The 57,671-nt window shown below is 51.1% G+C and carries 47 protein-coding genes (1 of these 47 running past the window's edge); 16 read left to right on the forward strand and 31 right to left on the reverse strand.

The genetic code is table 11. The features are described from left to right. Positions 1-82: 82 nt before the first annotated feature. From LZ463_RS25415 to LZ463_RS25460, 10 genes are all read right to left on the reverse strand, one after another. Entirely contained in the window at positions 83-457 is a 375-nt protein-coding gene (locus LZ463_RS25415) for a hypothetical protein (protein WP_241459114.1), read from the reverse strand. 247 nt (positions 458-704) lie between these two features. Further along, entirely contained in the window at positions 705-1,454 is a 750-nt protein-coding gene (locus LZ463_RS25420; RefSeq protein WP_241459115.1) for a hypothetical protein, read from the reverse strand. A gap of 106 nt (positions 1,455-1,560) precedes the next feature. Next, positions 1,561-1,974, reverse strand: a complete 414-nt coding sequence (locus tag LZ463_RS25425; protein ID WP_241459116.1) for a hypothetical protein — start codon at positions 1,972-1,974, stop codon at positions 1,561-1,563. A 17-nt stretch (positions 1,975-1,991) separates the two neighbouring features. Then, entirely contained in the window at positions 1,992-2,969 is a 978-nt protein-coding gene (locus tag LZ463_RS25430; protein WP_241459117.1) for a TraB/GumN family protein, read from the reverse strand. 76 nt (positions 2,970-3,045) lie between these two features. Then, positions 3,046-3,456: a hypothetical protein gene (locus tag LZ463_RS25435; protein WP_241459118.1), complete on the reverse strand. Its 411-nt coding sequence runs from the start codon at positions 3,454-3,456 to the stop codon at positions 3,046-3,048. A 208-nt stretch (positions 3,457-3,664) separates the two neighbouring features. Continuing rightward, on the reverse strand, positions 3,665-4,336 hold the full coding sequence (locus tag LZ463_RS25440; protein WP_241459119.1) for a hypothetical protein: 672 nt from the start codon (positions 4,334-4,336) through the stop codon (positions 3,665-3,667). A 91-nt stretch (positions 4,337-4,427) separates the two neighbouring features. After that, entirely contained in the window at positions 4,428-4,613 is a 186-nt protein-coding gene (locus LZ463_RS25445) for a hypothetical protein (RefSeq protein WP_241459120.1), read from the reverse strand. A gap of 176 nt (positions 4,614-4,789) precedes the next feature. Continuing rightward, positions 4,790-6,103, reverse strand: a complete 1,314-nt coding sequence (locus LZ463_RS25450; RefSeq protein ID WP_241459121.1) for an HlyD family secretion protein — start codon at positions 6,101-6,103, stop codon at positions 4,790-4,792. Positions 6,104-7,032: 929 nt separating this feature from the next. Continuing rightward, positions 7,033-9,090 carry an EAL domain-containing protein gene (locus tag LZ463_RS25455; RefSeq protein ID WP_241459122.1) on the reverse strand — a complete coding sequence of 686 codons (2,058 nt, stop codon included), beginning with the start codon at positions 9,088-9,090 and terminating at the stop codon, positions 7,033-7,035. Between the two features lie 3 nt (positions 9,091-9,093). Continuing rightward, the gene (locus LZ463_RS25460) at positions 9,094-10,269 is read right to left on the reverse strand and encodes an FIST signal transduction protein (protein ID WP_241459123.1); all 1,176 of its coding nucleotides are present in this window, start codon (positions 10,267-10,269) and stop codon (positions 9,094-9,096) included. Between the two features lie 454 nt (positions 10,270-10,723). Here LZ463_RS25460 and LZ463_RS25465 point away from each other — a divergent pair, with 454 nt between their 5' ends. Then, the gene (locus LZ463_RS25465; RefSeq protein WP_241459124.1) at positions 10,724-11,080 is read left to right on the forward strand and encodes a hypothetical protein; all 357 of its coding nucleotides are present in this window, start codon (positions 10,724-10,726) and stop codon (positions 11,078-11,080) included. Positions 11,081-11,474: 394 nt separating this feature from the next. Here LZ463_RS25465 and LZ463_RS25470 read toward each other — a convergent pair whose 3' ends face one another. Both LZ463_RS25470 and LZ463_RS25475 read right to left on the reverse strand, forming a co-directional pair. After that, a complete protein-coding gene (locus tag LZ463_RS25470) occupies positions 11,475-11,639 on the reverse strand; it encodes a hypothetical protein (RefSeq protein WP_241459125.1) in 165 nt (54 codons plus the stop codon). 124 nt (positions 11,640-11,763) lie between these two features. Then, entirely contained in the window at positions 11,764-12,129 is a 366-nt protein-coding gene (locus tag LZ463_RS25475; protein ID WP_241459126.1) for a hypothetical protein, read from the reverse strand. A 106-nt stretch (positions 12,130-12,235) separates the two neighbouring features. Here LZ463_RS25475 and LZ463_RS25480 point away from each other — a divergent pair, with 106 nt between their 5' ends. Further along, complete coding sequence (locus LZ463_RS25480) at positions 12,236-13,171, forward strand: AraC family transcriptional regulator (protein WP_241459127.1); 936 nt, start codon at positions 12,236-12,238, stop codon at positions 13,169-13,171. A 55-nt stretch (positions 13,172-13,226) separates the two neighbouring features. Here the strand turns inward: LZ463_RS25480 and LZ463_RS25485 are convergent, their stop codons facing one another. The 4 genes from LZ463_RS25485 to LZ463_RS25500 all read right to left on the reverse strand — a co-directional run bounded on the left by LZ463_RS25485 (position 13,227) and on the right by LZ463_RS25500 (position 19,903). Beyond that, positions 13,227-13,583: a tRNA-binding protein gene (locus LZ463_RS25485; RefSeq protein ID WP_241459128.1), complete on the reverse strand. Its 357-nt coding sequence runs from the start codon at positions 13,581-13,583 to the stop codon at positions 13,227-13,229. 65 nt (positions 13,584-13,648) lie between these two features. After that, positions 13,649-14,641 (reverse strand): hypothetical protein, encoded by a 993-nt coding sequence (locus tag LZ463_RS25490; RefSeq protein ID WP_241459129.1) that lies wholly within the window; start codon positions 14,639-14,641, stop codon positions 13,649-13,651. A gap of 247 nt (positions 14,642-14,888) precedes the next feature. Beyond that, positions 14,889-15,029, reverse strand: a complete 141-nt coding sequence (locus LZ463_RS25495; RefSeq protein ID WP_241459130.1) for a hypothetical protein — start codon at positions 15,027-15,029, stop codon at positions 14,889-14,891. Between the two features lie 14 nt (positions 15,030-15,043). Next, entirely contained in the window at positions 15,044-19,903 is a 4,860-nt protein-coding gene (locus LZ463_RS25500; RefSeq protein WP_241459131.1) for a hypothetical protein, read from the reverse strand. Between the two features lie 804 nt (positions 19,904-20,707). On the opposite strand from LZ463_RS25500, the gene LZ463_RS25505 reads away from it, so the two are divergent. Both LZ463_RS25505 and LZ463_RS25510 read left to right on the forward strand, forming a co-directional pair. After that, on the forward strand, positions 20,708-21,475 hold the full coding sequence (locus tag LZ463_RS25505; protein WP_241459132.1) for a substrate-binding periplasmic protein: 768 nt from the start codon (positions 20,708-20,710) through the stop codon (positions 21,473-21,475). Between the two features lie 226 nt (positions 21,476-21,701). Further along, positions 21,702-22,268, forward strand: coding sequence for an SCO family protein (locus LZ463_RS25510; RefSeq protein ID WP_241459133.1), 567 nt, complete (start codon positions 21,702-21,704; stop codon positions 22,266-22,268). Positions 22,269-22,526: 258 nt separating this feature from the next. Here LZ463_RS25510 and LZ463_RS25515 read toward each other — a convergent pair whose 3' ends face one another. The 3 genes from LZ463_RS25515 to LZ463_RS25525 form a co-directional block, all read right to left on the reverse strand. Further along, a complete protein-coding gene (locus LZ463_RS25515; RefSeq protein WP_241459134.1) occupies positions 22,527-24,470 on the reverse strand; it encodes a methyl-accepting chemotaxis protein in 1,944 nt (647 codons plus the stop codon). 88 nt (positions 24,471-24,558) lie between these two features. Then, on the reverse strand, positions 24,559-25,005 hold the full coding sequence (locus LZ463_RS25520; protein ID WP_241459135.1) for a type 2 periplasmic-binding domain-containing protein: 447 nt from the start codon (positions 25,003-25,005) through the stop codon (positions 24,559-24,561). Continuing rightward, a complete protein-coding gene (locus tag LZ463_RS25525) occupies positions 24,971-26,344 on the reverse strand; it encodes a hypothetical protein (RefSeq protein WP_241459136.1) in 1,374 nt (457 codons plus the stop codon). Before LZ463_RS25525 ends, LZ463_RS25520 begins: the two co-directional genes overlap by 35 nt. A 905-nt stretch (positions 26,345-27,249) precedes the next feature. On the opposite strand from LZ463_RS25525, the gene LZ463_RS25530 reads away from it, so the two are divergent. After that, positions 27,250-29,301 (forward strand): sensor domain-containing protein, encoded by a 2,052-nt coding sequence (locus LZ463_RS25530; protein ID WP_241459137.1) that lies wholly within the window; start codon positions 27,250-27,252, stop codon positions 29,299-29,301. 41 nt (positions 29,302-29,342) lie between these two features. Here the strand turns inward: LZ463_RS25530 and LZ463_RS25535 are convergent, their stop codons facing one another. Together LZ463_RS25535 and LZ463_RS25540 are read right to left on the reverse strand one after the other, a co-directional pair. Continuing rightward, complete coding sequence (locus tag LZ463_RS25535; protein WP_241459138.1) at positions 29,343-30,620, reverse strand: putative glycoside hydrolase; 1,278 nt, start codon at positions 30,618-30,620, stop codon at positions 29,343-29,345. After that, positions 30,617-31,276: a polysaccharide deacetylase family protein gene (locus tag LZ463_RS25540; protein WP_241459139.1), complete on the reverse strand. Its 660-nt coding sequence runs from the start codon at positions 31,274-31,276 to the stop codon at positions 30,617-30,619. The genes LZ463_RS25535 and LZ463_RS25540 overlap by 4 nt, the downstream gene beginning before the upstream one ends. A 498-nt stretch (positions 31,277-31,774) precedes the next feature. Between LZ463_RS25540 and LZ463_RS25545 the strand changes: the two genes are divergently transcribed. The 6 genes from LZ463_RS25545 to dfrB all read left to right on the forward strand — a co-directional run bounded on the left by LZ463_RS25545 (position 31,775) and on the right by dfrB (position 39,171). Further along, entirely contained in the window at positions 31,775-32,434 is a 660-nt protein-coding gene (locus LZ463_RS25545; protein ID WP_241459140.1) for a BON domain-containing protein, read from the forward strand. Positions 32,435-32,477: 43 nt separating this feature from the next. Further along, a complete protein-coding gene (locus LZ463_RS25550) occupies positions 32,478-32,699 on the forward strand; it encodes a hypothetical protein (RefSeq protein WP_241459141.1) in 222 nt (73 codons plus the stop codon). Beyond that, entirely contained in the window at positions 32,692-34,521 is a 1,830-nt protein-coding gene (gene ftsH / locus LZ463_RS25555; protein WP_241459142.1) for an ATP-dependent zinc metalloprotease FtsH, read from the forward strand. Before LZ463_RS25550 ends, ftsH begins: the two co-directional genes overlap by 8 nt. After that, positions 34,496-34,723: a hypothetical protein gene (locus LZ463_RS25560; protein WP_241459143.1), complete on the forward strand. Its 228-nt coding sequence runs from the start codon at positions 34,496-34,498 to the stop codon at positions 34,721-34,723. Before ftsH ends, LZ463_RS25560 begins: the two co-directional genes overlap by 26 nt. A 231-nt stretch (positions 34,724-34,954) precedes the next feature. Beyond that, positions 34,955-38,587, forward strand: coding sequence for a leucine-rich repeat domain-containing protein (locus tag LZ463_RS25565; protein ID WP_489686154.1), 3,633 nt, complete (start codon positions 34,955-34,957; stop codon positions 38,585-38,587). A 347-nt stretch (positions 38,588-38,934) separates the two neighbouring features. After that, positions 38,935-39,171: a trimethoprim-resistant dihydrofolate reductase DfrB gene (gene dfrB / locus LZ463_RS25570; protein WP_241459145.1), complete on the forward strand. Its 237-nt coding sequence runs from the start codon at positions 38,935-38,937 to the stop codon at positions 39,169-39,171. A 63-nt stretch (positions 39,172-39,234) separates the two neighbouring features. On the opposite strand, the gene LZ463_RS25575 is transcribed toward dfrB, so the two are convergent. Continuing rightward, positions 39,235-40,194 (reverse strand): SEL1-like repeat protein, encoded by a 960-nt coding sequence (locus LZ463_RS25575; protein ID WP_241459146.1) that lies wholly within the window; start codon positions 40,192-40,194, stop codon positions 39,235-39,237. A gap of 776 nt (positions 40,195-40,970) precedes the next feature. On the opposite strand from LZ463_RS25575, the gene LZ463_RS25580 reads away from it, so the two are divergent. Continuing rightward, the gene (locus tag LZ463_RS25580) at positions 40,971-44,087 is read left to right on the forward strand and encodes a fibronectin type III domain-containing protein (RefSeq protein ID WP_241459147.1); all 3,117 of its coding nucleotides are present in this window, start codon (positions 40,971-40,973) and stop codon (positions 44,085-44,087) included. Between the two features lie 291 nt (positions 44,088-44,378). Here LZ463_RS25580 and LZ463_RS25585 read toward each other — a convergent pair whose 3' ends face one another. From LZ463_RS25585 to LZ463_RS25595, 3 genes are all read right to left on the reverse strand, one after another. Beyond that, entirely contained in the window at positions 44,379-47,456 is a 3,078-nt protein-coding gene (locus tag LZ463_RS25585) for an HD domain-containing protein (protein ID WP_241459148.1), read from the reverse strand. Between the two features lie 379 nt (positions 47,457-47,835). Then, on the reverse strand, positions 47,836-48,171 hold the full coding sequence (locus LZ463_RS25590; RefSeq protein ID WP_241459149.1) for a hypothetical protein: 336 nt from the start codon (positions 48,169-48,171) through the stop codon (positions 47,836-47,838). Positions 48,172-48,293: 122 nt separating this feature from the next. Beyond that, a complete protein-coding gene (locus tag LZ463_RS25595) occupies positions 48,294-48,743 on the reverse strand; it encodes a hypothetical protein (protein ID WP_241459150.1) in 450 nt (149 codons plus the stop codon). A 434-nt stretch (positions 48,744-49,177) separates the two neighbouring features. Between LZ463_RS25595 and LZ463_RS25600 the strand changes: the two genes are divergently transcribed. Both LZ463_RS25600 and LZ463_RS25605 read left to right on the forward strand, forming a co-directional pair. After that, the gene (locus LZ463_RS25600; RefSeq protein ID WP_241459151.1) at positions 49,178-49,507 is read left to right on the forward strand and encodes a DHCW motif cupin fold protein; all 330 of its coding nucleotides are present in this window, start codon (positions 49,178-49,180) and stop codon (positions 49,505-49,507) included. A gap of 382 nt (positions 49,508-49,889) precedes the next feature. Beyond that, positions 49,890-51,689, forward strand: coding sequence for an MCP four helix bundle domain-containing protein (locus tag LZ463_RS25605; RefSeq protein WP_241459152.1), 1,800 nt, complete (start codon positions 49,890-49,892; stop codon positions 51,687-51,689). A 109-nt stretch (positions 51,690-51,798) separates the two neighbouring features. On the opposite strand, the gene LZ463_RS25610 is transcribed toward LZ463_RS25605, so the two are convergent. Next, a complete protein-coding gene (locus LZ463_RS25610; RefSeq protein WP_241459153.1) occupies positions 51,799-52,434 on the reverse strand; it encodes an ANTAR domain-containing response regulator in 636 nt (211 codons plus the stop codon). A gap of 104 nt (positions 52,435-52,538) precedes the next feature. On the opposite strand from LZ463_RS25610, the gene LZ463_RS25615 reads away from it, so the two are divergent. Next, positions 52,539-52,796: a hypothetical protein gene (locus LZ463_RS25615; RefSeq protein WP_241459154.1), complete on the forward strand. Its 258-nt coding sequence runs from the start codon at positions 52,539-52,541 to the stop codon at positions 52,794-52,796. 62 nt (positions 52,797-52,858) lie between these two features. Then, positions 52,859-53,233, forward strand: coding sequence for a hypothetical protein (locus LZ463_RS25620; protein ID WP_241459155.1), 375 nt, complete (start codon positions 52,859-52,861; stop codon positions 53,231-53,233). 922 nt (positions 53,234-54,155) lie between these two features. Here the strand turns inward: LZ463_RS25620 and LZ463_RS25625 are convergent. The 5 genes from LZ463_RS25625 to LZ463_RS25645 form a co-directional block, all read right to left on the reverse strand. Next, on the reverse strand, positions 54,156-54,734 hold the full coding sequence (locus LZ463_RS25625) for a hypothetical protein (RefSeq protein WP_241459156.1): 579 nt from the start codon (positions 54,732-54,734) through the stop codon (positions 54,156-54,158). A gap of 277 nt (positions 54,735-55,011) precedes the next feature. Further along, a complete protein-coding gene (locus tag LZ463_RS25630; protein ID WP_241459157.1) occupies positions 55,012-55,746 on the reverse strand; it encodes a lysozyme inhibitor LprI family protein in 735 nt (244 codons plus the stop codon). 163 nt (positions 55,747-55,909) lie between these two features. Beyond that, the gene (locus LZ463_RS25635) at positions 55,910-56,839 is read right to left on the reverse strand and encodes an SPFH domain-containing protein (RefSeq protein WP_241459158.1); all 930 of its coding nucleotides are present in this window, start codon (positions 56,837-56,839) and stop codon (positions 55,910-55,912) included. A gap of 123 nt (positions 56,840-56,962) precedes the next feature. Beyond that, positions 56,963-57,202: a hypothetical protein gene (locus LZ463_RS25640; protein ID WP_241459159.1), complete on the reverse strand. Its 240-nt coding sequence runs from the start codon at positions 57,200-57,202 to the stop codon at positions 56,963-56,965. A gap of 335 nt (positions 57,203-57,537) precedes the next feature. Beyond that, on the reverse strand, positions 57,538-57,671 hold the 3' portion of the coding sequence (locus LZ463_RS25645; protein ID WP_241459160.1) for a hypothetical protein. It continues 238 nt past the right edge of the window; only the last 134 of its 372 coding nucleotides appear in the window; the start codon falls outside the window, past its right edge; its stop codon occupies positions 57,538-57,540.

The raw sequence follows: 57,671 nt of genomic DNA on the forward strand, positions 1-57,671 counted from the left end.
GACTTTGGGGATGACGTTCAACAAGATGAAACAACAACTATGAGCGGAACCGAAATACAGCCCGGAAACCTGACTTGCGGATTCATCGCTGTTCTGCCACGCTTGCAAATTTACGTATTGCCAGCACATGCACAATATGGTCCTTTGTATTACTCAGCAAAATAGACCAGATAAATGCATCCGAAAAATCCAGTGCAGATGTCTTCCAGTTTTTGGTCGCCAGTATGCCTGTCACGAGCACGAGAAAAAATATGCCCGACTTCAAAGAGTTCTGCCCAGTAGTCAAGGCATGTGCATCCATTTTTTTATACTCATCAGCACTGATATAGCCGTACAAGGCGGAAAACGCGAGCGCCGGTAGCCAGAAACCCCAAAGTGGCGCCTCATAACGAATGCCGTTTACAACGTAAATGCAAAGACCCACCATATTACAAATGATGAGTGCATAAAGCGCCATGCTTTTACTGTCCAGATTGCTTTTGTTTGTTGTGTTCATTTGAATATTTCTATATGTGGTTACAAGAACTTAGGTAGTGCGATAGCCCTATGTTTGTGAGATTCGGTTTGCAGACCGGGCTTCATATTCTGCGCAAGTGGCTATATTTATCTGGGTTTCCAAATGGGTTGCTATCAGAATTTTTTTGTACATTCAATCCCGTGCTCCTGACAAGCTTTTAAATTGGCTATTTAAAAGCTGATATTGATTACTTTGATTTTTCGACAATCACACAATGATCTAGCGGATTTTCTAACGATGAAGTCACATCGGTGCCAAAATTCATTACGCGAAATGGTACTTCCTTTGAAAATTCTGAATATTTTTTTGTATTGCTTTCTACAATTTTCAACGCGATCAGCACTGATGTTGCGGGCACCCAAAAGGGTAACCCAATGCCATGGCATTCGTACTTTGCGGTTTGAATCCGACCAGCAACCAATGTGCCTTTTTCTGCCAATGCAACTCTTTGCGCTAATTGAACCCTCTCAGCTTTTGGGATAAGAACATTCAATTCATCCTCGGTTTCTGAAAGGCTAGCGAGTTTGAGCAATAACATCGGGTCTACCCAGTCCAGCTTTGCCAGTCTGTTCAGCGTAATTTTTGCATCGCCATGGAACAGAGTGACTGAATCAGGTTCGACAAACACGGTCTTCGCGGCTGGCAAAACATAATTCGCGCACGAGGAATTGCAATACCCGCGTACGATAACAGTCAGATTTCTGGAGTGGACTTCTTTGGCAAGAGCAATGCCCGCACTGACATCCCCACCTTCTGATTGAATGATGAGCGTGTCAACGGAAGGACTCATTTTCTCTTTGAAATTTTTGACTGCTTCCTGAGAAATGCAACCAAGCCATGCAGATGTACGGGCAGATATGAACAGTTTTGATTCACAAGTTTGTCCATAAGAAGCAGAGGTAAAGAACGCTAAAATGACGGCAAGTATGATGTACATTCAGTTTTTTCAGTTTGATAAAAAGGGCGATTTTTGCTTCACCCTTACTCTGCTCTTCCAAACGGAAGTTTATGGTACCGTAAAGCAGGAGGTGACGACTGTATCTTCACTGCTGGCCACGTGCACTGAAAAATTGACGCATTGACGTTATATCGATGATGCAGTCTTTGATGCAGCTACCTATCAGACCAAGCGTACATGCATCTACCATATCCACCCAAGCCCATTTCCAGTTTTTCATCGCCAGTACAATGATGAACATCACAAGACAAAACAGACCTCTGGTTAGCGATGTTCGTTTTCTCACAATTGCCCTGTCATTCAGTTTTTTGTATTCATCAACACCTGTAAAACTGAGAAAGACGAAGAGCGCGAAGGCCGGTAGCCAAAAATAAATAAGCGATGCCTTTGCGTGAAAGGCATAAGTAACATAGCAGAACAAAACTGAGATGTAGGAGATAAGGAGTGCAAAGAGCGCCCATGTTTCACCACTGAGATTATTTACTTTTGTTGAGTTCATTAGATTTATATATGATTTTATTCACGCACAACACTAATAATTTCAACAGCGTAGCCGCGCTTTTTAAATTCTTCCTGCAAAGAATGCTCACCCCAAAAATGGGCTGCACCTATCGCAAAAACATTACACTCATTTGAATTTGCGCGAGCCAGGATTTTTTCTAATAAATAGACAGTTCTTTTATCTCCAATCGCCACGCCCGCAGGCTTATCAGCTCCGGTAAGTTTTTCGAGTTCGTCATAGTCAATTTTCGCCTGCTTGAAGTCTCCATGAAGAAAAATTGCTTCCTCCATATCCAAGCCACGTTGAATGTGTTTCTTCTTGCACTCTTCACATTCAAGAAAATCTGCCAGCGTTAGCAATGAAGTTTGCCATCCTTTTATGTCAGAGAATGTACTGATAATTTGTTCTGCCCCCTCGCTTGAGCTTTCCAAGTAATGAATTGGAACTTTGACTATTTTTGCAAATTCTTCAAATTGAATATCCAATGAGGGAAATTTATTATTTTTGTTACTCGAATCCGTTAAGGCACCTATCAATGCTGCTTGTTGCAAATTAAATGGGGTCGCATGTGCAATATATTGAGGGAGTAATTGCGATGGAATCTTTGCGTTACTGGCTAATATTTGCAACTTTTCCCCATTATCTAGATAACGTTGGATGTTATAGTCATCATTAACAAGCATTTTCTGTGCATATTTGCCAGATAACATATCTTCTTTTCCAGCAACAGCATCAACTTCAAGGCACAAACCTTTTGCCTTGCTTATCTGCTCCTTGATCGCGAACGCATAATAGTGCGGAAAAAGAATGTGTAATGAACTGTGCATTGACGGCGCGACGCTAAAATTGCTGCCGTGACCCGAGACCTTGATATAAGACGTTTGTACTTGAGTAGGTTTTCTCTCTTCTGAAGCATACGACGGCAACGTTACGGAAAACAGTTGAAGAAAAAAGAAAAAAAGTAACTTCATATCAAAATTCATACGTTTCATTCCAGGCTCATTGAGTGGTTAATGATGTTTCTTGGACGTGATTTTAAGTCACGTCCAGTTTCTTTATTTCAATAAATCAAGGGCGAAAGTCGGTACTATCGCAACCTGCTTGGTTACTTTGTACAGATGCAATATTCATTCCGTTGTATACGGCTGTTATTACCACACCCGCAGCAACTGGTCCACCAAACGGAAGAGCCGCTAATCCGGCGCCAGTCGCTGTAATACCAGATGCTACTTGGTTACTCGTCGTTGGTTTTGAATTTTCTGCCATGCACCTGTTGTATGCTGCAGCATCTGAGGCGGCACTTGCCAAAGCAATCGCATAAAATGTGGCTCCCCCTGATGTAGATTCGCCCCAAGAATTTTGACCAGCTTCACGGGTTGCACTTGCATCAAATTGTATTGCCCCCACTCCTGTGACTGGGTCTGAATTGGATTCGCCACCAGCTACCGCCATCAATTCTTCATTTGTCATCAAACGCATTTTGTGTTACTCCTATATTTGGTTGGGTTGAACCATACTCCATGGTATGGTTTTACTGCTACCGTTCTAGGTCTAGTCCACCTTGAACGGTTTTTCGGGCTGAGCTGTTGGATTTTCCCGACAGCTCAGCATCGAATCTTGAAATTTTATGCTTTTGTTGTCGCGCCACGCATGTTTGCTGTTGACCTCAGCTCAGTCAAACTTATTCCTATTCGTCAATACGGATACCTAAATCTGGAGGTGTGAGATCACTAATAGGTACAGCCCTCATTCTCTTTTTTATACTGGAAGAGAAAAGAATATGTTTGTTCTCAGAATTTGCTTCTCTTAAAATAAAAATCCCACCACTGGCATCATCTGTCGAATACATTTTGTCGAGCAATTCAGTAGTGATTTTTCCGTTGCTACGCTCAGAGACTGCTTTGTTTAGTTTGTCTGTATATTGAACCTGGATTTGACCTGTACCCTCTTTATCGTCTTTGCCAATCCAGCGCACAGGGTGTAATAGCAGCATGGTCTTTTTTCCAGCCGGATTCGCCAGTAGCGTGCGTTCATACCCCAATAAAAAAATATACGCACATGTGGAAGCGCATAGTCCGCGTGCAAAAGTTTTCAGCTTCAAATCATCAATGCGTTTTTTGAATTCGAAGACGGTACTTGATCTGTCATCGTATCCACCAGGCGAGTCTGAAAGTAAGATTTCGCGGATATCTGGATTTTCTTTGATAAATTTATCGAAGCGTTCAACATCCATGTTTGAAATGACGCCGCTTATTTCAAATCTTTTGACAGGTGCAAATTCTGCTCCTGAAGCTGAGCTTGAAAGAAAAAGCATCATCAAAAAAATACTATGGCGAGCTATTTGTGTGACTACGTTCATCGGAGGTCTACATCAAAGAAAGAAAAACACTCAGTTTGTCGAAAATACCTACAGGCCTGTCAATCGAACGGCCCGTAGGTTGAAGTTTTGATTAATGCGTCAGATCGTACATTGCTTCCATGCAATCAGTTGATCCGCCACAACCACCAATCAAAATTTCAAAACGACCTTCTTGGCTTGGATATTCTTCACCCCAGCTATTCACGTTTCCAGAACGAGTTTCAGCCGCGTCGCCACCAGCTACCGCCATCAATTCTTCATTTGTCATCAAACGCATTTTGTGATATTCCTAAACATGGTTAAGTTGAACCATACCTCATGGCATGGTTTTACTGCTCCGCCCCAGGTCTCGAACACCTTGAGCGGTTTTTCGGGCTGAGTCTGTCGGGTTTTCCCAACGGCTCAGCATCGAATCCTGAAATTCTTTTCCCACACTTTTTTCTTGCTGCCAGTCTACGCACGTTGGGCCATCGCCAGCACCGGTTCCAGCACCCATTCCCAAATCCTGCGCCTGTCTTGCATCACATCGGCTTCCAGCGTCATGCCTGGCTTGAGTGCTTGTGCCTGTCCATAGGCATTGATGCTTTGTGAATTCAGCCGGACCTTGATGCGGTACAGCGCTTCATTGCTGTTGAAACCGTTAATGGCTTGCTGGGCATTGCTCAGGATTGTAGTTGCCAGGTTCTGTGGCAATTCTGTCGGGGCAAACGGGGTGCGGCTGACATCTATCACTGTTGCCTTGTGCAGACCGAACTTCTGGTAAGGGAAGGCAGCATAACGGATCAATACTTCCTGCCCTGGTGTAATGAAGCCTGCCGTGCGGCTGGGGGCGTATAGATGCGCCTCCAGCGCACCTGACTCTGCATTGCCTGCTTCTGTACCCGCAGGTAGCAGGCTGGCAAGTACTTGTCCTGCATTAACGGCTTGCCCTGGCTGGTTGGTCAGGGCGGCGACCGTACCGGCCTGGGCGGCGGTGATTTGTACTGCCTGGCGGTTGGCGTTTTCTGCTGCTTCCTGCTTGAGGCTGGCTTTGGCTCGTTCTATCTGGGTAAGGTCTGTCGCCAAACTGTTGGACAAGGTATCAAGTTCTGATTGCAGGGCGATCTGGCTGGCCTGCAACTGGGTTTTGCTACGCTGCAAAGTGCTCAGGCGGGTGCTGATGTCGAGCAGGTCTTCCTGCTTTTGCTGGGTCTGGGCGGCAGAAACATAGCCATTGGTTTGCAGGGTTTCGTACTTGCTGAGGCTTTGCTGGGCCAGTTGCTGGCGGCGCTGGGCCAGCAGCAGTTCCTGTTCTAGCTGGGTCTGCTCTTGTGTCAGGTTAGCCAGCCTTTGCTGCAATGCCTGCTTTTTCTCTTGATACTGATTCTGCCGCAATCGTTGTTCTGCGGCCATGCTGTCGGCGCGGGTGGCGAGTTGCTGGGCGACCAGGGCGGTGATTTCACCCTGGCTGTTCTGACGTTCTGTGCTGATGGTAAACAGGACTTGCCCGGCTTTGACCTGTTCGCCTTCTTTGATGTGGGTTGTCAGCAAGATACCAGCATTCGGTGCCGCCACGCTCAGTTGGCCGCCTGCAGGAACGGTGATGCCGGTGACGCGGGCTTTTTTGGTGATGCTGCCGAATGTGATGTACACAACCAGCGCTACGGCAATCAATACTGCAATGATCGCGATCAAGCTTGCGGATATTGGTTGGGCCAGACGTATTGCTCCCATCCACTGACTGCTTAAAGCTGAGGTGACTTCGGGGCGGAATAAGGGATTGGACACGCTCATCGAAAACCTTTAACTGCAAGCAACTTTACTTCTTTACCTGGCATCTTCATTTATTTACAGCAATATTTTTAAAAAAATGATTCTCTTTATTTGAAAAATCATAACCGAAAGATACATTGAATTGCAAAATAGAGTTAAATATATATATATTTTGCAACCAATAACATTCCTCAATAATTCATTGATACAATCGCGTGCAAATAAATGTTTTCTTATGGCAATTCTTTTTTCTACAATAGGACTTACGCAAAATTGCCCCAAGCTTTTTTGCGTCGGCCAAACCTGCACCTCAATAAGCACGATCATCCCAACGCTGTCATTCCCGCGTGCTTTTAGCTGGAATCCTGTGTTGATCGACCGCGCAGACTGTAAAACTGGTGCGGCTGATCAGGCATGGATACCCGCCTGCGCGGGTATGACAAGTCGGAATTACGGCAAGCTGCAAGCTTTTAGGCGATTTTGCGTAAGCCCTATCAACTTGCGGGCAATCGATTTGCCAGTAAATGCTTGCGCGGGCATTTCCAATGAGCGCCCGATCAGCCGGAATACCCCCTAACAATTATCATTCAGAATAATTGATCTCTGCCCCATCCCTGGCGAAACAATCAGTCAAACCTAACTGATGTGCTCGTGCAATGCATGCCACGCGGCCCCAAAAAAAGACTCACCGCAATCTTATTGTCGTCTGTCTCTGCTTGCAAATTTTTATTGGCGTGCGGCCCAATGAGGTAAAGACGTTGATATTCGCTCAGCCTGCCGTCCAGGTGACATCTGCTCTGTTGAGTGAGTTTCGTTCAATCGTACAACGAACGCCTTACCTTCTTGATCATCGTGGGAATTTCCCATAGACGCGCATGTCGAGATTATCTCTGCATGACGGATGCTCATCCAGAAATTCAATCATCAGATATGGGTCAAAGTGGCTAATGCTTCACCACCTGACGATGATGACTGAAAAGCTGGAGATTTTTTTCATGTAATTCAGACTTGAGGCGTCGGTTTTCATCGACCAGTTCTTTTTGTTTGAAAGCGTCTTCGATGTAGCAACGAAGACTTGTGTCATTCCAGGGTTTCATCATGAACTGATAGATGATCCCTTCGTTGATGCCGTCGATGATCGATTGCTGGTCGGCATAGCCGGAGAGAACGATACGGATCGTCTCGGGATATCGTTGCCTGACGATGTTAAAGAATTCGACACCGGTCATTTCCGGCATTTGCTGATCCGAGATGATAACGTCGACCTGGTACGAGGCCAGCAGTTCCAGCGCGGCCCTGGCGCTGCTGGCGGTCAGGACAATGCAGTTTTCATGACGTAAGACGCGCTTCAATGCGGCCAGGATATTCTCGTCATCATCAAGCAGCAGCAAGGTACGGTCGTGTTCTGCAAAGTGCAGAAACCTGTCGGGAAGGCGACGATTTTCACGTAGCAATAACTCTACTTCATTGCCTGGTAAGCCCTTTGAGAACAGAAAACCCTGTATCTCGTCACACAGATTGGCGCGCAAAAAATCACATTGTGCTTCCGTCTCCACGCCTTCTGCAATCACATGCATGCCCAGGCTGTGTGCCATGGAAATGATGGCATTGACGATGGCTGCGCCGTCAGATTTATGTATGTCGCGCACAAAGGTTTGATCTATCTTGAGCACGTCAATGGGGAAGCGTTTCAGGTAAGACAGGCTGGAGTAGCCGGTACCGAAGTCATCAATCGACAGTTGCACGCCCAGCGCCTTCAGGCCGCGCAGGATGTCGATGGAACGCTCGACATCGGTCATGACCAGGCTTTCGGTCAGTTCAATTTCAAGGTACTGGGGTTCCAGCCCCGTTTCCTGCAAGACATCCCTGACAAAGCTCACCAGGTTGGATTGCCCGAACTGGCGCACCGACAGATTGATGGCAATACGGAACTTGCCCAGTCCCTGATCCTGCCAGTTTTTGCATTGGGCGCAAGCGCTACGTATGACCCATGCGCCTATGGGCAGGATCAATCCGGTTTCTTCTGCCAGGCCGATAAATTGCCCCGGAGCGACCATGCCAAGGTCGGGCTGGTTCCAGCGTATCAGTGCCTCCATGCCGATGATATGGCCGGTGCGCAGATCAACCTGGGGCTGGTAATGCAGGATGAATTCGTCACGCTCCAGCGCCAGTCTCAATCTCCCTTGCATGGTCAGTTTTTCATTGAGCCTGGTGCTCAGGTCTGCCGTGTAAAATTGATAGTTGTTTCGCCCCAGTTGTTTGGCGCTACTCAATGCGGCATTGGCATTCATCAGCAATACATCGGGCTGATCGCCATCTTGCGGATACTGGCTGACGCCGATACTGCAGGTGATTTGCAACTCCTGTCCGGCCAGCAGCACTATCCTGGACACCGCAACCATGATGCGTTGCAGGATTTCAGTCAGACGCGGCTGGACAGGATCGGCATCGTTGTCCCTGTGCTGGTTATCAGTGCGGGCACTCTCTTCACCCTGCTCTACCAGGACCAGGGCAAACTCATCCCCTCCCAGGCGAGCCACCGTGTCGCTGCCGCGTACGCAGACAGTCAGGCGCTCGGTAATGATTTTGAGTAATTCATTGCCTATGCCGGGGCCAAGACTGTCGTTGATCACCTTAAAATGATCAAGCCCCAGGATCACCACCACCACTTTGTGCTGGTGCCTGTTGGCCGTGACCAGTGCATGCTTGAGGCGATCATTCAGCAGGTTGCGATTGACCAGACCAGTCAGTTCATCATAATTGGTCAGGTACAAGAGCTGCGACTCTGCACTTTTGCGTATCTTCAATTCTTCAGCAAGGGCACGGTTTTGCTGCAACATTTCTTGCGAAGCGATGTCGAGAGAACGCTCCGTCATGGCCCTGTCGATGTCGGCCTGCTGATACGTGGCGTCAATGGCCTGGAAGAGTTTATCCAGCTCTTTTGGCAATGCTTTCGCATCGCCAAACAGGCGGCTGATTTGACGTCTGAGCAGGCTATGCATGGGTCAGGCCTCTCGGAAGGTCGTGATGGTCATGGTCTGGTTATGCAGCTCGCAGGGGCCACCAGGCATATGCGGCGAAATTTCTCCATACGAGTAAAAACCGGCGAGCATGGTGCCTTGCCCCAGCACTTCACGGACGGCTTCGACTTCTTCTTCCACTCTTTGTTTGAGAACCAGCTTTCGGCCCACACAGCTGATCAGCAAAGCCAGTTCTGCTGCTTCATTTTGCATGGGGTGCACACAGATTTTTGCGGCCCCGCATGCACCGTCGATCAGGCGTTCAAAATTGGCTTTCATCAGGCGCGCATAGGCTCCCTCTGGCATGTCGCCGGCAAAAGTCATGCTTTGATCCGCTTCGTTGACACCAAGTATGGTACGCACCACGCCGCCATTTGCACCTGGCTCTGCCCCCTGTTGCCAGGCATTGCGTAAAGACAGGGGGAACAGCAGTGCGGTAGCCGGCAAACCCGCAGCATGTTCACCCAGGTAGTTCTTGTACAGTTCCAGCGCGGGCTTGCCGTCGAGGTCATACAGGACATTGCCGGCGGAGCGTGTAATTTGCCGGTCGGGGCCAAATGAATCCCAGCCCCCCAGTGAACCGTAACTGACTTCGATATGTGGCCCATACAGGCCGATTGCCACAATCTGCCCTTCTGCCGGCACATCATTGGCGCATACCAGGGTTTTCTTGAAATCGGCGCCGTCTGCCGACAGGCCACCGGTGACTTCCACATGCGCAGGCAATTGCGCCTTGAGCCCGCGTGTCAGTTCGGTTCCATTGACTTTGAGGCCATCGGAAAATACCAGTACATGCGCCAGGTCTTTTGCCGGCAGGGATTCAATCAGGGCCTGGCCCGAGCTGAAGCTCTGGGCCGCCTCAAGAATACTCACCCTGGCAAAATGGACGGGCGTCTGTTCAAAATCGATAACCGTCACAACCATGGTGTCATCACTGACGGTCGTACCATGGATCTCGCCCGCTGTAGAGCAGCCGGCAATAACGGCATCCGGGAAGGCCTGGCGCACCGCATGGAAATTTGCCGGATTGGATAACAGCGAAGAACTGCCAAAAAACAGGACCAGCCGGCCAGCCCTGGGCTGTTGGGTCTGTTGGGGCTGGGAAGAAAGTGGAAAATGAGGCGACTGCCCATCAAGGAAAATACTTTGAGATACCTGCATGATTGCCTCTCTCGCTGCGTTATTTTCTTGTTGTTTTTTGGTTAGCCAGCTTCACAGATCAAAAGCCCGGCATGTTCAGTGCGAAGGGAATGTCACATCGTCAGAAAATATCGTCGACTTACTTTATTCAATGCAATCGATATAATAAATGCAATAACAATAACGGTGCTTTTTCCTTACCTTACAGAAATTGATTATAAGATATATAAATTAATAAGCGTTATTTTTTCGAAGCAGGGAATGTCAACAAAGGTGTATGCGACTGCTGTTGACGAGGCGCCATAGAGGCTGAAACTACCGCTGTATCCAGGTGAAGTCAACACCGTACCGGCCAGTCACTCGAAAGAATGCAGGGGCAACAGATTTTCCCCAACTCTTCACACTCACTGCATAATCCCTTCATCAACATCCGGCATGCTGCACATCCATTGATGAATTCAATAACAGCATCCGCATGTACATCTATATTTTTGTCTGCCTGGCATTCTATGCCACTCCTTTCATCATCACGACATCCATGAGCGACCACCGGGCGCTGGCAAAGGCAAGCGTGGTGACAGGCGTGCCGCTCACGCTAATTGTTGTCCAGATAATGCGTGAGAGCAACGATCCGCACAACAATGCCAGTATCGGCCTTGCCTTCGTCATCGTCCCGATTGCCATGGCAATCATGGGCCTGGTGTCCGGCGTGGTGACCAGCCTGGTGTTGCAGTACAGGACGAGGCAGGCGGCCAGTTCGCAGGCACGGCTGGGGATACGGCTGGCAGGCTTTGTCGCCCTGCCCGCCGCTGTGTACTGCTTGATATGCTAACCGAGCCAGCCTGTGTACTCGATGCCGTTCCGTATAGTGCCGATCACCATGGCCTGGTTTTCTGTGCTCTCACAGAAGCTGGCGAGCGCACCGGCAGCGGTAATCGCGCCGCTGTTGATGCCGTTGGCCTAGTAATCAAAACCGGCCTTGTCCGGCGTACGATGCAAGACGTTGTTGTAGAAATTGGTGATCAAGCTTACCTCCCTTTATGTTATTTGACAGCAGGTTACCAAGCAAGAGATCGCCTTTTGCCGAGCCGATGGCCTTTTCATACTCTCCAAACAGCCAGCGCATGCTGACCAGGTCGCCTATGTTGACAATGGTGTTGAGACCATCGGCGCAATTCACGCCCCCCCGACCAGATGCGGCGCGCCGGTGATCGTCGACCCCAGGTTCAGTTAGGCGCCCTGACCATAGAGCGACAGGTCAATAGTGTCATTCCCGCCCTTGCAAAATATACGCGGTAACCGTTGGTACCGGCGGTGATCACATCCTCACCGCTGCTGCTGGTGCCACGGCCTTCGCCATAGGCCAGTTGCAGCGCATGAGCCCCGATCACGCAGGCGCAGTAAAATCGTCAACAAATGGTATGGACGCTGCCCTCTGTGGACTGCAGGGAATTCAAGGGAGACTCCAGCGCCGGCGGTTCTATGATCGCTCCCTTTTTTCATGCATTTTTATGCTCAGCCAATGTCAGGAAGTGATCCAAAAAAACTAAATACGGTCACGATTTTCCCGGCCTCATCGACTTCAACGACGTCATAGCCCGCAACGATGGCCCGGTTTGCTATGCAAACTTCCCAGCTGTAACGATGCAAATTGTGGTGTGAGTCAACTCCTGAAGTCCACACTATCTCTGCATCAGGGCGTTGAGCACGAAACTCCGCAAGGCAAGCAGAAAACTCTTCAACACCTATGGCAACGCGGTGTGGATCAAAATACCGGGTATTGGTGCCAAATGCATCGCTGACATTTTGCTGGATCTCGCCAATGCTGTGAGAATTCCAGGCTGCAAAGTAACTAACTAGACAAGCAGGGCGGGTATTCATATTTCAGTCCTCCAAATAGATCGTCAATGTGCTGATCATACGCACTTGCGCCAGGACGATCTATACTCTATAGTCCATCTTATCTTTTCGATCGTCCAAAGATGCAATGGATCCACTTTCCGATGCCCTGGCACTTCTCAAACCCCGCAACTATATGTTTCACGGGCTGGACGCAGGCGGTGACTGGTCTATCTATTTCGAGCCGCGACAGGGAATACGTTGCTATGCCTTGCTTTCCGGCCAATTCTGGCTCACTTTGGGTAACAGTCCTGAAGCCGTACACTTCAAAGAAGGCGATTGTGTTTTACTCCCCAGTGGGCATGGAGTAACTCTTAGTAGCGACCCGACACTGCCAACTGTCGATGCGAAGATAATATTTTCTGAGGTAAAAGAAGGCGGGCTTGTTACTTACAAAGGTGGCGGGAACTGTTATGGACTGGGAGGCTTCTTTGAATTTTCTGGCAGGCACGCAAGCATACTGCTCGGCATTTTACCAACCATCATACACATCCGCAAAGAGTCAGATAAAAACGTCCTTCGCCGTTCACTGGAACAAATCATGCAAGAACTGCGAGAACCACAACCTGGAGGCACTTTAATCGCTCAATACCTTTCATCTCTCATGCTCGTCCAGGCGCTAAGACTTTTTCTGTTTGAAAGAGCCGAAGTTACAAATGCAACAGGAAGCACAGACGTTGGCGTTGGCTGGATTTACGCATTGGCGGATAAGCAAGTGGGCACCGCCATTTGCGCCATGCATGAAAACCCAGCGCATAGGTGGACTATACAGAGCCTGGCTAGCCGTTCGTACATGTCCAGATCCACATTTGCAATGAAATTCAAAAACCTGGTGGGCGAATCGCCGATGAACTACCTGACACGGTGGCGTATGCTACTTGCAGGTGACAGGCTTTTAAATTCCCACGACACAATTGCCGTCATCGCGCCATCACTAGGCTATAAGTCTGAAAGCTCGTTCAGCACCGCTTTCAAACGCGTAATGCAATGCTCGCCACGGGAATACAGAGCGCTTTTCCAATAGACCGATCTTGGGCCTGGGCTCATTTCTGATTACCTGATGCTTGCGGCTACGCAAGCTAATCGAACCTGCGCCCTTTAGCCAGACGAGCACCATTGTGAACCTCCGCATCCGGCATCGCTAGAACGACAGCGCCGTCTTCACGGTGAAAGCCAGTGACCAGGCATTCTGACATGATGGGGCCGATCTGTTTCGGCGGAAAATTAACGACGGCAACAACCTGTTTCCCGATCAGGCTTTCTTTGGTATAGAGGTCTGTAATCTGGGCGCTGGACTTTTTGATACCGATCTCTGCACCAAAATCCACTTTCAGTTTATAAGCCGGATTTCTGGCCTCGGGGAAATCCTCGGCTTCAATGATGGTGCCGACACCTGGTTCTACTTGTGGAAAATCACTCCAGGTGACCGTACTCATTACTCTTCTTTGCAAGGTATGACCTTGCATCGATAACGATGCAAGGGTTGGCACAGCAGTACTGCTTATTTTTTCTCAACAGGCATCTGGTCAACTGCCTGTTCAATCGCCTGGCGGAAATTCAGTTCGCCATCCATATACGGAATCCAGACCTGATCAATCACGCCCAGGTATTCCGGCCAGGCCTTCTGGTACAGGCCATTCTTCAGCGCGTAAGGCTGGTATTCCAGATTGCCGCTCTGCTTGAGCACATCCTGGGTGACTTTGCCAACGGTAAAAAATTGCAGCACATGCCACAGATCAGATTCGCCCTGATGATGTGTTGCCTTCATCCTGTTATTGATGGCGGTGACGATGGCGTCGGTGACCGTGGTATGCGATGCCTCGTGATACAGCATTTCCAGCGCCGCCAGGCTCTGGTAATCTGGCCGGCCACTGGGTATGACGATCTGCTCATCCGTATAAGCGCCCTGCCTTGTGCCTGTCAGCACGACGGCGTCCATACGTATCGGCCTGGCAGGGAAAGCATGGGCCATATACTTCTCTATGCCCGCCTGTATATCTGCGCCATATTTCGCATCAAGCTGCCTGGTCTGGCTGATCCAGTCCTGGTTGCTTTTGTCCTGTGACGCCCAGATACAGCGCGCATACACAGGCGCAACCCGGTTCAGCACAGCAATGAGCGGCGCGGGGATGGGCAGACCAGTCGCGTCACGGCGCTGGTCATCGACGCTCAGACCACGCTTGATGCCTTGCATGGTTGCATCAAACATGACGTCGCGTTTCGCATAATCGGCCTGATAAAAGTCAACGGCTTCTTTCAGCACCGTCAATTCTGCCTCACTGGGCGCATGGTCCCAGGGCAGCTCTTGCAGTGGTTTTTTCCGTATGGCGACATCGAGCAGGAAATGGTGCAGATTCATTAAAAACGCACTGTGATACTCAAACCTGGCGCGCTGCACAGACGTCCCGGGCTTGCTGCTTTCTGCACTTTGTGCAGCAGCGACGAATGAAAAAGCGAGATAAAAAGAAAGTAATAACTTTACAATGAGGCGCATAGTAATTGGCTGAAGAGTGAGAACAGACTGCTGAACTGACTGACTTACATACGGGCATACGGACATACTTAACAAGCATACAAATTCTTCGAGGGCGATTTTATCTGAACATCACCGAATTCTGTACTTTTTTACAAGCTATCATAAAAATAAGATTCACCTCAACAAAGGCTGTACGCTGCATGTTGAATTGGCCCGGACAGTTTGTGTCGGTCCTGCATCGCCATAGGCACAATGCCCCAAATCGTCATTCCAGCCGGATGTTGGCAGGAGTCCCGCACTGGTCCGCCACGCAGGCAGTCAGACGGGTGAGGCCGACCGGGCATGACGATTTGAACAAGACGGTAAGCTGCACGATCTGGGACGGTTGCGCAATTTTTACTGTCACAGGCCACTCATCGATTAAACAAGCTTGCGTGTCTGATCGTTCCTTGTTGTCGATCTGTCAGAGAATTGACTTAACCTTGAACTGGGTAGGTCAGGAGTCTTCAAAAGATCTGATTTACTTTGCAGGTTTGCACCAGATGCCATGGTGACTGCCTCGTAATGTGCACCTTTTTGAATGATGACAACATCATCGGTCCCTGTCCGGTTGGTCGGTAACACGACTGGTGTACCACTTTCATGCGGTTGGGCGATCAATACATTCATGCTGACGTTGAATTTTTTATTGATAGAGTTCACCAGCGCCTTGAAAGGCACATCATCCGAATACAGCATGTTATTACCAACTTCAGGGAACTTGTTTTGCACTGCGGCACGCAATTTGGTGGCCATTTCTGTGTGCTGGGAGCCATAATCTTTAGTGGCATGCTGTAGTAATGAAATAATCAGACAATTCAGGCCGTCACCGTTATTGGGTACGATCGCTATATTTCTTGCCTTCATCCAGCTTTCGACCTTTGGCATCAGCTGTGCCATGCGATTCCGTTCTTCAGCGACTGCCTGCGCAGCCCTGTTCTCAGACCTTGCGTCACCTTGCGATCTGGGTGTTGGCAGGATACTGCCCGCAACCAGATTGCCAGCGCCGTTACCCTGAGCGCCAAAAGCGGCTCCCTGCATGGCAGTTATTTTTTTGGCTGCTTCCGCTGCCCCTTTGGCATCAAACGGAGACTTCACCGCTTCGCTCGTGCTGCTACTCTTTTCAGTTTTCGTCTGCTGCAAGCCATTGGTAAAGCTTTTCTGCAGGCCAGAAGTCTTGCTGACTTCTTCACTGGCTTTCAATGACGCTGGAGCGTCCGCCTTTTTTTCAAGCGGGGCAGCCTTCATCAGGGCAGCGCGCTTGGCCAGTTCTTTTGCCGCCTCGACTCTGACGCGGTCAGAGATGGTCATATTCTTCGATATGATCTCCAGCTCGCTCGGCTTGAGTTCACGCAGGGTCTTTCTTTCTGGTCGCATGATGTCTGCGAAACCCGACTTTACTGTTTTAATCAGGCTCTTATCGTCCGAACGCCTGGCATCAATACGGGTAATTGCGTCAGTGACTTCTTTAGCGATTTCTGCATGGGGTGTCTTGATGCTGAAGCCATCCTTGCGATGGCTGGCATGTATCATTGCCGCACTATTGACCTGCTTGGTGACATCGATGATATTGACGAAATGATTGAATACATGACGGCCATTGCCGCTCTCAAAATAAGCCAGCCGTTGTTCTGGTGATGACAATGAACGGATGACTGCTTTTTCCTTTTCCCAATCGACGCCATCGGGCAGGCGCATGCTGCGTATCCGTGTCAGCAAATCTTCAGGCGCCCTGGCAAAAGGATCGCTGCCGTCCTTGCTTGTGCCGGGCGCAAAGTGCGCCACTTCATTTGCCATGGTCGCCGCACGTTTATAGGGCTCCTGCTCAAAGTACCAAAAGAATTCATTGGGCATGGTCGTCTTGGAAATATCATATCCCGCTTTCGTGACCGACTGGTATTCCTGATGCTTGTCAATCAGTTTGACAAATAAATCCGGGTTGCCGAGGTACTGATTTTTTATCCGGGGGTTGGCGCCGAACATCTCTGAAAGTGATGCATCATCTTTCTTGCCCAGGTCCAGCATTTGCTTCAGGTCAGAAAACCGCAACATCAGATAACTCAGGTCCGGGCCAATAATTTCATTCACAACCGAGGTGGTCGAATCCTTATTGCTCAGACTTAAAGAAGTCACACCTGCTTTGCTCACGATCAACGGGACAGAAACGCTCATACCGCTATCAGTATTGGCCAGACCACGGATGCGTTGCATCTCAAAGCGTGTTTTTGATCCCACATCGGGCATTCTGTGCAGCTTCAGTTCGATGGATGCGCCCGCGCCTTGATCGGCGACCACCCCTTGCACACCGCGCAATTGCTTGCAGGCTTCTTCTGTCATCGATCGTAAATCCTGGGACGAGGTGCCGGGATACATTTTCTCCAGTGCCAGCATCAGTCCTTTTTCTGCCAGCATTCCCGAGATCGGCTGGCCTGCATTGGCGCTGATCGTCACAACGATGAATTGCCCCAGCCGCCCGGAATTGATTTGTGAAGAAGCATTTTGCACTCTTGCCTCGACAGAGATGGACATATTTCCGACCTGCGTCGAGAAACTGGGATTATGTACGCCATCTTCTTTTTTCTGACCGGTTTGCGCTGGCAGGATATCAGTGACATTGAGGCCGGACCCGCCAGACCCGGTCAGATTTGCCGCATAATCCTGCCTTTGCCAGAGCGCACGCTCTTTCAGCAGCATATGCTCCGACAGGGTCTCATGCTTGACAGGCAGCAGGGTCGAATCCATGAGTTCACGTATTTTGGCGTACTCATTGTCAGCCGCCCGGATCACGGCAATTTTTTGCTCTCTGGCGACGGGGTCAGTCGTCGGACTGGATGCTTCGTCCCTGGCGATTTCTCTCTTGAGCAGGCTCAGGTGTGTACCGACCGAAGCGAGTGCCATGGAAAGTCCGTCATAACTCTCGGCAACAAACTTCTCAGGATCTTTCAACGCTCCCTGCAAGCCCTGCGGGTTTTTACCTTGCCATATCTCTGTATTGATTGCCTCGTAAGCCTTTTCTCTTCTGGTCTGAAACGCATCCCTCAATTGAGCAGGCATGAAACGGTCTGGTTTGGCCAAAACAATATTGGCGTTTTCCAGGTAATTGCTGTACATGGTATGCACTTCTTCCAGCGCGGAGGTCAATCCAGCCAGTTTCTCAACATCATGACTAGCGATGGTCGTTCTGAACTGCTTGGGAATCTGTCCACTATTGCCATAGAACTGCTGGGCTTCTGGTGGTAACTGATTCGTGGTCGGTGATGCTCCCTGCTCCATGAGCTCGCGCAGGGTATGATATAAATGAAGTCGCGGACTGTTGAGCTTCTCAATCCGTTGATGCACTTCCATCGTCTGCGCCATATCATGCAGATGCGCGGGGTCCAGCAGGCGATGGGCGGGCTCGGCTGTCTTGATGTGCATGGCCAGATTTTTGACCGTCAGGTCAATGCCTGCCTTGCCACCTGCGGCAGACCATGTGCCGTCATGATGACTTTTCCCTATCCCGGCAGACACCGTGCCAGTGACACTATTGATTGCTGGTCGCATGGTTTTATTGTTGGCATAACCGACTGAATCAGGGATGGATGCATTGATCGGTGAACGCAACTTGTCGGTCGCCCCGGCATTGCGGTTCTCATTCACCAGTTGCGCCGCGCCTGGATAGGCTGCCGCAAACAGTGCAGCCATCTTTGTATTTCCCTGCATCGAATCTGCTGCGCTGGCAATATGCATCAGCTTCGCCATGTTGTAACCTTTGGCGAGTTTGGCGTCATTCAGATAAGTTGGTTCACTGGCGTCACTTTCATAGCGCCTGCCGACTACAAATTTGGCAATTTTATTGTAAGTTTCTTTGACCTTCGTCAGTGCTTCGGCTCTTTGTCCGGCTGAACCCTGGCTCATCAATTGATTCGCATGCATGTTGGCGATCAGCTTGACCATTTCGCCAGTGGTGGCCGTTTCATAGAATGTTGTGCCAAATTCTGCTTTTACCTTACCGCTGGCATCGTAACCCCAGCCATTTATTTTATTGCCGTAGCCACCCTTGATTTGCCCACCCAGCATTTCCCAGTAGTTGGCGTCGCCATCTTCATCTATGCTCAGGATATTGGTTTTTTGCAGACTGCCGCCGATGTTGCCAAGGCCGAAGAAAGAATGTTTGGCGCCTATGCTTTTTGATACCACCAGACTGGCACCCGGCAAAGCTTTATCGATAGTCGGCGCCACGCTTTCCATGTTTTTTGTTTCAGCCGAGGCATATTTATCCAAAATCGCCGGCGCGGCTGCCGTCAGGTGTATGCGCTTCAACTCAGTAAGCATGGCGCCCATGCAGCTATAAGTCAATGCCATTTCAGGTTCAGGCTTGAACAGGGCGCGCCGGATTGACGAGCCTGCCAGATTTCGCGCCAGTTTTCTGCAATCGCTTGCGGCCTGCGAAAAACTTTCGCGGATTTTTAAGCCCAATTCATCTTCGGGCAAACTGTTTTTGCTGGTAGCCAGGGCCAGTACTGAATGAAGCTGTTCAACGACTTTGGTCCTTCTTTTTTCACGCAGGTCCAGCGGACTGGCGGGCACTGGCGGTAACTCCTCAATGAGGGCGCGCACCGTCTTTGCCAGGTTTTCCCTGTTGATTGCGCCTGTCACCGGATCAATCACTGGCCCCGGAGCAGCCTGGGTCTTCTGTGTGCCTGAAGCAGGAGCTTTCTCTTTGCTCTCGAGCTGCGCGAGCAATTGCTGTTGCATGGAATTGGTCAATGAAGACCGTTTACTGTCAACACTGTTTTTTTGCTCAAGACCCGAGTCCTGCTTGCCTGTATTCGTTGTATGCAACGAACTGGCGACAGAAGCAGAGGGAGAGTGACTGCTTGCGCCCTTCGTTTCTTGCTGGAATAAATCGCGCAAGGTCTGTGAACTGCGCCTTGGCGCTGCGGTTACCTCATTTGTCCTGGCCTTGGCCGTATCCGCCCCGGCCTGTTCTTTCAGATAATTGCCCCAGGAAGTGATCAACGAGTCTTGCGGCAAGTTCAGCGGCAATTTGGGCGCGGCCGATTGCTTCAAATCGTTTTGCAATGTCGTGTACAGATAATGATTGCGCTCCGAGTAGGTCGTCGTGCGCGCCGTGTCGTTACTGCCTGGGCGCGAGACATTTCTATTCAGTGATTCAGACGACAGGGCAGGCGAGGAATCAGGTTCATTTCTCTCAAAGTTTCTGACAGAGTAATTATTCGCATTGGTCTTGCCTATCATCTCGCACGCTCCCTGGTAACAAATTACTAACGACCATAACAGGCAAACGGAAAATTATTTAATTGAAATGCACTATTTGTTGTAAATTAAATTTTGTTAATTTGCCATTTCCTGAAATCAACTCGCCAAAGCAAGGCTGAGCATTACGCTTTCAGCGCTGCTGTCGTATCACATGGTCAAAAGTCGGTGTTTTTTCTGGTAGCTAGTGGACTGTCACAGTGAAAAGCGAAGTGCCTGCCATGTGCTCGACGATCATGGCGGCGTTGCAAATACGCGCGATAGCCCCGCTATCGCTGTGTTTATTTGTCAAAACCTTGCCTTGCCCTGATTCGCCGGGCACATGTCCTTCACTTCCGCTTTCACTGTGACAGTCCACTAGCCCCCGGTTAAAACTTGTCACATGTCTTGGCATGTACTGCCAGCCACTCCTCACGGTCATCATCCGCATCAATACCCTCACGCCTGTCTCTGCGAGAAGTGGCGTAATACAAGGCATTCCAATCGCAAGGGTCTGACCATGCTTTGCGCATAGCATTGAGGAGCAATGTAGTAATGTAAGGTGCGTGCGATTACACAAGCTCATCGTCGCTGCGCGACCTGCCAGATGTCCTGGTTTCTTGCAATTTCACCAGATACCCTATTTAATGGAAGGCGTCCCCGGCATCAAATCAAATCAGATCAGATCAGATCGAAATACGGCAGCACATGCAAGATGGCTTCTCGCAATACGTTATTCCTGGTCATTCTTCGTCATTGTTGCTTCTTTTGAATGTTTATATTGATATGTCGACGCATGCGAACATCATGACAAAAAAGATCAGTTTGAGCATTGAGAAAACCGGAGTACCGTTTTTAAAAGCAGGCATACTGATCTGTTTGCTTGCCGGCTTGCCGTCTGCCTTCTCTACCGACCGCAAAATCGTTGTAGCCTACAATGAACGCCCGCCTTACCTGATCAGCAATGCAGATGGATCGGTGAGCGGACTGACGGCCACCCCTGTTGCCAGGGCATTCAAAAATGCCCATATTGACTATGTCTGGGAAAAAGAACCGACCAATCGTCAGTTGCAGAACATCAGGGAAAGCCTTGGCCCGTATTGCGGTGTGGGTTGGTTCAAGAATCCTGAACGCGAAAAATTTGCGAAATTCACCAAACCCATCTATCGCGACCAGGCATCCATCCTGGTCGCCAATACCGATTTCAAGGCACCGGGCAACAACCTGCTGACGGACATCCTGAACCGCCGGGACATCCGTATCCTGGTCAAGTCACAGTACTCCTATGGACAGTATATCGATGCACTGATCTCCAAAATGAAACCCACTCTTGTCCAGACCACGGCAGAGAATATCAGCATGATCAGGATGATCATGGCAAATCGTGCGGACTTCATGTTCATCTCTGAAGAAGAAGCTGCCTACTCCATCGAGCAGGCTGGATTTGCACCGAACGAATTACAGCTGATCCACGTGCGTGACATGCCGGAAGGTGAAAAAAGATATTTGATGTGTAATAAAAACGTCCCCGATGAAGTCATTGAAAAGCTCAATCAATTCATTGTGTTTGAGTGACCTTGACCTGATGCATCAGGCCCACATGTCCCATGCTCGATTGCCCTGCCAGGGAACGTCATTCCATGCGCACGGCATGAACTCATGTTACGGCCGCGCGACACGGCCTGAACCGTCTACAAGTTAACAATCGTGTCACCACATGCAAGGCACACAAAAACACTGGTACATTAGCGCCAGGCATGTACACTGATAGAAACTCTCGGCAACAAAAGGGGCGGCAGCCATGCAACACTTACATCATCGCAGACGACAATTCATTGCCGGTGCGGGCTTGCTGCTGATACTGGCTGGCAGCAATATGGCCAAGGCAAGCGGCTTGCTCTATCAATTGCCACTGCATTGGACAACCGACAAGTCGCAAGCAGTGACGCTCAATGCTTTTAGCGGCAAACCGGTGGTGCTGGCGATGGCCTACGGCGCATGCAAGCGAATTTGCTCAACGACTATTTTTCGCATGGAACAAATCCAGACCATCCTGGACCAGCGTCAAGTCGATGCGAATTTTATTGTGGTGGGACTGGACCCCAAATCCGATAAGCCGGAGGACTGGCAAGATTTCAGGCAAATGCGCAAACTTCAACGCCATAACTGGTCTTTCTTATCCGGCAACCCAGCCGACACAAAATCGCTGGCAGCCAATCTGGGTATCAACTACTGGATCTACCACGACCATGTTATCCACGATTTCAAAATTACCTTGCTGGACAAGGACGGCAATGTCGTCCGTAGCATGCTCAATGCAGGCAACAGCCTGGAAGAGTTTTTACAAGGGCTACCCGCCAGACAATAGCCCGGCAAATCAGCAGCGCATGTAACACGCCTGACAGGCCATTAATTGCATTAACTGATGCCGCCTTGCCGTCCAGGCTGGGGCAACAAAGACAGCACACGACAGTACGCAAGGCCTGGCAGGAATTTGTGGATGATCTGTAGCGCGTGTCAGCATATCGAGAGCAATATCAGGCGCAGTGCAGCAGGAGAAGAGGCATGAACGCCGCTTGCACCCGCCGCCAGTACATCAACGCGTCAACAAATTCCCAGAATGGTTTTAACTCAATGTAAACCGCTGAACCTCCTCGACCAGTTCTACCGCCAGATCGCGCAAGGTTTCTGCGTTGGCAGTAGTCTGCTCTATCAGGGCGGCATTTTCTTGCGTCATGCCATCCAGTTCTTGTACGGCACGTTCCACTTCTTTCACGCCCAGTGATTGTTCATGCGATCCGGCGCTGATATCACCCAGCAAGTGACTGATACCTTCAGCCGACTGCACGATCTGCTCCATGGTGGCGCCTGCATGTTGCACCGTGGTGTTACCTGCCTCTACTTTGTCCACACTCTCACCGATCAGCTGCTTGATTTCTTTGGCTGCTTCGGCAGAGCGGTGCGCCAGTGAACGTACCTCAGACGCCACCACTGCAAAACCACGACCCGCCTCGCCTGCCCGTGCGGCTTCGACAGCAGCATTGAGCGCCAGAATATTGGTCTGGAAAGCAATACCGTCGATCACACTGATAATGTCGCCAATGCGATGCGATGAATGACGGATATCTTCCATCGTCGTCATCATCTCTTTGATGACTGCGCCGCCCTTGGTAGCCAGACTGGCGTTTTCCTTGGCGAGCCTGGTCGCTTCTTTTGCATTGTCCGCAGTTGATTGAACAGTGGACGAAATTTCGACCATGGAAGAGGCTGTCATCTGCAGTCTTTGCAAGGTCACCCCAGTGCGCTCTTCCATGTCTGCAGCCCCCTGGGAAACCTCTGTGCTGCTGGCTTCGATTTGCCCGGCGCTGTTGCGCATCAAACCAACAATCGTCCCTATCGCCGCCTGCATATCCATCATGGTCCGCATCAGGTCCGTGGTCTCGTCGGCGCCTTTTGGTGTGAGCCTGATCGATAAATCACCGCCAGCCATGGAACGCATATGTGCGCCCACATGGTATAGCCCCGAGTTCATGGCGCGGTAAAAGCACACAAACATGTAGAAAGCAACCAGGATAAAAAATGCCACCACGCCAAGACCCGCATACAGCTCTGTCTTCAAGCGGGCGATCCTTTGCTGCAGAAGCTGGTCGAGTTGACCAACGGCTGTACTTTGGACGGCTTCGAGCGAATTGACAACTTTTGCGCCGAGGGCTTCAATTTTTTTTGCTGCTTCGGGCCCGCCTTTGCCGACGTCATCACTGGCGACGTCGCGCAGCTTCTTGATATCCTTTAATGCCTCATCGATATTGAGCTTGTCTTTCAATTCGGGGTGTTCACCAATGACCTTGGCCAGGTCTGCCTGGACAATGCCTTCAAGATAATCAATCAGACCTTCTTCTTGCGACAGTTCTTGCGCCGCCACTTCAACATCCTTGCCCGATCTGGAAACAGATGCCGCCAGCACCCGCATTTTGGCTGTCGCTTCGAGCAGGGCAGGCATCGTATTGACGCTTGCATCCATCAAATAGTACGTGTCTATGTCTGGGTCCAGGGTCAGGCCACTGCCGTCGGCCACTTCTGAGATCATCTTGCCCATCAGGCTGTTGAATTTTGTATGGGTTGCAAAGACCTTGAACAATCCCTCACTGGCGGGCGCCGCTGCCTTATAGGCTGCCAGCGCGGCTTGCAGATCATCTGTCGTTCTAAACCTGGCGCCCCACTTTTTATCCCCCTCCTGCAAGACGGCGAACTGCGCTTCGAGCTTGGCTTTGACCTCTTTGAATTCTGGCGGCGCAGTGCCTTCACTTTGCTCCTGCATGGTAAAGCGGCGGTACTGCCTACCCAGTTTCACTGCCGGCAATAACTGCCTGGTATAGTCAAGCCCTTCCAGTTCTTTTTGCGTGATGGTGATTCCCTCCTGCTTCGACTGCACAAAAGAATAACCCAGCACGCAGATGGGTATAAGAAACGTAACAGAAATCAGGATAGACTTCGTCCTGAACAAGAGGTTGCGAAATAAATTGACACCAGGGCGTAAAAACCAGGGTTGGCTAGACGGGGGATTTTTCATTGTATAGTCAGTAAAAAGTCAAGGCCGATATCGGTAAGACGACACCCCCTGCGATCGTCCTGTCAGACGTCAGGGGGTGCTGTTGTCATCAGTACTTCTGTATCAGTTTCACATCCTCAGGCGGTTTATTGCCGACATACCCTATTGCGCCCGGAGTTGATTTGACGGTGGCAATCACCTCTGCGTCGCCAGACTTGACCGCAGGCGGGTTCAATCCGTCCCGAAACCCTTTTTTAGCCCAGATTGACGCATATTTTGATGCATCTACCTTGATCACTTTTTCCAGAAAATCTTTTTGTGCCGCCGTGTTATCGATCGGTACTATTTTTGTACCGCCATCGACCTGCTTGTCGCCGACAAAAACATCCCTGATGTCCGCCCCGGCAATACCAAGGCCCTTATTCGCAATCACAAAGACATCTGCGGCACAGCATGGCATTGCAAACGCCAGAGCAGCAGCCACACCTAAGGTGAACTTGAGAACAGTCATTTTCATCTCCTTAGAAGCGTACGGCGAACTGGACGCGGGTTTCATTGTATTTAAAGTCGGCGCCATTGACTTGTTTCTCGTTGGTCTGGCCCAATTCAAATTTCAATGCAGAGATCGGCGAGAGGTTGTAGCGCAAGCCAAGAATCTGGCGGTTGTAGGAGCGTCCGCTCTTGAGCGCGGCAAAATAATTATCGCTCTGATCAAGACTCGCTTTTTCCAGCCTTGCATAGGGCTGTATCAGGTCGTTAAACCGGTATCCCGCATGCAGGAAACCAGTCCAGCTGTTGTGGGTGCCGGTATTGCCAGATAAATCCTTGTTCCTGAACTTGTAGTACTCGCCGATGAGTTCCCAGTCATCATTATCAAACACAACGAAGCCACCGAGCATGTTCAGTTCGGTCTTATTCTCCGTTCCTTCCTGGTTGATCTGCTGTGTCAAGGCATGAGCGCCGACGGTCAAGCCATCGAGGTTACCTGAAAACCGATAGCGCACATTGCCACCAAACCCTTTATTGGAGTTGTCGTCCTTGCCCGCGTTATAGTCAAGTATTTGCTCACCCGGCTCGCCAACAATGCGGCTGCCGTTCGCCAGAACAACGTCATATTCAAGACGGCCACCCTGCAGCTTGGTCGCACCGCTCGCCATCAGACCAACCGAGTGTGCAGGCAGTATCCCGCCCTGGTCCTCAAAGGCGATCATTTTAGGTCGCGAAATAGAAGGCTGTAATTGCGCACCATGGTGGAATGCCGTGTTCCAGTAACCATAAGGTGTATGCACGCGACCTGCCCACAGGGTCAGCGCATCGTTGAAGGTATAGCCAATTTGCAGACGCTCAAGATCAGTGCCAACGGCATCGCCTTTTTCATTAAACTCAAAGGTCAGTTCAAACAGAGACTTGATTCTGTCGCCAAATTCAGGCGTCAGATAAAAATCAAGATTGCCAAGCGCGAAACCGGATTTTCTACCGTCTATCACTTTGGAAGAGTGCACATAACCAACATCAGCAAAGCCGTGCAAGGGCAAACCCAGTTCCCGTTTTTTTGCACTCAGCTCAGATACCTGCACCAGGTTTTTTTCCAGCTGGTCTATGCGGGCCACCTGCTGCTGACTGACTTCAGTCGCCTGCTTGACTGACTCGCTCATTTTGGCCCGGGTTTCTGCATCACTTTCTGACACTTTGGCGACAATGGCCTTTTGCGCTTCGAGCTGATCCACGCGCTGACTTAACTTGTCGATGACGGCCAGGCTGCGTTCCAGCTTTTTCTCCAGTTCTGCAATTCTTTCTTTGTCCGACTGCGCAGCAGAAGCTGGCAAAGAAAAGAGCAGCGACACGGCAACCGCTATTTGCAGGGGCTTGCTTCTTACCAGACGTTGAATAGGCATAGTCTCCTCCTGTTGTATAAAACTTAAGGTATTTTAGGATACAAATCAGTATTAGCAAGCCAAGTTATTAAATAAAGCACAACATCACTTGCGCTCAACAACTGACACATTGCTGCCTAGTTTGTTGATCGGAGCAAAATAAGTATAGATAAAAATTGATACATGACAACAAAATTACAATCGTTTGCAAAAAATTGACAGCACGCAACAACAGTCTGAAATCAAGGCTGCGTGAGCTTGCATAATGCAGATGTTCAGTCCTCGTCCCCAAAAATTCCCGCCAGGCAATATGGTTGATATACAACACTTGCAACACGCAGCTGATCTGACATGGACGAGTCAGCAAGTGGCAAGACGTCGCCCGGATCAGCGCGTCAAGTGCAGGGCAGTCGACATGCGTGGCCCAGGTCGACCAGGCCGTCACGCTGACGGGCCAGATCGCCGGAATGCACATCAATGGTTTGACGCTTTTACATATGCGCTACCGTTTATGTTGAGAGACATCCTGCTTAGGATCAGGCAAGGTGAATTCAATTCATTGTGTGTGAGTGCGTGACAGGCATCGCAAAGACTTGCGGGCAATGGCAGGGCCAAAATAGCCAGCAGCGAAGGCTGCACAACGCCCCTCTGCGTGCTTGATGACAGCCCCCGCTTCCTGGAACTTGCGCCCACCTTCCCCAAAAAAGCTTGCAGCTTGGCGCACTCTCCAATTCGTCTTACACACGCAGGCGGGTAAGCAATAGTCGCTTCCCCCTTACAGAACTGCACTCTGTCTGAAGTTTTCCCCAAAAAGGCATATGCAGAAAAATGCAGGATTGACCCGGCAAGATTTTATTACTATTATTTTATGGAAGTGAGTGTTCTGTGATCAAAAAACTGCATGTCAATTTTTAAGGACCCCTGAAATGGCAGCAGATTCTGAAACCATCAGACAATTAAAACTCGCTGAGACTTTCTTCAATCACAGTGTCAGTTGCCTTGTCATTCTGGACCGTGACTATAACTTCATCCGCGTCAATCAAGCCTATGCCGATGCATGCCGGCTCAAGATAGCCGATTTTGAGGGACGTAATCACTTCGAGCTCTTCCCTTCAGACACCAAGCTGATTTTTGACGAGGTTGTACGTACCAAGCAGCCTTTCGTCACTTTTACCCGTGCATTTGAATTCATTGACCAGCCTGAGCGCGGCATAACCTATTGGGACTGGACACTGGTACCGGTGCTCGATGCCAATGGCGACATTGAATACCTGGTGTTTTCCCTCGTCGAAGTCACCGAGCGCAAGCGTGCTGAAGAGGCATTGAGAATTGCGTCACTTGTTTATCAGCACAGCTCTGATGCGATGATGGTGACGGATGCAGAGAATAAAATCCTGGCAATCAACGAGGCATTTACGCAGCTTACAGGATATCGTGTAGAAGAAGTGCGTGGTAAAAACCCCAATCTTCTACAATCAGGTCGTCAGTCAGCCGGGTTTTACCAGACAATGTGGCAGGCACTTAATACATCGGGCCACTGGGACGGTGAGTTATGGGACAAAGACAAGAACGGCACAGCGATCGCATTGCGCCTGGCGATCAACACGGTCTATGACGAGGCTGGCAAGGTCGCGCAAAGGGTGGCGCTACTTTCCGATATTACCGAGAAAAAAAGGCAGGACGACCTGATCTGGAAACAGGCCAATATTGATTCCCTGACCGGGTTGCCGAACCGCCACATGTTCATCAACCAGTTGCGCGAGCAAATTGCGCTGGCAAAAGAGTCTGGCAGGTGCCTGACGCTGTTACTGATTGACCTGGATCAGTTCAAGGAAATCAATGACGCACTGGGGCACGCCAAGGGCGACACTCTCCTCGTCGAAGTCGCCCGCCGTATTGCCGCATGCGTGCATGAGCCGGCGACGATCGCCAGATTGGGCGGCGACGAATTTACCGTCGTTTTATCAGACAATCACGATAATGCGCACGTCACCGCTGTTGCCCAGGCCATTATTGACAAGCTCGTACAGGTGTTTCAATTGGGCATAGAAAGGGCCTACATTTCTGCCAGCATCGGTATAGCGCAGTATCCGGGCGACGGTCACAATGCGGGAGATCTGCTCAGGCATGCCGACCAGGCAATGTATGCAGCAAAGAACGCCGGGCGCAACCGCTATTGCCTGTTTACCGGCGCCCTGCAGGAAGCAGTTCAGTCACGCATGCGACTGAACAATGATTTGCGCGACGCACTCAAGGCTGGCGAATTTCAAGTGTATTACCAGCCCATCGTTGAGCTGGCCACAGGCGCAATACACAAGGCCGAGGCGCTGCTACGCTGGCATCATCCCGTGTTTGGCATGATCAGTCCTGCCGAGTTCATCCCCCTGGCAGAAACCAGCGGAATGATCGTGGAGATTGGTGAATGGGTATTCAGGCAAGCAGTTGAACAGGTAAAGCGATTACGGTCGATGCACCTTCCCCCATTCAAAATCAGCGTTAACGTGTCACCAGTCCAGTTCCGTCACGAGCACGATTTTACCGAAGCCTGGCTGGAACATCTGGCGGCTTCTGGATTACCGGCAAACAGCATCGTCATCGAAATTACCGAAGGATTATTGCTCGATGCGACCGAAGGTGTGGCTGATAAATTATTGCGCTTTCGCGACGCCGGTGTGCATGTTGCGCTCGATGATTTTGGTACAGGCTATTCCTCCCTGGCGTATTTGAAGAAGTTCGACATTGACTACATCAAGATAGACCGGGTATTTGTCAGCAATATCGACGTCGACGCCAACGATCTGACCTTGTGCGAGGCCATCATCGTGATGGCGCACAAGCTGGGCCTGGCAGTGATTGCCGAAGGGGTCGAGACCACGGCACAGCGTGACCTGCTGGTCGCCGCAGGTTGTGATTTTGTCCAGGGCTATCTGATTTCTCAACCTGTACCTGCCCGGCAGTTTGAAAAACTGGTGATTTGAAAAAACGATGTCTGCGTCAGGCATCGTGGTTCTGTACGCGGCTATTGTTTGCCAGGTTCGTCATTCTTTTTCAGGCCCTCTTTGCTGTAATTATTGCGGGGGTTCCATAGCATCCAGCCATCGCTGCCGATTTTTTCTGCGGCGTCAATTTGCTGCTTTATTTCGACTCCCGTGAAGTCCTTATGATCGAAGGCGTAATCGCGAAATGCCTGCAGCCAGGGGCGAAAGCGCAGTGGGGAAACGCCACTGCGGCTGACCGCATGTTGCAGCGTCAGGTTGACAATTTCATAGGGGTGCTTGACGGCGTTTGTGTATCCGGGAATGCCAAGATGGAACCCGGATGGGTAAAGCATGGGGGAGAGGTAATCTGCTTCTTCCAGCAGGCTTTCCAGCTGCTGGCCGATGGCCGTGTCATTGGTGTTCCAGGCGACATAGCCAAAAATATCAGCCGCGACAAATACATTGTAGGGCGCCAGCCGCTTTTTTGCCGCCGCCAGAAATCCTGTTATCGCCTCCACCCGCTTTTGCTCGGTATCCGCTGCTGAAAAACGTGCATCAGCACTGTCAGGAAAACGGATATAGTCGAACTGGATTTCATCGAATCCCAACCCGGCTGCTTCAGCGGCAATGTCCAGGGCATACGTCCATGCTGCTGTATGGGAAGCGTCTATCCAGGCGAGCCCTTCCCTGTCACGGAACAGGCTGCCTTGCGCGGTCTTAACTGCCCATTCAGGATGGGCAGTCGCCAGCGGATCATCCTTGAAGACCACGATGCGTGCAATCAGGTAGATGCCGCGCTCTTTCAGTGTGGCCAACATTGCTGGCATATCACGCACTGTTGTGGTCCGCCGTGCGCCTATGCTGTCTGCCGTGCTCACCTTGCTTGGATAGGGTATCCAGCCACGGTCCCCCTTGACATCAATCACCAGGGCATTGATTTCGGTTCCATCCAGGATGTCCAGCGCCGCTTCCCGCAACTGGTGGTCGCCTATGCCAAAAATGGACAAATAAAGCGCCTTTGGTCGTATGGGTGTCAAACGTAGTGGCGGCGCTTCGGCGGTATTTGCAGCCACTTTCAACTCGCTGCGCCCATAGCCTATGGCGCGGGCGGCGACTGTCCCGACAAAGCCTGGGAAGCTGTAGCGCCCGTTTTTATCGGTCACCACTACTTTTCCATCCACCGTCACCAGCGCGCCTGCCAGCGGCTGTTTGCTGGTGGCGTCGAGCACTACGCCGTCAAGCGCCAGTGCTGCGGCTGCAGGCAGGTTCAGGGCGATCAGTATCAGCAAGTGAGGCAGGAATCGTCTGTGTATTGTCATGGCCGTTCTCCTCTTGCATCGTGCTCACCATGTTGCAGCAAACGTATCAAGCCGTCGGCGCCATTGCGGTCAACGATCAGATAGCGGGGCATGGCCATCAGCGCCTCTGTATTGATGAAACTGCGGTTTTCCAGTGCGAAGGCGGCCTCATAACCTGCTGACGTCGCCGCCTGCTCCAGTTCCGCGTCGTGTATACCGTAAGGCCACGCCAGGGATCGTGCTTCAACGCCGAGTTTTTCTTTGAGTACGGCGCGCGGCTTTTTGAGCTGCATGCGCACAAATTCCCTGTATTTTTCTGGCGACAGACGGGCGCGCTCCTGGCGAAAATTGGGATGCCAGTAAGTGTGGGAATGCACGTCCACCAAACCGGTGCCCATGATCTCGCGCAGTTGTTCCCAGCTCAAGGCGTAGCTGGCGTTTGAGATGGCGGATGGATAAATGAATAAGGTGACTGGCAAGCGTTCACGCAGGATCACCGGCAGCAATTCTGTATAAACCGAACGATGGCCGTCGTCGACGGTAATGGCCAGCGCCTTGTCCGGCAGCGCTGTTTTTCCGGATGCGCCCTCTATCAGCGCCGTCAGCGAGACAAAATGGTAGCCTTCCTGCCGCAACCGGCTGATCTGTGCAGTAAAGACAGACGTGCGGACCGTCATCTCGTCCGTGACAGCAGCGCCGAAACGGTGATAAACCAGAATGGAATAGACATTGGCATTGGCCGCAGCAAAGACCGGAATGCAGAAAAGACAGACGCAAAAGAAAAAAAGCAATCCACACCCGTGCAAGCCGTATCGATGTAGCAGGTAAGGCTTGCAGATAAAAAAACAACTGGGCCGGAAAAGAATCATGTTTTAACTCTAGTTCTCTGGTGAAGGAAAATCAATCCCTTCCGCTACGAGCTGGCGGCAAAGACTGGTGTTGAAAATCATCCTGTTTTTGGCCCGGATCATTGCACTGTAGCCAGATCAGAAAGCGATCGTTTGTCCTGCATCAAAGCCGGCAAGTTCGCCTGTGCGATGCCATTCTTCTGGCAAGCCAGTGGACAGGTAACTTTGATATCCGTCAACACCAGTCCGCTTGCAGCGCCTATGCTGGACTCCAGTGTGTGTCTATTTGATCCTGCTAGCACTGCGAAACCATGGAGAGTGCCCGTCATGAAAACAGATTCTGAATTGCAAAGCGACATCCTGGAAGAATTTCTCTGGGACCCCCTGGTGCCAGAAGGCAAAGTGGGTGTGGCAGTCAGCAACGGCGTGGTGACCCTGACCGGGCATCTTGCCACTTATGCGGAAAAGGTTGCCGCTGAGCATGCCGTTGCCCGCGTCGCTGGCGTGAAAGCCGTCGCGCTGGAAATGAAAGTGGTGCCAGCCGGCACACATCAGCGTAGCGATACCGAAATCGCAGCAGCCATTGAGCAAGCCATCGAATGGAGCACGCTGGTGTCGAAGGAAAAGATCAAGGTGTTTGTCGAAAATGGATGGGTCAACCTGGAAGGTGAATTGAACTGGGACAGTGAACGTCAATCGCTTGAAAGAATGATACTGCCCTTGAAAGGGGTCGTTGGCCTGATCAATCATATCGTGCTCAAGCCCATCCCTGTCCCTGAGGACCTGGCCGGCAGAATACAGAAAGCACTGACCAGACAGGCAGCACGCGAAGCCAGACATATCGACGTCAGTGTGAATGGCAGCGTTGTTACTTTGACGGGCAAACTGCATTCTTCAGCCGAGAAGGCAGCCGCAGTTGGCACAACCTGGTCGTCGCCTGGCGTAACCAGGGTGGTAGACAAACTGACGGTGGAACCCCAGGCCTGATCGCCCCTGATCTCCCGGATCTTCCTTATACGGCAAAGGCTGTATGCGCCTGGCGATCTCCCAGCCAGGCGCTGTACTGTTTGCGCCTGTCACTTTTACGCCGGGGCAGTGGCTGGCTTTCTCGCTGGTTTCATTATTGGTTTCATTATTGGCTTCATTGTTGGTTTCATTATTGGCTTCATTATTGGCTTCATTTTGGGGCGTATCTGTTCATCGCCCCTTGCTTGTTCGCATCGTGTCCGGATCAGGGGAACAAATTGAATAAAAAGCATACATGGAATTTGCTGTACTGGTTTCTTGCGCTGATCCTGTTTGTCTATATTCAAGATGTCTGGCAAAGCGCAAACCAGGCACAGGTCGTTTCTTACAGCGAATTTGAAAAATCCATCGGTAATCACCTGTTCAGTGAAGTGACCATTGCCGGCAACACCATCACCGGCAAGCTAAAGACGCCCGATGGCGCCAAGACCGTCATGGTGGCTACCATAGTCGACCCGGCACTGGCTGCAAGGCTTGATAAATTCGATGTGCCCTACACCCGCATCATCGAAAACACTTTTTTGCACGATCTTGTTGTGGGGCTTGCTCCCTTTTTGCTGATATTTGCCCTGTGGTTTTTTCTGTTCCGCAATTTTGCAGAAAAACAGGGCATGGGCGGTTTTCTGTCGATAGGTAAAAGCAATGCCAAAGTCTATATTCAAACCAACACCGGGGTCACCTTCGCCGATGTTGCCGGGGTAGACGAAGCCAAATCCGAACTCGAAGAAGTGGTTGATTTCCTCAAGCGTCCGCAAGAGTATGGCCGTCTTGGCGCACACATCCCCAAAGGCGTCTTGCTGGTCGGCCCGCCCGGCACGGGCAAGACACTACTGGCCAAGGCCGTTGCCGGTGAGGCAGGCGTGCCCTTCTTTTCCATCTCGGGCAGTGAATTTGTCGAAATGTTTGTCGGTGTCGGTGCGGCGCGGGTACGTGACCTTTTTGAACAGGCGCGCACGCACGCGCCAGCCATTATTTTCATTGATGAACTCGATGCGCTGGGCCGTGCACGCGGAGCGATGTCCCCTTTAGGCGGCCATGACGAGAAAGAGCAAACCCTCAATCAGTTGCTGTCTGAAATGGATGGTTTTGATTCTTCTGGCGGGCTCATCATCCTTTCCGCCACCAATCGCCCCGAAATCCTGGACCCGGCCTTGCTGCGCGCTGGCCGCTTTGATCGCCAGGTACTGGTGGACCGGCCTGACCGCCAGGGCAGGATCGCCATCCTCAAGGTGCATGTGGCCAAGATCAAGCTGGACCCGGCGGTCGATCTTGACACCATTGCTGGCCTGACACCCGGTTTCAGTGGCGCTGACCTGGCCAACCTGGTCAATGAAGCGACACTGGTTGCCACGCGCCAGCGGGCCGAACAGGTAACAGAGGCAAACTTTACCAGTGCTGTTGAGCGCATCGTCGCCGGCCTTGAGCACAAGACGCGGTTGATGAGCACCAGAGAGCGGGAAACCGTTGCCTGCCACGAAATGGGGCATGTCCTGGTGGCGCTGGCACTGAAACATGTCGACCCGGTACACAAGGTCTCCATCATTCCACGTGGCTTTGGTGCGCTGGGATACACAATACAAAGACCTAGCGAAGACCGCCATTTGTCAAGCAAACATGAGCTCGAAGAAAAAATCGCCGTACTGCTGGCCGGACGCGCGGCAGAAAAACTGATGCTTGGCGTGCTCTCGACCGGTGCTGCCGACGACTTGGTAAAAGCATCTGACCTTGCAAGGCATATGGTCACCAGTTACGGCATGGATGAAGACCTCGGCTATGTGGCATTTGATCTTGAGCAAAGATCAATGCTGGATACGTCTGGCGCAACAACGTCAGGCAATATCAATGCGTCTGAAGATGTATTAAGACGTATCGATGCGGCGATACGCACCATCGTCATGGATGCCTATCACCGTGCGTATGCCATCCTCAGCACCAATCGTGAAGTGCTCGATCGCGGCGCCAGGCTGCTGCTGCAAAAAGAGACGCTGGACGAAGCAGCGATTCACACGCTGGCGCACGATCTTGTCATCGATGCAGGTTCATCATGACTGTTTCACCTGCACTTGTGAACACGGACACCAGCTCAACAGGGAAGGCAACCCCATACGGACGACGCCCCTGGCAAAACCCGCGCAAGAATTGATCTGGTGCGACATTCCCCTACCTGAACCCGCAGATCAGGATGTCTTGCCGGAAGTGCCCGCATGCGGCATGTGCCGCACAGACCTGCCTGTCATCAATGACGAATGAAAAAACAGCACTGAACACCTTATCCCGGTCATGAAGTGGCAGGCCGTGTCTTGCGTAGCGAAAGTCTGGCCCCGCTTTGCGCCGCCACCGCAAGTATGCGCATCACCACTGCTTATCTCTGGCGTAATCAATGTGAAATAACGACAAGTCGCCCTCCCAGAGAAGTTATTTCTCGTGAATAATGTGATAATCATTACTCAACTAATGGGGCTTTAACTGGGATGAGCGGCGATGACGCAAAGAGATGCATTAGCAGATACAGACAGGCAACCTGAATCGTGGACAACAGCAACGTCAGAAGAGTGCCTTGTAGAGGCAAATGCACGAATACAGCGTGAAATTCTGGCGCAGACGGGTGAATTAGATCTTAACAGTTTACGGTCTCTCCATGTTTTACCGCCTGCGCTTTCGCAGTTGCAGCACTTGCGTGTGTTTAGCATTTTCGATACATCAATCGTTGACCTGGCCCCGTTGGCACAACTGAACACACTGCAATCCTTGGATTGTTCTCGCACCCCAGTATCAGACCTGACCCCGCTGGCGCAACTACACACGCTGCAATCCTTGGACTGTTCTCGTACCCCAGTGTCAGACCTGACCCCGCTGGCGCAACTGAACACGCTGCAATCCTTGCATTGTTCCTTTACCGAAGTATCAGACCTGACCCCGCTGGCGCAACTACACACGCTGCAATCCTTGGACTGTTCTCGTACCCCAGTGTCAGACCTGACCCCGCTGGCGCAACTGAGCACTCTGCAATCCTTGGATTGTTCCGACACCCAAGTGTCAGACCTGGCCACACTGGCGCAACTACGCACACTGCAATCCTTGGATTGTTCCTATACCCAAGTGTCAAACCTGACTCCACTGGCGCAACTACGCACTCTGCAATCGTTGAGTTGTAACAGCACCCAAGTATCGGATCTGAACCCTCTGGCGCAACTGAACACACTGCAATCCTTGGTTTTTTCCCGAACCCAAGTGTCAGACCTGATCCCTCTGGCGCGACTGAACACACTGCAATCCGTGGTTTGTTCCGAGACCCAAGTGTCAGACCTGACCCCGCTGGCGCAACTGAACACACTGCAATCCTTGGATTGTTCTGATACCCAAGTGTCAGATCCAACCCCACTGGCGCAATTACGCTCTCTGCAATCCTTGAATTGTTCCTATACCCAAGTGTCAAGCCTGACCCCGTTGGCGCAACTGCACTCTCTGCAATCCTTGAATTGTTGTCATACCCAAGTATCAGACCTAACCCCGCTGGTGCAACTGAGCACTCTGCAATCCTTGGACTGTTGGGGTACCCAAGTGTCAGACCTGACCCCGCTGGCACAACTGCGCTCTCTGCAATCCTTGAATTGTTCCTATACCCAAGTGTCAGATCTGACCTCGCTGGCACAACTGAGCAATCTGCAATCCTTAAATTGCTACTCTACCCAAGTGTCAGACCTGATCCCGCTGGCGCAACTGAGAAATCTGCAATCCTTGGTTTGTTCTTCTACCCGAGTGTCAGACCTGACCCCGCTGGCGCAACTGAGCACGCTGCAATCCTTATATTGTTCCGATACCCCAGTGTCAGACCTGACCCCGCTGACGCAACTACGCTCTCTGCAATCCCTGGATTGCTCCTCTACCTCTGTGTCAGATCTGACCCCATTGAATAATCTGCGTCAGCTAAAGAGCCTGACTATATCTGGATGCAATATTCACATTTGGAACCCTTCCCTTATTTGGGGAAAAGTATTCAAATATCTAACTACATATCAAACCCACTTGGATCAGATTCCACCCGAAGTTTTATCTTCTAATTCCTACGAAAATTGTCTTCCAAACTTGCGCGCCCATTTACTAGACCTGGGTGCCGGCTCAGTAGCAGCTTCCAGCGTTAAATTAATCTTGCTTGGCAACGGGACTGTGGGCAAAACACAGATATGTCAACGTTTACGCGGTTTGCCCTTCGATGAAACCGTCCCTACCACCCACGGTATACAGGTTCATTCACAAGTCAATGTCGAGACTGGGAGGGAGTGGCATATCTGGGATTTTGGCGGGCAAGACATTTACCACAGTACGCATGCGCTTTTCATGCGCACGCGGGCCGTGTTTGTGCTGATATGGTCACCTGTTTCAGAACAAGCGGAGTCGCACGAGATCAATGGCGTACCATTTCGTAATCATCCTCTGGAATACTGGATAGACTATGTACGCCATACCGCTGGCCTGGGCTGCCCGCTGTTAATCGTGCAAACGCGTTGTGAACAGCCGCAGGACGAAGTGCGGCAGCTCCCCTTGCCGACTGGCGTGCTGGATGATTTTTCATGGTGCAAGACAGTGCAATACAGTAGTTTAAATAACCGGGGCCGTGCCTCCCTGGATGAGGCATTGGCCGATGCGCATGCCTGGTTGCTGACGCAACACCCCGCCACGATAGGTCTTGGGCGCTTACGCGTGCAACAGGCCTTGTGCGCATGGCGCGGCGCCGATAATCTCTTGCCTGATGCAAAAAAGCAGCACCGGCTGATCACCCAAACTGAATTCGGCGCACTTTGTGCAGAAGGCGGTGGTGACGTACATGACCCGGCTGCCTTGCTCAATTATTTACACCATGCCGGCATCGTGTTCTACCAGGCCAATTTGTTTGACCAACAAATCATTCTCGACCAGGGCTGGGCACTGGATGCGATTTATGCCGTGTTCGATAGAGAAAAATGCTGGCCACATCTGCGGCGTTTGCGTGGGCGCTTTAATCGCGCACTGTTGGCCAGCCTGGTCTGGTCACATTACAGTCAGGAAGAACAGGAATTATTTCTCAGCATGATGCAGAGTTGTGGCGTCGCTTTTGTTCATATTCAAGGCGATGAAGAAAATGATATTGAAACAGAATACATCGCCCCCGACCTGCTTCCAGGCAAAGATGGGGTCATGGATGAATTGAAAGAAAAATGGGATAACGACGCGCCTTGCCTTCATGTACAAGTACATTATTCCGTGCATCAACCTGGTTTGCTCCGCAGTTTGTTGGCGAAAATTGGCAGCCTGGCAGGCATTAACGGTTTGTATTGGCAAGGCGGCGCATGTGTGTATGAAAAAAATACACGCAGCCGCGCCTTGATAGAACATATAACAGATCAACGCGTCAAGACATGGCATGGCGACATCCGTATCAGCACACAGGGCCCAAAAGCCGAACAATTGCTGGCTGCATTGAAAACTCAACTTGAACGTGAAACCCGTGATTGGACAATACAAATGAAACATGAACCAAGCGCTCAGCCTGCAATACCTCCAACGCCTCTGGAGTTTTCTGCCGAACCTGTCACTACCTTGCAGTACGGTGTTTCTTACGCCTGGACAGATGACAGCAGCACCACCGTCGACCGACTCTGCGAAGCTGCCAAAGCAAACGGCGTCACCATTTTGCGAGATAAAACGACTTTGGGTATTGGTGACCGGATTACCCCTTTTATGCAACGACTGGCCGAACAAGAGCGCATCTTTGTTATTTTGTCAGAAAAATATTTAAAATCCCCCAACTGCATGTATGAACTTTTCCAGATCTGGCGCAATTGCCAGGGAAAAGACGCCCTGTTTTTATCACGTGTGCGTGTGTATCGCCTGCCAGATGCGGATATTTTCAGTCCCCATGCACGCTTGCGCTGGGCCGCCCACTGGAAAAAGGAATTCACCAGCATTGATCAATTCATCAAAGAACATGGCGCTGATTTGTTGGGTGCAGAAGACTTTAAAAACTACAAGCGCATGCAGGATTTTTATAGCCACATCGGCGATATTCTGTCCTTGGTAGCCGATACCTTATTGCCCAACAATTTTGAGGAATTAGTTAAACATGGCTTGAAGTAAAAACCGCATCATTGAGCCTCAGGATGACCTTGCTTTAATCTGCTCTCTAATCTGTTGTTCGGCAAGGACATTGACTCCATTCTTATTTTTAGCTTTTCTCGGAATCTACTGTCCTTTCCTGAAATCGTCCTGGTGAAAGCCAGGTACGAAACGAGCTGGGAGCATGCGTGCGATTACACGTTGTTAGTTGCACCAACGGCGCTCAAGCTGCCATTCGAGATATTATTCAACATGGCCAATCTTGCTGGTAGAATAGAAAGAGATAACAGTCCAGAGAAGCCACACCTGGCAACACACACCTGGCAATATTTAATGCGCCAGTTGAGTCCTTACACATAAGGTTGAATATGGAACAGAGTAGCGTTGCCAACGGAGTTTCACACGATCACCAGATTCAACCGCCATTCCAGGCGACGTTTGTGTTGGGAGAACGCGTTCGCAAAAAGTCGGGCGCTGCCTGGCAGGGCCACATCGTCGGCTGGTACAGCACGACACTGACGCCAGAAGGTTACGCCGTCGAGTCTGAAGCGCATCCTGGCTCGGTGCAGATTTACCCGGTCGCTGCGCTTGAGCGCGTGGTGTAAATTTCAATCGAGAGGACGTCACCCGGCAGATTCAGCAATATCCGGAGTATTGCAATCTTTCAATTATCGATGCTGTGAAAAATCCACACCCATCTCTTTTGCCAGATGAAGATAATATGTACTTGATTTATCGTTTGCTGCCATGCCGGGCAAGCCAGTTCGCAAGAAATTTCCGAGGTTATAAGCTGCGATACCATCACTCAGGGAGATGGCCTGCTTCAAGTAAGCAAGCACAAGGCTACCGTCTATGTCCATGTTGTAGCCAGTTGCATGAATAACGCCCGCCATGCCCAATACCTGCGCATGACTTTTGTCCAGTAATTCTTTTATGCAATTGAGCGCTACAGGTCCTTGCCCCCTGAGCAGTGCATATGCTGCGTTTCGCAATACGTCTTGATTGACAGCCGTACCGTATACATCGATGAAAGCCTGGTTTGAACGCCAGTCCTTTATTCGAAATTCCATGTTGGCTCTGGCAAGTCGTCCTTCGGAGTCGTAAGATACTTTGACGATTGGTGCTGCGGAACCGCTCCGGATTATTCCTATGAATTCTATAGGGCTACCCCAGCATTTTTCGTGTTCCAGTCTTATGTTTGCATCCAGTCGTACATAATTGCCCGTTCCGCAAGTGAGGCATTTGCAAGCTGTGCGCCTGTGCAAGCGCAAGTTATACAGTCGCTGGAATTCCGTATCTGATAAAACCAGCAGATTGTCTTCGATTCCTTTACTGGTTTCACTGTCTCTGCACTTGCGCAGTCCGGCGGCGATGTCGAATTGCCGCAAGTCTGGCAGGTATTCTGCATAGCTTGGTCTATTACACTCAAAGCACCAGCAGTACTCTATCGCCACGGCAGTATGCAAGATGTCCAACCCTGCAAAGTAAGCGTCGAATTCTGCTAAGGGGATACGATCGAGCACTGACATGTCTCCACCTGGCATCCGGCAAGTATTGTTAAGCTCATAGTAAAGAAAGTGTTCTGGAAACGAGAAATATTCAGAACATCCGGTGCATTTCAGATACATAGCGAGCTCCATGTCTGGAAAGGTCGGCCATTCTAATGAGCGGATGCTTGCTTGCCTAGCCCATGACCTGATTAAATTTGCAGCAAGCTGCATGTTTGCCACAATGCTGTATTTTTATACTGGATTTTGTCGTCCTGAAATTTTTCAACCCAAAGAGCGTAGTAAAATATATCTGGCAGCGCGGATCATAACCGGGCTGATCCACTCCTCGGCAGGACCGTAGATACTGTTATTCCTGTCAAGCCAAATGCAAGCTAGCCTGTGCAATTAACTTGCGTAATCGTACGCATGGCTATCGTTGCCAAGCCAGTCTTTGCAGCCATCCCCCCCGCTGAGTAGGCACATTCCTTCACCTTAAATCATCGCCGTCCGGCAGGCGCGGCTAACGTCACTTCTGCAGGACTGAACAGTTTGCGTGAGCGGGCAAGGTTTCCACAGGACAAGAAATTGTAATCAATAAAACCACAAACCCCGATATATCCTCGATATAAAAGTTAGCGGATGTATAATCAAAATTCCTGTTTTTTACTATTGGTCCCTTAAATTATTTCAATTTAATGACTGGTTGACGACAGGATGACTTCCACGGAGGCGGGGTTTTGTCGGACAGCAGGACTAGTGGACTGTAACAGTGAATTTTCTCCGACATCACCTTCATGCCTTCTAATGCTTTCCCATTTGTTTTCGATTGCGGTCCATTCCATCCACCCTTTTCAGTCTGACGTTTTTTGCCGTGATGAGGGTGGTGGCGTGTCAATAATTATGGAAAATGTTCTATGAGAAAAGTCTTGAGATTATTCTTGCTGGCGTTTGCGGTATCTTTTTTTACCCACAACGCCATGGCGCAAAGCTGGCCGGTCACGAGAGTGGCGACTTCATCGGCGCTTTGGCCCAACACCAATTTATACGACGGTAACCCCGGCACCGTCTGGACCAGTAATGGCTATGCCGACCCCAACCATCAGGAATGGCTGGCTTACTGGTTTGACGGTTTTCATCCCGTCGACACCATCAAACTCTATCCGCGCTATGCGGGTGGACGCGTGCTGGGCTTCCCTACTGCATTCAATGTGTACTGGAGTGATGGCAGCAACTGGAACCTGGCGCAAAGCTATGCCAATGTCAGCATGCCGGCGGCAGGCAATTATGTGACAGTGAAGCTGCCCTCGACAGTCAATGCCAATGGCATCCAGGTGATTGCCACCCAGCTAGGGCAGGATGATGTGGGCAATTATTATTTCCAGATCGGCGAAGTCGGTGCTGCGCGCACAGACGTCGTTGCAACGGACTATTTCAACAACCCGCTCCCTGGTTCACCGATACTGACCATGCTTGATAACGCACCACAAAGCGTGTTCGTCAGCGGTGTCAGGGCGAACATGTACCGGCTCAGACGGCCTAATACGCCGGAGGCCAACCCCGGCGTGCCTGAACCGCTCGCAAGATATGGCGGCGCCATGCGCGAATGCGTCAAGATCAGGCCAAACGAAACTGCACCTGACTGGGCATGTTATTCCACCTTTCCTGCAGAGTATGAAAGCAGCGCACCTGTCCTGGCCAGCCCGCAGATGAATGCGGTCTGCGGCATACCGGCGAAGTATCCTACGCTCATTACATCATGCAGCAGTGGTCAGTGCACGTCTGAAATCTTCATGTTCGATTGCCAGACCAGCTACCCCAGCCTGGCGCCAAGCCGCTTCTTCAATACAGAAAAAAGCGACCTGAATTATGGCAACACCATTGATGACCCGGACGATTTGTCCAACCAGGGTTTCAGCGGTCAATACTACGTCACCGGCAATTACAATACAGCGCTGGAGATTTTGAAGCAGGGCCGTACCCCTATTGTCAGCATCCCGATTTTTGACCGGCCTGTTACCGGTGGTACTTATTCGCTCAAACCTGATGCAGAACAGATTCTCAACAATGTCGTCGCCCAATACCCGCAACTGTTTGCATCGGGCGCGAGGATTTCCGTTGTCGACGAGCCATTCTGGACCAATACCGGTACGGCGCAAGGTACCGTGCTGGAGAACGAAATCACTGCCCTGCGTCAGGGTATTGCACTCATGCAGAAAAAACTGCCATGGGCAAAATTCGGCCTGAACCTGGTCGGTTTGCAAAGCGTGCAGCCGCAGATGATGGATGCCATGAAAAAACTACTGACACCGACCAATGGCGTCAGTATAACCCTGCAATGGCTTTCTACCGATATCTACATCAATACGTTTGATGTGGCTGAACGCACCAGTGCTTTCAACGCAGCCAACTGGTTCGCCAACTACATGAAAACTACTGCCCCTTTCAACACCATGGAAAGATGGCTGGTGGTACAGGGTTTTGGGCCTTACACCTATGCAAACGCTGTCGTCCCGCCCAGCTGGTCTCCTGCGATGGAAAACGACTTCAAGAGCATCATGAGCACCATGGGTATCGCCGGGCTCAACTATACCGGTACGATCGTATGGGGCTGGAACAAGGCGTCTGAAATCGATGACAGGTTTACGGGCAAGTACTTCCCGATCAGCGCCAGGCGCGTATACCAGGCGCCACTCTGCTCCACAGTCAACCTGACGGCAACCAATGTGCCAGCCGGTGGCGGTACGGTCACTGCGCAAGCCGCTTGCTCCAATGACATATCGACTTATGCATGGACAGTCAACGGCACGGCCTTCGGCGGCAATACACCGTCGATCAGCATCACGCTGACAGCCAACAGCAGCACGACGCCGATCAACTACAAGGTCTGCTACACCGCCATCAACATCGCCCACACTGCCCCTATCTGTAGCAACATGGTACAGGCTGGCGCGAGTACGACAACGCTGCCGGCTGCACCTGCCATCAGTTCTGTCACACCGGGCAATGCGTCGATCAAGGTGACGTTTACTCCCGGTTCTTTGGGTTCTGGCACACTGGTCCGCTATACCGCCGCTTGCGGCAGTATCACCGCCACCGGCAGCGCATCGCCTATCACCGTCACAGGTCTGACAAATGGCACGGCCTACACCTGCCGTGTGCAGACCACCAGCAGCGTCGGCAGCAGTTCCTGGTCGGCCACATCTGGTTCCGTCACACCGACGGCAGCGGCAACCCTGCCGGCTGCGCCTGCGATCAGTTCTGTTGTCGCTGGCAATGCGTCGATCAAGGTGACGTTTGCTCCTGGCTCTTTGGGTTCTGGCACGCTGGTCCGCTATACCGCCGCTTGCGGCAGTGTCACGGCCACAGGCACCGCATCGCCCCTCACAGTCACTGGTCTGACAAATGGCACGGCTTATACCTGCCGTGTACAGACCACCAGCAGCGTCGGCAGCAGCCCCTGGTCGGCAAACTCAGCCTCGGTCACACCAACGGCTGTCGTCTTGCCTGCTGCACCGACGATCAGCTCGGTCACTGCGGGTAATGGCGCTGTCACAGTAGCGTTCGCCCCTGGTGCGCTGGGTTCAGGCACACTGGTGAGGTATACCGCTTCTTGCGGCAGCGTCTCTGTCAATGGCAGCGCATCGCCTATCGTGGTCACCGGTTTGACCAATGGCACGGCCTACACCTGCCGCGTGCAGACCACCAGCAGCGTCGGCACAGGTGCATGGTCAGCAGCATCCAGTTCAGTCACACCGACACCGCCACCGGTCTTGCCATCGGCACCGACCATCGGCACAGCCGTCGGCGCACCTGGCCAGGGTACGGTGTACTTTACACCGGGTGCATTGGGTTCTGGCACATTGGTTAATTACACGGCCAGTTGCGGCGGCTACTTCGCCACCGGCATGTCCTCCCCCATCACAGTAACAGGCCTGCCCAGCGGCACGCCTTTGTTCTGTGAGGTGAAGACCATCACGACCGTCGGCGCCAGTCCGTGGTCTAACTGGACGAATGATCCGATCTATCCGTAATTCGTAAGCTTTGTTTGTTCCCTTGATGCCGGTGTCATTGGCATTGGCACCAAGGGAGCTTTGTTGTTTCAGGCAGGAGCGGCTTTAGCCGCGAATGGTCGCTGCGGTATGGCTGTTCGCGGCTAAAGCCGCTCTTACTTTGAGTCGGATTGTCTTGTAAAATTCATGCCTGCAATTGCACTGAACAAGCAGCGCCAGCAGGGACTGTCTTTCAGCTTATCGTCCTGATCTCAGAGCATGTCAATTCTTTCCATGCTACTCAACATGGAAGCTGCTTACTGAGTAAATCCTTCATTCAAGCCCTCGTGCGCTTTTCCAATCATCCCAATATGAGGATGGCCTCATGATGTCATTGTCAATGTAGTCAATCAACTCCAGGTAAGCTTTACGTATTTCATCGAATGACGCGGGAGTGATGAGATGTGGTTGAACCCATTGACAAATTGCATCAAGTTGCTCTGAAGTGATTTCAATCGAAATTTCCCTATGTTGTGCTCCCTGGCGAAATAGAAAGGGCAATAAAACTGGCTTAGTATCATTAGGTGAAAGATCAAATACATTACCCAAAATGATCTCAGTTTCTTCTTTAAAAAAAAGCACACTCCAGCGACTATCGCAATTCAACATATACCGTGGTTTTTCTGGTCCGTGTATCGCGATTTCCGCAAAACTAACCGCTAATGCATTCTTGCTATACGCAGGTTGCGGCTCCTTTTTTAACAGATAGCGAACGCGGAAAATACCTTCATCATCGAAATTTTGGGCTGCAAGTACTGGTGTTACAGGCGAAATTCTTGTATTGGGCGAATCATTAGTGATATCGTCAGCAGGCCCTATTATTTGAACCGTCCCGTCAGCAGTTTTTTCCCATTCGTTTAAGAAAACCAATAGTGTGTAATCTGGCCCTGTATCAGAGAATGCCAAATCACAAGCGCTTGCGGAAATTCGAGTTGACCATGGCTCTTCACCAACAATTAGACTGCTTTTAGAAAAACAATCCCTGTACGTAGTTGTGGTCGACATATGGCTTAAATCAAGCCATTTACCATTGACCTTTGCATTGAGAAAAAAATCTTTCCATTTTCCCTCATAGCACAGGGCCATTGCCCCAAGAAATAATGAGTATTCAGAAAGACTTTTCTCATCCAGTGATTCACAATATTCTTGACTCTCAAGGTCTCTTTGTACCTGTAGCTCGAGTGCAGCCAATACGGTTTCTTTAAATCTCTCTTTCGCACCACTCACCAAGGCATCTCGACTGGCTGTCAACCAAGCTCCAGCTTTTCCTGACATTAAGTTTACTGACACATTCACTTTTGGAAGAAACCCTTCCATCCCACAATCAAACTCCTGTCCACGATAATATGTTTGAAGGCTCATCAGGAAATCATCGTCAAAAGGTTCATATCGGATAGCTAATTCACAGCCATTGACACGCACAAAACTCCATTTTTTCGAAACTGTTTCTGCCGGTGGCGTTATGATCAGAAATTCCTTGTATTGTCTTTCATTCGTTATTTTTAGTTTTCCTATGATCGTCACCAGCGATTCATTTGAAAAAGTAGAAATTTGATCGGCTATTTTTGCTGCTTCATAGGGAAATTTCTCATCCAAAATCGGATCCATTGAATCAATAAAATGGGATGCAATCGAATCATAATATCCAAAAGAAACTGACCATGACTTTGCGAAAGTATCTAACTGCAGTTTAATTTCAACTTTTGTCCCATACGGGTAAGACACATCACTTTCCATCACCCTTAACATCACTAAACCCTCATGCTCCCCAGTTGGGCTATACATGATAATTTGAAGTATTTCATTGGTATAAATGCTTTTTGTCGTCAATGCAATTTCATCACAAATCAAAAAAGCACTTTGCATGCCAATACCAAAAGCACCTGATGGCTTCATCCATTCCGGCATCGTATTGATTTCACTTTGCCGCCGTGCATTTCGCTGCGACCCGCCGATTCGCAACATGTATTCTAAATCTGCCCGGCTGATCCCGGTTCCCTGGTCGGTGATGGTCAATGTCCATTCGGTCTTTCCTTGGGGTGTGCTTGCCACTGTAGGCATTTCCACCAACTCGACCTGGATAGGCAAGCTTTTCAACACTTCGTCTGCTTCTTTTGAAAACGACTGTTCCCACGTGCTGGCTGGATGTTTTTTCCCTTCAGTAACCCACAGGCGCAACAAAGTCGCATCCACAGCGTTTTGCAACAGTTCGCGTATGCATGCGAACTCTGTTCTGTAGAGATTGGTGCCCTGCAATAATTCAATCGCCTTTTCTTTATCGATGCTGAATTGGGGGCGTTCGCCTTCCCTGATGATCTGTAGCGCCCCGCCCAGCCGCACGTCAATCGTCCCAAGTGTGGGTAGCAAACCCAGTGCGCGATTGGGGACAATGTCCTGCCAGTTCGCCATCTGGTTCTGTATCTCTTGCTTGAGCCAGTCGAACCATTTGAAGGTTTCCAGATAACCATCGATGGTCTCGCATTCGGCGCTGATTTCGATACGCTCCCGATCGACGCGCAAATGACGGATGCCAGCATGTTTGTCTTCATGGGCCCGACTGAGATGTGAACGGTGATCGCCAGCAATGCGTTGCATCACCGGGCAAAAACGATTGTCATCCAGATCAAGCAGGTCACCCATACGCAAAAGACAGGCGACAAAACGAGGGTGGCAATCTTCCTGTGCCGGGCCAGCCTCCCGAAAAGGCAGTCCGCTCAGCAATTTTGCAAAAGGCATGCCATGCATCTGGCAAATACGCCCAAGAGTTTTGAACAGTCGCGCCGGGATAAGCTCGGTGCGAGGGGAGTTGATACCGGCACTGGCCCATGGCGCCTGAACCATGTGCTCGGACCGGCTGGCGTGTTGGCGGCGAAACCATTCAGCCATTAATTGACGGAACTTGTCGACCGCTTCCATGGGCGCATCAGCACCAGAAAAACACTTGGACATGTCTTTGATATCAAAGCTGTTGGCAAACCTGTATAACTCGTGATGAGAGTTGTTGCGTATGCTTTCTATGTATTGCTGGAAGGCGGGCTGGTTGATGGCATCGACCATATCTTTCTGGGGCACGACCATGCCGATATCGTGCCAATAAGCGGCCTCCAGTATCATCCATGTATCAGTTGCCGTTAACAGCTGAATGTTGTCACCAAGCAGGCGTTCAATATTGACCAAAATTTGCTTGCTGTGGGACTCATCGTGACGGCTGTAATGGGGAAAGAGGCTTCCGATTGTCTGCAAGGCTTTGGGGATGAGTTTTTCATCGAACCCCCATTGATTGACCAGCATTGCAAGGGCTGAATGCCCTTCGCCTTTTTCTTTCAGGTGATTGATCAGCAGGTCAGCCATGGATAAGTCCTCGCGGTTAAAGTATCCATGTCATCTTAAAGCCACATTGCAAATTTGGCTACTATTTCAATCTTTCTACGTCTTTCTGTGTGCGTGGTACACGTACTTCTTGGTGAAACAAGAAAAGAATGTAGCTGTCGGGCTACTCCGGCCCGCATTCTCGCAGCAACGCATGCAAGTAAAAGAAGAGTCTACATGTCCAATGCAGAGAAGGTCATTTTCAGGCCCAGTGTTGGGCTGATGAAGCCTAGCCTGGCGAGGCCCGGCCCAACCTACGGACTGTCGATGATAATTGCACTATCAAGGTAGTGCTTATACGTTCTTTTTCACCTGCATAAGTTAGTTGGCGATTACAGGTCGGGGGTAGCCCGACAGCTACTCACTTTTCTTGTCTCGCCAAGAAAAGTAAGCCAAAGAAGGCGACCGAGGCGTCTTGCCCCTGCGGGGTTCCCTTTGCTGCAAGACAAAAAATGGGAAGGCTCGAAAACTCGCTAACGCTCAAACATCGATCCTTCTTAATCCATTTTCTGCCTTGCAGCAAAGGCATCGACACATCGGAACGGCCAACGTCAAAAACAACCCCAAAGTCAAAAACAACGTCAACACAGTGGCGATTCAAATTACCTTGGATAAGCTTAATCAACGAGACTCGGCAGTTGCTGTTGCTGTTGCAGTTGCTGTTGCTGTTGTTGTTTTTGACTTTCGCTGTTCCCATGTGTAGACGCCGGTTGTGTGGTGCAGAAAATGGATTAAGAAATACCCGTGTTTGAGCATAGCGAGTTTCGGGGATTTCCCATTTTTTGTACCGCACAACCGGGAACCCCCTTTAGGGGGCGGCTACACCTGGGTCGCCTTCTTTGGCTTACTTTTCTTGGCGAGACAAGAAAAGTGAGTAGCCGCCGGGCTACCCCCGGCCTGTACTCTCACATCAGCGGATGCAGGTAAAAAAGACTTAACATGCACAATACCGGTAAGGCAATTTTCAGGCCAAAAGTTGGGCTGATGAAGCCTAGCCCAACCTACGGACTGTTGCTGTTGCTGTTGTTGTTGTTGTTGTTGTTGTTGTTGTTGTTGTTGTTGTTGTTGTTGTTGTTGTTGTTGTTGTTTTTGACTTTTGCAGTTCCCATGTGTAGACGCCGGCTGTGTGGTGCAGAAAATGGAAAAAGAAGAGCCGATGTTTGAGGTGTAGCAGGGGTTTCGTGGTGCATGCACCACGCCTGCGTAACGGCAATCGCTTGCAAGCGATTGTGCGCCCTGCAAGGGGAGCGAGTTTTCGGATCTTCCCATTTTTTGTACTGCACAACCGGGAACCCCGCAGGGGCGGCTACGCCTGGGGCGCCTTCTTTGGCTTACTTTTCTTGGCGAGACAAGAAAAGTGAGTAGCTGTCGGGCTACCCCCGGCCGGCAATCTCACAGCAACGAATGCAAGTTAAAAAGACTTAACATGCACAATACCAGCAAGGTAATTTTAAAACCCAGTGTTGGGCTGATAAACCGTTAGCCCAACCTACTATCCCCAAACACGCTCAACGTCATCTCTCATCAATAGTACGGCATACCACAAACACCACCAGGCTCCAGCCTGCGCTGGAGCGACGACAATACGTTTGCCATTAACTTCACCATCCCGCAACCCCCCGCCCCTCTTGCCAAACTGTATCCCCAAAATCCCGCCCGTCTGTATCTGTCAGCCATCCCTGCACCCGGTATACACTGGGCACATGAACATCTCCAATATCCCCTTTGGCGTGACCGACTGGTCGGCCCTGCAAAAGACTGAGCATGCCGGTATCAGCGGCAAGGCTTACTGGCGTACCTGCCAATTTGGCGACCTGCGTGTGCGCATGGTGGAATATACGCCGGGTTATGTGGCGGACCACTGGTGCAGCAAGGGGCATATCCTGCTGTGCCTGGAAGGTGAATTGCATACCGAGCTTGATGATGGCCGTGTGCTGGTGCTCAAGGCGGGCATGAGCTACCAGGTGGCCGATGGCGCCGAGGCGCACCGGTCGTCGGCGCCGCACGGTGCGCGCCTGTTTATTGTCGACTGAGCCTGCCCTCAGACCAGCATCATCCGGCTTGCAGGCAGGCGTGCATTGCCAGCGCTTACCATGTCGACAAGACTGTATGAGATTGTTAAATTGCACAAGAAAACCGTTGCCTCCAATAAATTTCGGCGTATGCTTCAAGCATAGTAAAGCAATGCCTGATACCAGATTGACGAAGCCGCTGCACAACACCGGCCTTTGATACAGCGACTGGTATGGGCGATATTCCCGTTGCCCCCTCCCTGCAACGTCATCAACTGATTCAGGGGCCCAGCCCTCCCCTTTACCTGGCTTTTAGAGAAATTACTGTTACAAGACCACCCATGTGCCTGCCTCAACTTGCAATGGAATTTGCACTGGTGTTTTTTGTAATTGAAAGTCTGTCATGAAATTCTCAAACTTGAAGATCAGCCTGCAGCTTGGCATCGCCTATGGCTTGATTTTGTTTTTGCTGACGGCTGTGGGCAGCTTCGGCATCTACAGCCTGTATCAATCCAATGAAACCATGCAGCAGGCCACAGCCGCCAATGTCAAAAAGACCGAGCTGTTGCAGGACATGGCGGCATCGGTGCATGCCATGTCACGCGCCATGCAGACCATCGCCCTGCTGACTGACGAGACAGCCTTCGGCGCGGAGCAGGCTGCGATCGAAACCGCCCGCAAAAACTATGACACGGCCTATGCCATGTTAAGCACATTGCCACTCGATGACAGGGCTACCGCCTTGCTCGGCGCCATCGGTGCTGACCAGTTTGCCGCTCAGGCCCGCTATGCCCAATTTATTGCCACGTTCAGGACAGATCGCTCCAGGGCCACGGCCCTGCTGTTGAAAACACTCACACCGGCGACTACCCAATGGCAAAATGAGATCAGCCAGCTCCTCCGGCTGCAGGAGGTGAGCCGGCAAAATGAAGAGGCCGTCGCCAGGCAGACTTACCAGACTGCGTTGACGGTATTGGCAGGCCTGGTCATCCTGGCGGTGACTGTCGCCTGTTATATTGCCTGGTCCAGCGCCAGGTCAATCACGACCCCGCTGACCAGGGCAATCCAGCTGGCCAGGAGCATTGCCTCAGGCAACCTGGGCAATGACCTGGCGATCAGCACCGAAACCAGTGCCGGACCAGGGACAAACGCCAGTGGCAGCGCAAAAACCGACAATGAAACAACCCAGTTGCTGCGCTCATTGCAAGACATGAACAACAACCTGGTACAGAGCCTGGTCGACGTGCGTGCCACTGCTACCGCCATGGCGCTGGCGTCGGCCCAGACCGCTGCCGACAACCGCACACTGGCTTCCCGTAACGAAAAACAGGCAGATTCACTGCTGGCCAGCTTCCCGGTTTTAAAAGATTTGACGGCCCTTGTTGCGCGCAATACCGAACATGCGAAACGGGCCCGCTCCGTCATCACCTCTGCTTCATCCGGTGCGCAGCGGAGCAGTTATACATTGATGCAACTGGGCCTGACCGAAGACGCCATTGAGGCATCGTCTGACAAAATCAACGGCTTGCTCGAACAGATTGATGACCTGGTACTCAAGGCCAATATGCTGGCGCTGGATGCATCGGCAGAGGTCATCGAGGGCAGTGAACAAGAGAATGACATGGCCCAGATCGCCACCCGGGTCAACGAGCTGGCGCAAAGTTCTGCCACTGTCGCCACTGATATCAAGGTGTTGCTGGCAGAGTCCGCCAGGATGTTCAATACCGGCCGCAGGCTGATCAGCCAGGCCGGCAACAGCGTAGGCGAAGTGGTACGCAGTGTGCAGGATGCTACCGTACTGATCGAAGAAATCAATGCCTCTGCCAGCCTCCAGGGTGCTGGCCTGGTACAGGTCAGGCAAACCATGGACAATGCGAATGAACTCTTGCAGCACAACGCCCTGGCGCTGGCAGAATCTGCTGAAGCAGCCAAGGCCATGCAAGCCCGGGCGCACAGCATGTCACAACTGATCGCCAGGTTCAAACTGGGCAATACAGCAGGGAGCGTGCACGTGGTCAACACTGACAGCACTGACGGCACTGACAGTCATGGCAGCAGCAGCGGCACACCGGCCACAGGCAACAAACTGGCCGATGCCGGCACCCGGTATCAGGCAGCGCAGTCCCGTCACCCCATTATCGAAATGCCCAAAAGAGCCAGACCCACCTTGAGACTGGCAGCCAGCGGCGGACAAAGACGTTAAGAGGATTTTCAGGAAGCAAGGTTATCAGCAGCAGTAGCGAGCTTGCACAGGCTGAAGGCAGACACTGCCCAGTCTGTGTTTTTTTATCTGCAGTCGATTTACTTCAGTCCTACTTTTCCCTGAACAATTTGGCAAACGGCAAAAACACCTCCTCTGCCGCCAGCAGTTCACGGGCGACTTCATTGATCTTGCGCCGGTTGGAACGCGCATATTCACGCAGGGTTTCAAAAGCGGTATCCCTGTCCACCTGGAACCGGGCAATCAGCAAACCCACCGCCATGCTGGTTTCGCGTCCGCTGGCGAGGGCGTTGGTCAGGTTGATTTCACTGCGCTGCAAACGCCGTATGTCTTCTGCGCGCGCCAGCGCCGCCGCAAAGCCCGGCAGAATCTGGGCAGGCACAAAAGGTTTGGTCAGGTAACCGATGGCGCCGTGGTCCAGCGCCTGCTTGACGACATCGAGCTCGGTATGTGAAGACACGAACATGAAAGGGATGGCCGTATGCTCTTTCAGGTTGCGCCCGACCTCCAGCCCGCTCATGCCCGGCATCTCTACATCGAGCGACACCAGGTCAGGCTGATGATCAATGGACATCTGCAAGGCCTGCGCACCCGACGTCGCCGCCATGACCTGGTAACCAGCCTGCTCCAGCACATGGCTGACCAGTTGCCCGGTCAGCGTATCATCGTCGACGATCAGGATCAGATAATCGGCGGCCTGTTTTTTGGTTTTGTCCAGGTGAGTCATGGTTCATCCTTTATGCGGGTTCTTGCCACAGCGCAGATGTCATGTTGATACATATCAGGATAACGCAGTAAACCAAAAAAAACTTGAGTTTTTGTCCATAAACGATGGATACCGATAAAGATCGCGCGGCAAACAACAGCCTGCGCCAATCCCGCACCTTGCCGGGTGGCATCATCAACGGCAAGCAGCATGCGCCTGAAAGATATGTCACCACGCCCAGTACCTGGCCCTCTATAATGGCGGCTACATCCTGGGCGAAGGTCAGAAGCCGGCATTCATGCCGCCAGCCTGATCGCTACGGCAGCCAGTCCACCTGGCTGCCGGCATCCGACCACACTGTGCCTGAGCATGGAAAGCGGTAAGACAGGCAGGCAACGCCAGACAAGATCATTAACCAGCATCAAAACGTAACACGAAAACAACAATGAATCAAAAATTAAGCATCGACGAATATGACGCCCTGGAACAACTGAGCAAACTGCCACGCAATACCAAACCCGGCGCCTGCATCAGCCGCAACGCCAAGCGCCTGTGCGGCATCAAGCTGATGGCCTGGCGCAAAGACGGCACCCTGGAATTGACCGACGCCGGCCGGCAAACCCTGTTCATCAAACAATGCATAGACGGCCTGCGCGCCATCGCCAATGACCCCAACACCACCCTGCCCGGCCCGGTCGCCACCTTCCTTGGCAAAAAAGCCCATATCGAAATCAGCGCCGACACCGGCAAGCAAGTCATCACCCAGCGCGGCCGCGAATGCCTGGCTGATATTGATGCGCAGATGAAGGTGGGCAGGTAGTCTGCCCGGTCACCGCCAAACTACCGCAGGGTGCGCCGAGCCTCATCAGGCCGGACCTCGTGGGTTGGGCCTCGTAGGTTGGGCTAGGGCTTCATCAGCCCAACACTCGGTCTCAAAATTGCCTTGTACAGTGCTGCGCATATCAAGTTTTTTTACCTGCATACGTTGATTGACGATTACAGGTCGGGGGTAGCCCGACAGCTACTCACTTTTCTTGTCTCGCCAAGAAAAGTAAGCCAAAGAAGGCGACCGAGGCGTCGCTGCCCCCTGCGGGGGTTCCCTTTGCTGCAAGTCAAAAAATGGGAAAGTCCGAAAACTCGCTCCGCTCAAACATCGGCCTTTCTTAATCCATTTTCTGCCTAGCAACAAAGGCATCGACACATCGGAACGGCCAAAGTCAAAAAACAACCCCAAAGTCAACAACAACGTCCATACAACCAGCATTCAAATTTTTGAATAAAGAGCAAATCAGCCGTTACGGGTTTGGGGTTGCCTTTGACTTTGCTGTTGCTTTTGACTTTTGCAGTTCCCATGTGTAGACGCCGTTTGTGCGGTACAGAAAATGGATCAAGAAGAGCCGATGTTTGAGCCGCAGGCGAGTTTTCGGATCTTCCCATTTTTTGTACCGCACAAACGGGGACCCCGCAGGGGCGGCTACGCCTGGGGCGCCTTCTTTGGCTTACTTTTCTTGGCGAGACAAGAAAAGTGAGTAGCCGCCGGGCTACCCCCGGCCTGTACTCTCACATCAACGAATGCAGGTAAAAAAAGATTTAACACGCACAATAATGCTGTACAAGGTGATTTTGAGACCGAGTGTTGGGCTGATGAACCGCTAGCCCAACCTACCAAGCCCTAACCTGGCGAGGCCCGGCCCAATCTACGAGGCTCAATCTAGCCAGGCCCGGCTTTACCGAGCCCTCATTCAGGCATCGCTGCCAGCCTGCCCGACTTCACGTCCGCTCCCATTACAAGCCAAAAATTTTATATCCTCTTCATAAGCAGCACCGGCATCTACCCTGGTAATTTCATCAAGTCGCAGCATCAGCCAGCGGCGGTCGCGGGAAGTCATCGTGCCAAATTCCTGGAGCAGCACGGCACCGGCATCAATGTTCTTGATCTCGCCGATGAACGTCACACCGTCGTCCATATTCTCCGTCAGAATGCTCACGTAACCAAATGCGCTATTCACTGAAACCAGCACATCGACCAGCGTGTCGAGCCGGATGACTGGCGTCATCGGGCGTGTCTGCTTTGCGTCCATCAACTGCTGTATCGATTGACGCTCATTCCCCTGCCAGCGGATGCGGGAAATGTCATCAGTCAACACTACCGCAATACCGTTTGGCAAACCGCTATCGCTGATCAGGCTTAAATAAACGAAATCTTCCGTATAGTCAGTGACAACACCCGTCAGCGACTCATCCGTTTGACGATCACGATACAGGTCAACCAGTTCCTGGGATTGTTTCAGGTATTGCAGAGTTTCAAGTTGGACCGTCATACAGACCTCAAAAAAATGACACAAGACTGACGAGATCGTCGCCAGTGAAATAAACAGACGGAGAATTTTTTCGATTCCAGACCAGGCGTCGAGTTTATCCACCATTTTAAGGGGGTATGATAAAAATAGACGATGCGTAGGGCCGGTGTCAATTGTTCCCTTACTTGAATTAGTCGGACCTCGCCAGACCAGGCTCTTGCCGGTGTCCATCTCATCGCTTGAATTTCACCTGATGCCAGATGAAATCCCAAGGGCGGTTCATTACGCCAGTTTCAATTCATTCCGCCACACAAGCCTGTTTAACCTTGTCCGTACGCAGAAAGCTTGCACCTGACGTGAAGCTGGCACGTGCACCGCAATGTGAGCTGCATCCCTCGCCTGCCGCAGACAACACAATTTGATGGCGCTTGACGGTCAGCTTGATCTGACAATTCTGGATATCTTCGTCACCTTTTCCAGGCAGGTAGGTATACACGTTGCCAACAACGGCAAACTTGCCACTCAGGCTGCATGTATGGCCATTTCCTTGCACCAGGACAGTATCAACTCTGGCCTGAGCATTGCCTGTGCTTTTGACTGTCAGGCAATCTTCCATTGTCGCATGCGTACCATTCATGAATTCGATGTCACGGCTGAACTGGTAATTGCCGTCAACCTTGCTGTCGGTCTTGCTATCAACCGGTGCGTCTTCATTCCATTGCAAAAGAAAAGCAATACGCCCGACATAAGCCTTTTCCAGACAGTGTTTGTCCTTGCAGGCATCACGCGTCATGCGCAACCAGCGTTGCTGGCTGGATTTGAGTACTTCGCTGCTATTGCTGTCTGAACTGCCTGTTTTCATCGCAGCCTTGTAGGCAACGGCGAGTTGCTCATCGAGTGTGGACAAACTGTCTGACTCGCAGATCAGGCGCTCTGCCGGTCTGGCTGGGCGCTTGTTGCAATCAAAACTGGCAGCTTGCGCTGTGTGGCAAAAAAGAGCGAATAAAGCGGTCAGTGTGCAAAGTGCTCGCATAAATGTCGGGTATCGATCAGGTATTTTTTGGATTGTGCAAGACGGGCTATGCGCACCGTACTATCACCGAAGGTATGTATGGAAAAAGCTACTCATCATACTTGATCTTCAGAATTAAGTGCAATTCAACATAGCCACATGCTCCCCTGCTCCCGCTGGTCACCTATTTGGCCGTCATTTTGTCCAACCCAAATAACATGCCAGAGCCTTGCGGCACCACGTTCGCCGGCAGGTGGCCGTCCCACTTCCTGACGGCTTCGAGCTGCGCCTGTGCCTGCAACTGGCGGATGTCGAGATCGATCTTTGCCACGGAGGCGTCTTTTGCCTTGGCAAATTCTTCGGCAGCCAGGCGCAATTGTACTGCTTCCACCACCCGCTGTTGCGCCTTCTGTACGGCCATCTGCGCTTCAAAGGTTTCGTTGATCGATTTCTGGATATTGGCGTCGGAATACGTCATGCCTTCCGAATACCCCAGGTTGTCAATGGATACGCCTTTCTTCTCGAAGGCATCCCTGGTTTCTTTAAACACCTGGGTAAAAATCAGGGCCTTTTCCTTGCGGGCGGTATCGAGGTCACGCGCGCCAAATTCACGCGACAGGGCAGCCTGGACATATCCCCTGATATTGGTGTCGGCAATCACCTCCAGCGGGGTACCAGCGTAGTGATAGAGAAACTTGGCGGCTGAATTCTCTGGTATGGATGCCGTCAGCACCACCCCTATGCTAAAGTCTATGCTCTCTTTTGACTCGACTGAAATCGCCTGGTTATGTGGGCTGGTGCCCGTTTTTTCAGAACGCGTCCATTCGCGGGTGACCGGCTTGCGGTCCACCATGATCAGCTTTGCAGCCGGTACCGTGGCCGCAAAAAAGTTGGCGCCGGCAACGCTGACATAAGGGATGACGACACGCTTGGACGCCACTTTATTTTCGGCCAGATACTCTTCAGACATGAAGGCTTTTTGTGTTTTGCTGTTGCCATCGAGCTGGATCAGAAAAGCCGTTTCATTGGGCTTGATTTCAACAATATCCTGCTTGCCGCAAGCTGCCAGACCGGCGGTAAGACACATGATGGAAATGCTGATCAATTTTTTCACGATAATCTTTCAATTCAGGTATGTTTGCTATTTGCACGAACAAGCCCGTGCAAACATATAAAGCAAAAGCAGAAAGCTAAAACAGGAAACTAAACCAGATAAGCAATTCGTCTTTTTGAGGACTTATCTGGAGCGCCAGACCAGGTAAATGACAACCACAAAAAAAAACGAGATACCCGCCGTTGCCAGCGATGCGACCGACATGACATTCATCGATTCAATAAAACTCAGATTGCTGGCGTCCAACTGCAGCACCGTCGCTGCACCCACTACCGGGGACAGCACAGAACGCGCCAACATGACAAGGCCAAACCAGGCCAGCAGCAGTATGCCAACAAGGAGGTAGCGTTTTTGCTTGTTCATACTTCACTTTCTATCAATGGAACACGAGTGGATTGTCATTGTCTGACCAGGCGCAGTTCTTCTTGCGACCTGGTAAGAAGAGTGTAGTAGCGGGTAGCGAAACATGTCGTAAAGACTTGATGGATACGCGTAAACAGCCTGTAAACAGCAGCGAGGGGAACTGGCGCTTGAGTCTGTTAAAAGAGTGCAGCCATGCGAGGTGATTGGCGTTTTTTAGCGGGATGCCCGTTCATGACAGTCACAAAACGGGCACATCGTCGGCCTGAACAGGCGCAGAGGTCAAGGGCTAACAAGGCCATGTCAAGGCAATATCAGGGCCATCTCAGGACTTGTGCTTACTCGTGCAGGACTTTGTCTGCCCTATCATGCACCGCTGAAAGCCGCGATGACTGCCGTACGCGCGCGACGATAGCGCAGATGACCGCGCACAGCGCAAAAAAAATGAAGCCTGTTGCGCAGACAATGAACA

The organism is Undibacterium paludis (assembly GCF_022568815.1).
GTDB lineage: Bacteria > Pseudomonadota > Gammaproteobacteria > Burkholderiales > Burkholderiaceae_D > Undibacterium.

Coding starts and splice junctions, on each gene's coding strand:
- LZ463_RS25440 (WP_241459119.1), bottom strand. CDS start 4,336: ATGAACGTAGTCACACAAATAGCTCGCCATAGTATTTTTTTGATGATG.
- LZ463_RS25565 (WP_489686154.1), top strand. CDS start 34,955: ATGACGCAAAGAGATGCATTAGCAGATACAGACAGGCAACCTGAATCG.
- LZ463_RS25510 (WP_241459133.1), top strand. CDS start 21,702: ATGCAACACTTACATCATCGCAGACGACAATTCATTGCCGGTGCGGGC.
- dfrB (WP_241459145.1), top strand. CDS start 38,935: ATGGAACAGAGTAGCGTTGCCAACGGAGTTTCACACGATCACCAGATT.
- LZ463_RS25460 (WP_241459123.1), bottom strand. CDS start 10,269: ATGCAGGTATCTCAAAGTATTTTCCTTGATGGGCAGTCGCCTCATTTT.
- LZ463_RS25480 (WP_241459127.1), top strand. CDS start 12,236: ATGGATCCACTTTCCGATGCCCTGGCACTTCTCAAACCCCGCAACTAT.
- LZ463_RS25550 (WP_241459141.1), top strand. CDS start 32,478: ATGCGCCTGGCGATCTCCCAGCCAGGCGCTGTACTGTTTGCGCCTGTC.
- LZ463_RS25590 (WP_241459149.1), bottom strand. CDS start 48,171: ATGGGAACAGCGAAAGTCAAAAACAACAACAGCAACAGCAACTGCAAC.
- LZ463_RS25515 (WP_241459134.1), bottom strand. CDS start 24,470: ATGAAAAATCCCCCGTCTAGCCAACCCTGGTTTTTACGCCCTGGTGTC.
- LZ463_RS25435 (WP_241459118.1), bottom strand. CDS start 3,456: ATGCGTTTGATGACAAATGAAGAATTGATGGCGGTAGCTGGTGGCGAA.
- LZ463_RS25420 (WP_241459115.1), bottom strand. CDS start 1,454: ATGTACATCATACTTGCCGTCATTTTAGCGTTCTTTACCTCTGCTTCT.
- LZ463_RS25630 (WP_241459157.1), bottom strand. CDS start 55,746: ATGCGAGCACTTTGCACACTGACCGCTTTATTCGCTCTTTTTTGCCAC.
- LZ463_RS25605 (WP_241459152.1), top strand. CDS start 49,890: ATGAAATTCTCAAACTTGAAGATCAGCCTGCAGCTTGGCATCGCCTAT.
- LZ463_RS25615 (WP_241459154.1), top strand. CDS start 52,539: ATGGATACCGATAAAGATCGCGCGGCAAACAACAGCCTGCGCCAATCC.
- LZ463_RS25620 (WP_241459155.1), top strand. CDS start 52,859: ATGAATCAAAAATTAAGCATCGACGAATATGACGCCCTGGAACAACTG.
- LZ463_RS25520 (WP_241459135.1), bottom strand. CDS start 25,005: ATGAAACCCGCGTCCAGTTCGCCGTACGCTTCTAAGGAGATGAAAATG.
- LZ463_RS25610 (WP_241459153.1), bottom strand. CDS start 52,434: ATGACTCACCTGGACAAAACCAAAAAACAGGCCGCCGATTATCTGATC.
- LZ463_RS25625 (WP_241459156.1), bottom strand. CDS start 54,734: ATGACGGTCCAACTTGAAACTCTGCAATACCTGAAACAATCCCAGGAA.
- LZ463_RS25545 (WP_241459140.1), top strand. CDS start 31,775: ATGAAAACAGATTCTGAATTGCAAAGCGACATCCTGGAAGAATTTCTC.
- LZ463_RS25595 (WP_241459150.1), bottom strand. CDS start 48,743: ATGGGAAGATCCGAAAACTCGCTCCCCTTGCAGGGCGCACAATCGCTT.
- LZ463_RS25540 (WP_241459139.1), bottom strand. CDS start 31,276: ATGACGGTCCGCACGTCTGTCTTTACTGCACAGATCAGCCGGTTGCGG.
- LZ463_RS25525 (WP_241459136.1), bottom strand. CDS start 26,344: ATGCCTATTCAACGTCTGGTAAGAAGCAAGCCCCTGCAAATAGCGGTT.
- LZ463_RS25580 (WP_241459147.1), top strand. CDS start 40,971: ATGAGAAAAGTCTTGAGATTATTCTTGCTGGCGTTTGCGGTATCTTTT.
- LZ463_RS25640 (WP_241459159.1), bottom strand. CDS start 57,202: ATGAACAAGCAAAAACGCTACCTCCTTGTTGGCATACTGCTGCTGGCC.
- LZ463_RS25600 (WP_241459151.1), top strand. CDS start 49,178: ATGAACATCTCCAATATCCCCTTTGGCGTGACCGACTGGTCGGCCCTG.
- LZ463_RS25455 (WP_241459122.1), bottom strand. CDS start 9,090: ATGCATAGCCTGCTCAGACGTCAAATCAGCCGCCTGTTTGGCGATGCG.
- LZ463_RS25430 (WP_241459117.1), bottom strand. CDS start 2,969: ATGAAACGTATGAATTTTGATATGAAGTTACTTTTTTTCTTTTTTCTT.
- LZ463_RS25535 (WP_241459138.1), bottom strand. CDS start 30,620: ATGACAATACACAGACGATTCCTGCCTCACTTGCTGATACTGATCGCC.
- LZ463_RS25500 (WP_241459131.1), bottom strand. CDS start 19,903: ATGATAGGCAAGACCAATGCGAATAATTACTCTGTCAGAAACTTTGAG.
- LZ463_RS25575 (WP_241459146.1), bottom strand. CDS start 40,194: ATGTATCTGAAATGCACCGGATGTTCTGAATATTTCTCGTTTCCAGAA.
- LZ463_RS25475 (WP_241459126.1), bottom strand. CDS start 12,129: ATGAATACCCGCCCTGCTTGTCTAGTTAGTTACTTTGCAGCCTGGAAT.
- LZ463_RS25485 (WP_241459128.1), bottom strand. CDS start 13,583: ATGAGTACGGTCACCTGGAGTGATTTTCCACAAGTAGAACCAGGTGTC.
- LZ463_RS25415 (WP_241459114.1), bottom strand. CDS start 457: ATGGCGCTTTATGCACTCATCATTTGTAATATGGTGGGTCTTTGCATT.
- LZ463_RS25530 (WP_241459137.1), top strand. CDS start 27,250: ATGGCAGCAGATTCTGAAACCATCAGACAATTAAAACTCGCTGAGACT.
- LZ463_RS25490 (WP_241459129.1), bottom strand. CDS start 14,641: ATGCGCCTCATTGTAAAGTTATTACTTTCTTTTTATCTCGCTTTTTCA.
- LZ463_RS25445 (WP_241459120.1), bottom strand. CDS start 4,613: ATGCGTTTGATGACAAATGAAGAATTGATGGCGGTAGCTGGTGGCGAC.
- LZ463_RS25465 (WP_241459124.1), top strand. CDS start 10,724: ATGTACATCTATATTTTTGTCTGCCTGGCATTCTATGCCACTCCTTTC.
- LZ463_RS25505 (WP_241459132.1), top strand. CDS start 20,708: ATGACAAAAAAGATCAGTTTGAGCATTGAGAAAACCGGAGTACCGTTT.
- LZ463_RS25425 (WP_241459116.1), bottom strand. CDS start 1,974: ATGAACTCAACAAAAGTAAATAATCTCAGTGGTGAAACATGGGCGCTC.
- LZ463_RS25585 (WP_241459148.1), bottom strand. CDS start 47,456: ATGGCTGACCTGCTGATCAATCACCTGAAAGAAAAAGGCGAAGGGCAT.